Genomic DNA, 55,773 nt, shown 5'->3' with positions numbered 1-55,773 from the left:
GGCGGCGGTCTGCGCCATGGTCGCCGGCCACCGCTCGGCCGAGCCCGGTGCCACGGTGGCGCTGCGCCATCTCGGCCTCGACCCGCTGATCGACCTGGGGCTGCGCCTCGGCGAGGGCACCGGAGCGCTGCTGGCGTTGCCCGTGGTCACCGGCGCGGTGCGGGTGCTGCACGAGGTGGCCACCTTCGACTCCGCCGGGGTGGCCGAGAAGTGATCACGGGCGACGAACGAGCCGTCCGCCTCGGTGGTGCTGGGTGACCTCCAATCCGTACCCCCTCGGTCTGCGGCTCGACGGGCGGCGGGTGGTCGTGGTGGGTGGCGGCGCGGTCGCCACCCGGCGCGTACCCGCGCTGCTGGACGCCGGTGCGGACGTGCTGCTGGTCGCCCCGGAGCTGACCCCGGCGCTGCGCGCGCGGGCCGACGCGGGTCGGCTGCACTGGGTGCCGCGCCGGTTCCAGCCCGAGGACCTGGACGGCGCGTGGCTGGTCCAGGTCGCCATCGACGACCCGATGGCGGCGGCTTCGGTGAGCGCCGCCGCCGCCGAGCGGCGGATCTTCTGCGTCCGGGCCGACGACCGGACGGCCGCCACCGCCTGGACCCCGGCGGTAACGCGGCACGGCCCGGTCACCGTGGCGGTGCTCGGCGGCGGCGACCCCCGACGGGCGATGACCGTCCGCGACGCGATCCGCGACCTGCTCGCCGTCCGCCTGACACCTGCCGCTGCCGCTGCCGCCGCTGCGCTGCCTGGCCAGGCCGGTGCCGTCGCTGCGCCGCCTGGCGGGCTCGGTGCCGGGGCGACGACCGGGACGACCGGGGGGCAGATCGGGCGGGTGGCGCTGGTCGGCGCGGGGCCGGGGGACCCGGAGCTGATCACCGTGCGGGGTTGGCGGCTGCTCACCGAGGCGGACGTGGTGGTCGCCGACCGGCTGGTGCCCGGCCTGCTCCTGGACGAGCTGCGCCCGGACGTCGAGCTGGTGGACGCCTCGAAGATCCCCTACGGCCCGTCCCGGGCCCAGGAGGAGATCAACCAGATCCTGGTGGACCGCGCGCTGGCGGGCGCGTTCGTGGTGCGTCTCAAGGGCGGCGACCCGTACGTCTTCGGTCGCGGCGGCGAGGAGTTGCTGGCCTGCGCGGCCGCCGGCGTGCCGGTGACCGTCGTGCCCGGGGTGACCAGTTCGATCGCCGCGCCGGCGGCGGCCGGAATCCCGGTCACCCATCGGGGGGTGGCGCACGAGTTCACTGTCGTCTCCGGGCATCTGGCACCCGACTCGCCGGCTTCGCTGGTGCGCTGGGACGCCCTCGCCGGTCTGCGCGGCACGTTGGTGATCCTGATGGGGCTGAAGAACCTCGCCGCCATCACGGCCACCCTGATCGCCCACGGTCGGTCCCCGCAGACGCCGGCCGCCGTGGTGCAGGAGGCCACGACGGGCGCGCAGCGGGTGCTGCGGTCGACGCTCGGCGAGGTAGCCGCCGATGTGCTGACCGCCGACCTCCGCCCACCCGCAGTCGTGGTGGTGGGCGACGTGGTGGCTGCCCTCGACGCCTGAGGGTCCGGGCCTCCCGCTTCGACCTACGCCCGCAACGGGCCGGCGGGCGAGATCTTGGACAGTTTCCGTTCCGTGCTAACGGAAACTGTCCAAGATCTCCAGTTGACCGCTGCACGACTTCAGGCGACGGGGGTCACGGACCGACGACGGGGCCGGAGCAGCGCTGCTCCGGCCCCGTCGTGGTCTGTCGGTCGAACTACTGCTTGAGCATGTTGTCCAGCAGCAGGGCACAGCGGATCAGCCCGAGGTGGCTGTACGCCTGCGGGTGGTTGCCCAGGCCGCGCTCGGCCAGCGGGTCGTACTGCTCGGGGAGCAGCCCGGTCGGGCCGGCGGTCAGCACCATCTGCGCGAACAGCTCCTCGGCGTCGGTGCGGCGGCCGGTGCGCAGGTACGCCTCGATCAGCCACGCCGTGCAGATGTGGAAGCCGCCCTCACGGCCGGGCAGGCCGTCGTCCCAGTGGTAGCGGTAGACGACCGGGCCGCTGCGCAGGTCCGCCTCGATCCGCAGGACCGTGGAGAGGAAACGCGGGTCGTCGCCCGGAAGCAGGCCGGAGAGCCCGATCCAGAGTGACGAGGCGTCCATGTCCTCGTCCCCGTACGCGACGCTGTACGCCTCGACGTCGGAGTGCCAGCCGTGCTCCAGCACGTTGGCGCCGATCCGGTCCCGCAGGTCCTTCCACTCGGGCCGATCCTCGCCGCCGTGCTCGCGCATCACGTGCAGCGCCCGGTCCACGGTCATCCAGCACATGACCTTGGAGAAGACGTGGTGCCGGGGTGGCAGCCGGGCCTCCCAGATGCCGTGGTCGGGCTCGTGCCAGCGGCGGCGGACCGCCTCGACCATGTTCTCCAGGACCCGCCACTCGTCGTCGCGGACCGAGCCGCGGGCGTCCGCGACGGCCGCGATCAGGTCGGCGATCGGGCCGAAGACGTCCAACTGCAACTGGTGGTTGGCCAGGTTGCCGACCCGGACCGGCCGGGAGCCGGCGTACCCGGGCAGCGTGTCGATGACCGCCTCGGCGCCCAGCTCGTAGCCGTCGATGGTGTAGAGCGGGTGCAGCCGCTCCGGGTGCCCACCGGTGCGCTCGATGCAGCCGTCCACCCAGCGCAGGAACGCCTCGGCCTCCTCGATGGAGCCGAGGTCGACAAGCGCGCGGGCGGTCAGCGCGGCGTCGCGCAGCCAGCAGTAGCGGTAGTCCCAGTTGCGGACGCCGCCCAGCTCCTCGGGGAGCGAGGTGGTGGCCGCCGCCAGGATCGAGCCGGTGGCCTCGTGGCAGAGACCGCGCAGGGTGAGGGCGCTGCGGGCGACCAGGTCACGGGAGGTGGACGGCAGCCGCAGCGAGGCCACCCAGTCCTTCCACGGCTGCTCGGCGGCGGCCTGCCGCTCGTGGATCGGCACCCGGTGGTGCTCCAGGCTGTGCGTGCCGAAGCGCAGCTCCAGCACGACCTGCCCACCGGCGGCGGAGAGGTCGACGATCGCCTTGGCGGTCTCGTACCCACCGTCGTTGCCGACCTCCCACTGCACGCCGGGGGAGTAGAGCGCGACCGGCTCGTTGGAGCCGAGCACCAGCAGGCCGTCGCCGAGCGGCTGCAACTGGACGGCCACCTGGCCGAACTCCGGCCTCGGCACGAACTCCACCCTGGCCTTGCCACTGCCGGTCAGCACCCGGACCAGGGTCGAGTCGCCGGTGATGACCGCCGGGCTGTCGTCCGGGGTGGTCTCCCGGGCCGGCTTGTCCAGCCAGTCGGTGACGGTGAGCCCGGACCACCGGGTCTCCACCGTCATCGTGCCGGAGCGGTAGCGCTGGCCCAGCGGGATGCCGCCACGTTCCGGGGTGATGCTGAAGTGGCCGGCCGGGCTGCCACCGACCAGGTCGGCGAAGATCGCCGCCGAATCCGGCTTGGGGTGGCAGAGCCAGCTCACCTTGGCGTCGGGGGTGAGCAGAGCGACGGTACGACCGTTGGCCAGCATGGAGTGCCGCTCGATCGGCACCGCCCGCTCGCCGAACAGCCAGTGCCGCCGGGTCTCCAGCAGCAGGGCCAGTGCCCGTGCGGCCTCCAACGGGTCGGCCACCCGGTAGTTGGCCTGGGTGTCACCGGGGCCGATCTTGATGCCGAGGTCGGGGCCGTGCAGGTTGCCGAACGCGTTCTCGTCGGTGATGTCGTCGCCGATGAACAGCACCGCGCTGGCGGCGAGCTGGGTCCGGAGCTGGTCGACCGCAGTGCCCTTGTGGGTGGCCACGACGGAGAGCTCGATGACCTCCTTGCCCTGGGTCACCGTGACGCCGTCGAAGGTGGCCGGACCATTCAGCACGGCCTCGATGGCCGAGGCCGCCACCTGCGGGTCGATTCCCCGGGTGTGCATGGCGACGCTGGCCGGTTTGCGTTCCAGCCGGATGCCCGGATGCTCGGCGGCGATCTCGCGCAGCGCGTTGCGGACCTGGGTGCGGACCGCGACCAGCTCGGGTGAGAGCCGCTCGACGAAACCGATGTCGAACTCGGAGCCGTGGCTGCCGACGAGGTGCACCTCGCTGGGCAGCCGGGAGAGCGCGGCCAGGTCGCGCAGCGCCCGACCGGAAACCACCGCCACGGTGGTCTGCGGCAGCGCGGCGAGTGCGCGGACCGCGGCCACCGACTCGGGCAGCGGAACGGCCGTGCTCGGGTCCTCCACGATCGGCGCGAGCGTGCCGTCGTAGTCGCAGGCGACCAGGAGCTGGGGGACCCGGGCGATCCGGCCGATGGCGGAGCGCAACTCAGGGTCCATGACCCCGGTGGCGATTGCCGCCCCATCGTTGACGGACGTGTTCACTCGGCCTCCGCCTCGGGAACTCCGAGCTCCGAGAGGAAAGACTTGGCCCAGTGGCCCACGTCGTGGGTACGCAGGTGACGTTGCATTGTCCGCATCCGGCGGCGTGCCTCGGTTTTCTCCACGTGCACTGCCCGGAGGAGGGCGTCCTTGACCGCGTCCGGGTCGTGCGGGTTACACAAAAATGCCTGGCGGAGCTCGGTGGCGGCGCCGGCGAACTCACTGAGTACGAGCGCGCCACCTTGATCGCCACGTGATGCTACGTATTCCTTCGCCACGAGGTTCATGCCGTCTCGCAGCGGGGTCACCATCATCACGTCGGCAGCAACGTACATCGCCGCCAGCTCACTGCGACTGTACGACTGATGGAGGTAATGGACCGCCGGCACGCCGACCCGCCCGAACTCGCCGTTGATCCGACCGACCTCGCGCTCGACCTTGACCCGTAGTGCCTGGTAGTGCTCCACGCGCTCGCGGCTGGGTGTGGCGACCTGAACCATGACCGCGTCGGGAACTGTCAACTTTCCGTCAGCCAGCAGCTCCCGGAAGGCCTTGAGTCGCAACTCGATGCCCTTGGTGTAATCCAGCCGGTCCACGCCCAGGATTATCGTCTTCGGGTCGCCCAGTTCGGCGCGAATCTGCTTGGCCCGGGCCTGGATCGCCGGGTCGGCGGCCATCCGCTCCATCTCCTGGGTGTCGATCGAGATGGGGAAGGCGCCCGCCTTCACCTGCCGACCGTCGACCTGGATCATCTGGCCCTCGTAGCGCAGCCCGAGCAGGTGCCGGGCCAACCGGACGAAGTTCTGGGCGGCCAGCCGCTGCTGGAAACCGACCAGGTCGGCGCCGAGCAGACCGCGCAGGATTTCGGTGCGGAACGGCATCTGCATGAACAGCTCGATCGGCGGGAACGGGATGTGCAGGAAGAACCCGATCCGCAGGTCCGGGCGCAGCTCACGGAGCATCGCCGGCACCAACTGGAGTTGGTAGTCCTGGACCCAGACCGTCGCGCCCTCGGCCGCCACGTCGGCTGCGGCCTCCGCGAACCGGGCGTTGACCAGGCGGTACGCCTCCCGCCAGCGGCGCTTGTAAGCCGGCGTCTCCACCGCGTCGTGGTAGAGCGGCCAGATCGTCGCGTTGGACTGGCCCTCGTAGTAGCGCTCCAACTCCTCGGCGCTGAGCGGGACCGGGTGCAGCCGGATCCCCTCCAGGTCGAACGGCTCGGGCGCCGCGCCGGTGCCACCGGCCCAGCCGACCCAGGTGCCCTGGTGTTCGGCGAGCACGGGATGCAGCGCGGTGACCAGCCCGCCGGGGCTGCGTCGCCACTGCCGGCCCTCGGGTGTGCTCACCTCGTCGACCGGCAGACGGTTCGCCACTACGACAAAGGAGCTACGGACGGTCACGATCGGCCACCTCCGGGTGCTGACGGGTCCACCGCGATGAGCGTACTGAGCGTAGCTGCGGCGTCTTGTGCCCCGTGCCGGAGTCTCCTACCCGCCCGCTCCGTGGTGAATCCTGGAGGTGATCTTGTCGACAGCCTACCGATCAGAGGTCGATGATCGGCCATTCCTTCGGCAGCACCTCACCGAGCAGCTCCCGCCGATCAGTCATGATCGGAACGAGGGGGTGGGCGGCGGCGTCCATCGCCAACTGGGCCAGGTCCATCCGGCCGTTCATTCGGCGCGACCAGCCGCCGAGATAGCTGCACATTTCCGGTTCGACGGGGGTGATCTGCACCTGCGGTAGCGCGCCGAGCAGTTCGAGCATCTCCCACTGCTCGGCCGTGGCCCGCTCATGGGCGCCCGCGAGGCACAACGCGGGCACAAGAACATCCCTGTTGTAGTCGGCGGCCTCCGCGATCCTCTTTCCGACATCCTTGGCACCGGATGAGTAGGAGAGCAGTGCGGTCGTGTCCAGCGCCAACCCGAACGCGATCACCGGCGTGCCTTCGCCCGTGCCGCTAGCACCTCGGCCTGTAGCCGGGCGGCCTGCTCACGAAGCTCGGGGGTGATGCGTGCCTTGAGCTGCTCCATCTCCGCATGAGCGTCGGCCACGTCCTCGTCGGTGATGACGAAACCGGCGCGCGCGAGCACCTCCCGCGTTTTTTCGCCGGCCATCTGTCGGCGCACGGCTCCGGTTACGAAGGCGGAGACGTTGGGCTCGGTGGACAACCGGTCGGCCACGTCATCCGGCACGCTGATGGCAATCTTCTTGGTCATACGGGAACGCTAATTGGTAATACCGTCATCGGCAAGGAGGCCCGCCCGCGTACTCCTCGGGCGGGGTGATGTGGGCGAAGCGCGCCGTACCTGTCAGGATTGACGATGGCGTGCGCGCGGCCGGCTCCCGGCCGGCGGCGGCGGGCGGTCCTCGCAGCCCGCGCCGCGCCGCCGATCAGCGACAGCAACCGACGGAGGTAGCCCGCACCGTGGCCCAGTACATCTACGTCCTGGAAAAGGCGCGCAAGGCGCACGGCGACAAGGTCGTGCTCGACAACGTCACGTTGAGCTTCCTGCCGGGGGCCAAGATCGGTGTGCTCGGCCCCAACGGCGCCGGTAAGTCCAGCCTCCTCAAGATCATGGCAGGGCTGGACAAGCCGAGCAACGGCGAGGCCCGACTCATGCCCGGCTACACCGTCGGGATGCTCGCCCAGGAGCCCCCGCTCAACGAGGCCAAGACCGTGCTCGGCAACGTCGAGGAGGCGGTCGCCGAGACCAAGGCCAAGCTGGAGCGGTTCAACAAGATCGCCGAGCAGATGGCGACCGACTACTCCGACGAGCTGATGGAGGAGATGGGCAAGCTCCAGGAGGAGCTTGATCACCTCGACGCCTGGGACGTCGACTCCAAGCTCGAACTGGCCATGGACGCGCTGCGCTGCCCGCCGCCGGACGCCGACGTGACCCAGCTCTCCGGTGGTGAGCGTCGCCGGGTCGCGCTCTGCAAGCTGCTGCTGGAGGCGCCCGACCTGCTGCTGCTCGACGAGCCCACCAACCACCTGGACGCGGAGAGCGTCTCCTGGCTGGAGCAGCACCTGGCGAAGTACGCCGGCACCGTCATGGCGATCACCCACGACCGGTACTTCCTCGACAACGTGGCCAACTGGATCCTGGAGCTGGACCGTGGCCGGACCTACCCGTACGAGGGCAACTACTCCACCTACCTGGAGAAGAAGGCCGCCCGGCTGGCCGTCGAGGGTCGCCGCGACGCCAAGATGAAGAAGCGCCTCACCGAGGAGCTGGAGTGGGTCCGCTCCAACGCCAAGGCCCGGCAGACCAAGTCCAAGGCCCGCCTGGACCGGTACGACGAGATGGCCACCGAGGCGGAGAAGACCCGCAAGCTGGACTTCGAGGAGATCCAGATCCCGCCGGGTCCGCGCCTGGGCAGCACGGTGATCGAGGCGCAGACCCTCAGCAAGGGCTTCGGCGACCGGCTGCTGATCGACAACCTGTCGTTCTCGCTGCCGCGCAACGGGATCGTCGGCATCATCGGCCCCAACGGCGTCGGCAAGACCACGCTGTTCAAGACCATCGTCGGGCTGGAGCAGCCGACCGGCGGGTCGGTCCGGGTCGGCGAGACGGTCTCGCTGTCGTACGTCGACCAGAACCGTGAGGGCCTCAACGGCGACAAGACCGTCTGGGAGGTCGTCTCCGACGGCCTGGACTACCTGATGGTGGGCAAGGTCGAGATGCCCTCGCGGGCGTACATCGCCGCGTTCGGCTTCAAGGGCCCGGACCAGCAGAAGCCGACGAAGGTGCTCTCCGGCGGCGAGCGCAACCGGCTCAACCTGGCGCTGACCCTGAAGATCGGCGGCAACGTCATCCTGCTCGACGAGCCGACCAACGACCTGGACGTGGAGACGCTGTCCAGCCTGGAGAACGCGCTGCTGGAGTTCCCCGGCTGCGCCGTGGTCATCTCCCACGACCGGATGTTCCTGGACCGCGTCGCCACGCACATCCTGGCCTGGGAGGGCGACGACCAGGACCCGGCCAGGTGGTTCTGGTTCGAGGGCAACTTCGAGGCGTACGAGAAGAACAAGATCGACCGCCTCGGCGCCGAGGCCGCAAGGCCGCACCGGGTGACCTACCGCAAGCTGACCCGTGACTGACCGTTTCGTCTACCACTGCACGCTGCGCTGGTCCGACCTGGACGCGTACGGCCACGTCAACAACTCGCGCTTCCTCACCCTGTACGAGGAGGCGCGGGTCGCGTTGATGTTCGCCGGGGGCCGGGCCTGGGGAGTCGGCTCGTTCGCCGACGGGGTGGTGATCCGCCGTCACGAGGTCGACTACCTGCGCCCGGTCGACTACGCGCTCGGCCGGGCCACCGCGGAGGCGGCGCCCACCGTACGGATCGAGCTGTGGGTGGAGGAGATCCGGGCCTCCCGGTTCACCGTCGCCTACGAGCTGTACGACGGCGAGGTGCTGGCCAGCCGGGCCCGGTCGGTGCTGGTGCCGTTCGACCTGACCCGTCAGGTGCCCCGCCGGATCACCACCGAGGAACGGGACTTCCTGCTCACGTACGCGCCGCAGGGCGGTGTGGGGTGACCCGGCGGGGCGCCGCTGAGCCCGGCCGGGTGGCGGCGTCGGCGTCCACCCACGGTGTCGCCGGGGTGGCGGACGCGGGCGCCTTCCTGGCTCGGTTGGTCCGGTTGGATCCGGTCGCGCCGGTCCGGCTGCGGCCGGCCGGCGCACCGGGCCGGGTCGCCCTGTGGGCCCGGCTGCCGTGGCAGGTTCTGGTGGTCCGCACGGTTGCCGGTGGGCCGGCCGACGTCGCCGAGGACGTCACGGTGACCGCTGCGGAGTTGCTCGCCGAGCTGGAGCGCGGCGGCCCCGCCCTGCCGACCCGCCGGGACGCCCAGTGGCGGTGGCCGCTGCCGCCGACGCGGAGCCATCAGGTGGAGGCGCTGCCCGTCGCCGAGGTACGACGGATCGCGGAGGCGGCGGCGGGCACCCTGCGGACGGCGAGCGAGCAGGGTGTGTCCGGTCGCGCCGTGGGCCAGCGGGCCCTGCGGGACGCGTTGCTCGACCACGTGGCGGTGCTGATCACCCCGGACCGTTCGCCCGCCGCGCCGGTCGAGGTGCCGCAGCGGTTGGTGCAGGGGGTGGTCCGGATGGGCTTCCTCGGCGCCGCCGACGGCGCGGCGGCTGGCGAGGGCGGGAACGCCGTTCAGGTGCGGGTGGCCGGTCGTTGGGTCGGCCTGGTGGGACCGCACGGAGCGGCGTGGTTGCAGAAGGCCACGGATCTTGCCGTGACACCCCTGAATGCTCGTCCGAACGGATGATCCAGGATCATTCTTCTGGTCAGGGGCGGTCGTTGGGGGGATGCTTCAACCCGGCTGTCCGGGTACCGTCCATCCTCGGATCCAACGCACCGTAGGCGTCTGGATCCGCTGGGGAGTGAGGTGCGCGAGCGATGCCGTGGTGGTCATGGCGCCCCGGTCCCGCCGACGGCGGCGATCCGGAAACCCGAAGCGGGATCACAGTCGATAGCGCGGTCCGGATCGGGCCGCCCAGCCCTCGCCAGCCGGGGGACGACTGCCCGTCCAACGAGCGGCCCGTGCTGACCGAGATGCCCGCCACCGTCGAGGCGGTGAGTCTGCGCCGCGTCTGTGACGCACTCGATCTGCTCGACGTGCGTTACCTGGCCGACGGCGACGGCAACCTGCTGGCGATGTGGGAGCGGCACGCGGTGCTGGTCACCCTGGAAGGCCCGGAGGACGAGATCCTGGTCATGCGGGCACGCCCGCACGCCACGGTCCCGCCGGACTGGGCCGACCGGGCGTACCGGGTGGTCAACGAGTGGAACCACACCCGCCGGTTCTGCAAGGCGTACATCGGTGACCCGACCGAGCGCGGTCAACTGCCGATCTACGCCGAGCTTCAGGTGCCACTCGGTGCCGGCACCCACGACGCGCTCCTGGTCGAGATGCTCGACTGCGGCGCGGCGGTCGCCACCAGCTTCGTGGACTGGCTGCACGACGAGGGCGCGCTGCTCTGACGTCGCTGCGGGTCGGGCGGGTCAGACGCCGGTGGCCGGGTCGTCCTCGGCGTTGACCATGAAGTACGCGGCCCGCTCCAGGTAGTCCCAGAGTGTGCCGGCGATCTCCGGCTCAAGGTCGAGCCGGTCCACCGCGCGGCGCATGTTCCGCAGCCAGGCGTCCCGTTCGGCCGCGCCGATCCGGAACGGCGCGTGCCGCATCCGCAGCCGCGGGTGCCCGCGCTGGGCGGAGTACGTGTTCGGCCCGCCCCAGTACTGCATCAGGAACAGGGTCATCCGGTCCGCTGCCGGGCCCAGGTCCTCCTCCGGGTACATGGGCCGCAGCAGGGGATCGGTGGCGACACCGGCGTAGAACTCGTCGACCAGCTTGCGGAAGGTGGGCTCGCCGCCGACCGCCTCGAAGAGGGTCATCGACGCACCGGGACGGTCGGATTCGCCTGCGGAAGTCACCGTTCCATCCTGCCAGGTGCGCCCGGTGCCGACCCGACCGCACGGGGTGCGTCGGATCACGCCGGGTCGACACCCCCGAATGCCGGTCTACCGGCCCGCTCGGGTCGACGTCGGCTGGACGGGTCAGGTGACCGCGTGCCGGCGGTGGCCGTCACCGGCATGCGGGTCGTGCGCGCCTCCCACCGGGCCGTCGCCGGCCGGGCCGTCGGGCCCGGCGGGCGGCGGGGTGGCGTTGGCCGCCGAGGCGGCGGCGATCGCGTCGTCCACCGTCTGCCGGTCCGGCCAGCGCAGCGTGGCCACCGCCATGAGCACCACCCCGGCCGCGCTCCACACCCCGACCACGATCGGGATGGGGAACCGCTCGGCGAGCAGCCCGGTGACCAGCACCGCGAGACCCTGGATGACCTGTACGCCGGTGGCCATCACCCCGAAGGCGCGGGCCCGGAACCCGTTCGGCAGCGCCTGGACGAACAACCCGTTGGCCATCGGCATCATGCCGGCGACCGCGAACCCACAGAGCGCGGCGAGCAGCGCGACCACCAGCGGCGGCGGGTCGAACAGCACCGGTACGAGCATCAACGGGGCGAGCACCGCGAGCGGCCGCATCAGCTTCAGCCGGCGCGCCGGCCCGAACAGGCGACTCACCAGCATCCCACCGAGGATGAAGCCGACCGGGTTGGCCACCATGATCGCTGCTTGTGCGGTGCCCGCGCTCACCGCGCCGCGGCTCTCTTCGTTGGCCCAGGCCGCGGCCAACCCCTCGGGAACGATCGAGAAGAGCATCGCGCTGAACACCAGCACCGCGATGGCCCGCAGCACCGGTGTGCGGAACACGATGCCGAACCCCTGATGGGTCTCCCGCAGCAGGTGGCTGCGGTGCGCCGGGCTCATCACCGGCGGGCGGTCGCGCACACCGAGGCGAACCAGCAGCGCCGAGAGACCGAACGTGGCCGCGTTGAACAGCAGCGCCACCGCCGGGTCGATCGCGGCGACACCGGCGCCGAAGACGTACCCCACGACCTGGGCGGCCTGCCCGACGCTGCTGTTCAGCGACAGCCCCACCACCAGCCGGTCGCCGGTGAGCAACTGCGGGATCAGCGCGGACTTCGCCGCCTGGCTCGGTGGGTTGGCCAACGTGGCGGCGAAGATGAGCACCAGCACCGCCTGGTACGGCAGGCCGGGAATGGCGATGATCAGCATCAGCGCCATGCGAATGAGGTCGCACGCCACCATCACCCGGCGGTACGCGTACCGCTCCGCGAGTGCGGCGAGCACGGGACCGCCGAGCAGCCAGGGCAGGAAGCTGACCGCGAAGGCGGCCGCGGAGAGCGCGACGGACCGGGTCTGCTGGAAGACGAGCAGGGTGACGGCGGCCTTCGCGACATAGTCGCCGACCCAGGAGAGCGCGCCAGCCACGAAAACAGCCCGGAACTCGTGCTGGGCGAACACTTCGCGAAACGTGGCGGGGCCTTCCGCGGAAGGTCGCTCGTCAGGCACCGTCGCCTCCATCGGCCCCGGCTCGGCCGTTCGTGGCAGCCCTGCCGGAAGCTCTCGTCAGATCTACGGACCAGCGAGGTTGTGATCACGCTTTGGTGGGAACGCGTGCTCCGGATTCTGCCCGATCGTCTGACAACTGGCTAGGTCGAACGGGTCGTTCGTCGCCTCCCCGACTGAACGAACGGACGATACCCGAGGGGCCGGGCGGATTGCGACCCCTGAATTCCAGGACAGTGTCGCGGGTCAGGTGGCCCCGCCCTGACCGGTCTCACCGTCGGGCAACGGCCGGGTCGACAGACCGGGATAGATGCGGGCGGCCGCGATCTGCGCGGTGATCCCGGAATTCTCCAGAGCCTCCGCGAGACGGCGACGCAGCTCCCGGCCCACCGCGAACTGCCCGTCCGCGGTCGTCTTCACCACGGTGCGGATGACCGCCCCGTCCACCGTCACCTGCTCGACACCCAGCACCTCGGGCGCCTCCACGATCTCCGGCGACAGCTCCGGGTCCATCGCGACCGAGGCGGCCGCGGTCCGGAGCACCGCGGTGGCCTCCTCGGTGCTGTTGAAGCCGATCGGCAGGTCCACCACCACGAGCGCCCATCCCTGGCTCTTGTTGCCCACCCGGATGATCTCGCCGTTGCGGATGTACCAGAGCACGCCCCGGCCGTCACGCACCGTGGTGACCCGCAGACCCACCGACTCGACCACACCCATCGCCTCGCCCAGGTCGACGTTGTCGCCCACGCCGTACTGGTCCTCGATCAGCATGAAGAGGCCGGCGATCAGGTCCTTCACCAGGCTCTGCGCACCGAAGCCCAGTGCCACGCCGGCGATTCCCGCGCTGGCCAGCAGCGGCGCCAGGTCGAAGCTGAACTCGCGCAGGATCATCAGCAGCGCGATGCCGAAGACGAACGCGGTGGTCAGGCTGCGCAGCACCGACCCGATCGCCTCGGCCCGCTGCCGTCGCCGCTCCGGGACGAACTCGGCCGGGTCGACCGCGGCGGTGGGCACCCGCTCGCGCAGCGGCCGCAGCATCGTCGGCACCGCGCCGTCGGTGGTCGTCCGGACCAACCGGTTGATCGTGCGGTGCAGCGCCCAGCGGGCCACCATCGCCAGTGCCAGGATCAGCACGACCCGAAGCGGTTTGAGCAGGATCCAGTAGCTGCCCTCGGCGAACCACGCCGAGCCGGTGATCCGGTAGATCGTCTCGCAGGAGGTGCTGCCCTGGCAGTTCACCGAGACGGCGTCGGGCAGGGCTAGGGGCGTCACGCTGGCGGCACTCACCCTGTCTTCGTACCGTAAGGAGCCCGAGCGCCCGCCGCCGACCCACCGGCTGGTGACCCTGCTGGCGGGGCAGGTGTTCGGGGTGGAAGCCGATGGTCGCTGGGCCTGCTGGCCGATCGGTAGAGGCAGAGCGCCGAAGCGTGGAAAACCGAGCTGGCCGTGCCGGCCTGGGTGATCCGCTTACCAGAAGAGAGATTAGTACGTGCAATCCGGGGTCCGATCAGGGACTATTGGCGCAACGGACGTCGGTGATCGGCCCGGCGTCGACCGTGTGGGCCGTTGTGCCCGGCCCCGGTCGACGGCGGTCCGCAGCAGCCGCTGAACCGGGAGGGTGAGCGCGATGCCTGACATACGACCCACGGTGGGCTCCGGCGCGTTGGTCCTCAACGCCACCTACGAGCCGCTGTGTGTCGTGTCGGTGCGCCGCGCCGCGATCCTCGTCCTCTCCGCCAAGGCGGTCTGCGTCGCCGATGGTGACGGCATCCTGCACAGCGCCCGGGACGCGCTCCCGGTGCCATCCGTGGTCCGGCTGACCCGCTTCGTCCGGGTGCCGTACCGCACCCATGTCGGGCTGTCCCGGCGGGCGATCTTCGCCCGGGACGGGTGGCGGTGTGCGTACTGCCGGGGCCCGGCCGAGACCATCGACCACGTCTTTCCGCGCAGCCGGGGCGGGCGGCACGCCTGGGAGAACGTGGTCGCCGCGTGCGCCCGGTGCAACCACACCAAGGGCGACAAGACCCCGGCCGAGATGGGGTGGCGGTTACACGCGTTGCCGGCTGCCCCGAAGGGCACCGCCTGGCGGGTGCTGGGTCACCGTGCCCCCGACCCCCGCTGGGCGGACTGGCTGGACCTGCGGGAGCCCGAGGTGGCGGCCTGATCCCGGTCAGTCCCGCTGCTCGGCGGCCCGGCGCGCCGCGCGCTCGAGGCGGCGTACCGCACGGTCGTGTGCGACCGTCAGCAGCCGGTCGATCTCGGGCAGCAGGTGCGGACCGGGCATGACGATGCTGGCGAAGCCGTACAGCGCGTAGCCCGGGTGCGGCATGAGGGTGTCCAGCCGGGCGAAGTCGAACTCGTGCCGGTGCTCCTCGAATGCCTTGGGCGGGAAGCCGAACAGCCGCTCGAACTCGGCCCGGCCCAGATCCACGTTCAGGCGGAAGACACCGGGGCGGTCAAGCTGCGCGGCCTCGTCGAAGCCGGGCACGTCGTGTTCGACGATGGTGGCGAACGGCTGACGGCGGTCCGGGCCCACGTGGAAGAACCGGTCGCCCCAGGCCGCCTCGGGTGATCCGTTCTCCTCGCTCGCCACGACCTGCTCGACGCCGGGCAGCGCGACGATCCGATCGGCGAGCACAGCCGGGTCGACACCGGTCGGGACGTGCAGGACCACGTCGGCGTGTTCGACGGTGGCCTGGTCCAGCGGGAAGTAGCGGTAGTCGTGCGTGCGCCGCTCGGCCGGCCCGATGTCGGACGCCGGCAGGTACCGGGGAAGGGTGGTCTCCTGCTGGAGTCTGCCCTCGTAGGTCGAGGCGGCGGGCGGCCCGATGCCGAGCGCCGGGCTCGCGCCGAGGCTGCCGGCGATCACTGCGTACCGGTCGCCCAGCAGCGACGCGACGATGGCGCCGGCACCGGCCCACGACACCTCCGTGCCGTCCAGCGTCATCGCGCTCGGGTGGCGCTGGAGGTGCGTGTTGTGCGCGAAGACCAACGTGGGTCCGCGAGGCGCCTCGACAGCCCGGATGGCGAGCAGGTTCTCGGCCATCAGCGCGTCCCGGACGCCGGCCAGGCGGGCGAAGCGTTCCTCCTGGGCCAGTGGTGCGGCGGCCGCGGCGTGGTAGCGCAGCAACCCCACCGCGGACGAGGCGTGCACGAACGCCGCCCGCCAGCCCGCCGACGTCCACGGCGCCCGCAGGTACAACTCGGTCAGCAGATCGTCGGCGAGCACCCGCAGCCGCTGCGCGTCGGTCGAGCGCCCGACCGATCGGCCCAGTTCCCAGATCGCGGCCGGGTCATCCCATCGCGCCTCGTCCCCGATCAGGTCGTCGATCTCGGCGGACCGGTCCAGGCCGAGAAAGTGGCAGACCTGGTTGAGGTGGTGGCGCGGGCTCGGGGCGCTCTCCAGCTCCACCGGGGCGTCGAAGCCGTGGAACGTCAGGCGTTCGGCGGCCGGCCGGCCGGTGTTCCACTCGCGCATCCGCAGCAGCAGGTCACGGTTGGCCGGGGCCGCCCCGAACCCGTGGCTGAACCCTTCGGTGAGCGCGCGGTCGAGCGTCACGGCGGGGACGCCCTGCACGAAATCGTCGGCGACCAGTCCGGCCGCCCGGTCGCTTTCCACGGCGACCGAGCGGTAGCCGTGCTCCGCGAGTGACAGGAAGGCCTCGTTGCGGAGTTGGAGGAAGGCGGACTCACCGTGCGTCGGTTCGCCGAGCGCGAGCAGGTCCGGAGGTACCGCCAGCAGGTCGAGAAAAGGTGGCATTCCATGAACCGTATCGTTGAACCAGCGGTTGAAACTCACGAGCGGTGGAGCGCGGTGACAGCCACAAAACCTTCAAACCCAGGGGTACGCCGCCCGGTGGATCTCGCGCGCGCCCACGGCCTCTCCGCACAGGCCGTACGCAACTACGAGCGAGACGGCGTCCTGCCGCCGGCCCAGCGCACACCGAACGGCTACCGTCGCTTCACCGAGCTGCACGCCAGGGCACTGAGTGCCTACCTCGCACTGGTCACCGCCCACGGCTACGCGGCCAGCGGCGAGATCATGCGGGCCGTCAACCGGGGCGAGATCGACGCGGCGTTGCGCGGCATCGACCAGGGCCATGCCCTGCTCCAGCGCGATCGGGAAACCCTGGACGCGGTCGAGGCGGCGGTCGCGACGCTCACCCGGGCGCGGCCGCAACCGCAGAGCCGGAAAGCCGTGCCGGTCAGCGCGCTGGCTCACCGGCTCGGTCTACAGCCGGCCACGCTGCGCAAATGGGAGCGGGCTGGGGTGCTGCGGCCGGCACGTGATCCGGTGACCCACTATCGGCTCTACCTACCCGACGACGTCCGTGACGCCGAACTCGCCCACCTGTTGCGCCGCGGCGGGTACCGGCTCGACCACATCGCCGACGTGCTGCGTCGGGTGCGCGACGCGGGCGGTGCGGAACCGCTCGCCGCGTCGTTGCGCCACTGGCGGCAACGGCTCACCGAGCGGGGTCGGGCCATGCTCACCGCGGCCGCCCGGCTGGCCGAGTACATCGACGTCGCTCAGCCGGCGGAGCGTGCCTTGACCAGCGAGGCGAAGACCACCACGTTGTCCGCGTAGCCGGTCTCGCCGCCGACCCACTGCCCACCGCAGGTGATCAGTCGCAGGCTCGGGCGACTGAAATCGCCGAACACCTCGTCCACCGGCAGCCGGTCCTTGTCGAACTTCTCCACCGAGTTCACCTCGAACACCGCCACCCGCTGGTCGGTGCGGGTGACCTCGATCTTGTCACCGGAGCGCAGCTCGCGGAGTTTGTGGAAGACCGCCGGCCCGGTGGTGGTGTCGACGTGCCCGACGATCACGGCCGGGCCGTACTGACCCGGGGTGGGCCCCTGGTCGTACCAGCCGGCCTCCTGCGCGCGGGACACGTCCGGTACGGCGATCGTGCCGTCCGGGGCGATGCCCACGTCGTGTACGGGCGCCTGCACGCCGATCGTCTCAATGGCGAGGCTGGTCGGATGGCTGGCCGGCAGCACCGGGAACTTCTTCGGCGGCGGTCGGAAGCCAGCGCTGAACCGGTCCGGCAGCAGGCTCATTCCGGTCACCTGCTCCACCCCGAGCATCGCCACGATCAGCACCATCAGCGCGGCGATGGCCAGCACCGGCAACCCGGGGCTGGTACCGAAGCGGCGTCCGGCCACCGGTGGCCCGGCCGGACGTCGCGGCGGCAGCGGGCGGGCGGCCGGATCGGTGGTGGTGACGCTGGCCGACACGGCCTGCCCGGCGACTCGGCGCAGCCGCCCGGAGACGCGGGCCACCAGCCGGCCGGACGCGCGCAGCGCCGGCCCGGCCCGGAGACGGGCGCGGCGATCCGGCCGCGCACGCGCGGATCTGCGGGTCATGGGTGATCCGGCTCAGGAGCCGGCTCCCGATCGACGTCGGCCGCCGGCCATGCCGAGGACGATCGCGGTGGCCACCAACACCACGCCGCCGAGTACCAGCAGCGAGCCGGTGCCGCGACCGCCGGCCATTCCACCGCCACCGGTCGCCGGGCCCTTGCTGGGTGAGGCCATGTTCAGCACGGTGAGCGTGGTCGAGGCGGTCTGACCGTTGTCGCAGCGCAGGTCGACCGGGTAATCACCGGCCGGCTTGTCGCGCGGAATGCTGGCCTGCCCGGTCAGGAAACCCCTGTCCGGTTTCAACGTCACGGACCCGAACGCATCGGAGTGCACGCTTGACTGCCGGTTGTTGTTGTTGTTGTTGTCGTTGCCGCAGCCCGCCTTGATGCTGACCCGGCTACCGGCCTGGGTGCTGTTCGCTGACACCTCGACGAAGGTGTTCTCGCCGGCTCGCGCCGGTGCGACCGACAACAGGACGAACGCCCCGACCAGCCCTATCAGTGTCAGTACGGATGAGAGCGCGCGGTTGATCGTGCGGATTCCCTGCATGATTTCCCCCCAACCGGCGACGACCGCCGGAACCCTCCCCTGGGCACGGCGTTGCTTTCCCGCTGGCGTGGGGGCAAACCCCGCAGGCGGGCGGGGTCAAGGGGGTCAGCGTGGGCGGGGGACCGGCCCGGTGGCGGGGAGGGAGGTGACGGGCTGCCAGTTCAGCGGGGAGGAGAGAACCATCGTGCTTGAGGGCTGGCCGTACGGGGCCAGTCGGTCGATGACCCCCTCGAACGCGCCGATCGAGCCGGCCGCCACTTTCAGCATGCTGCACGCGTCCCCGGTGATGCGGTGGATCTCCAGGATCTCCGGCCAGCCGGCCACCGCCGGATCGTGCAGGATGCACCGCGCGCCGTAACAGGACATTCGGATCAGCGCGACCACGGTACGGCCGGCGCGGCTCAGGTCGACGTGAGCGTGGTAGCCGGTGATGACCCCGGCCTCCTCCAGCCGGCGGACCCGCTCCGCGACGGACGGCGGCGACAGGTGCACCCGCCGGGACAACTCGCTGAAGGAGAGCCGCGCGTCGGCCTGCAACTCGCGCAGCAGCGCCCAGTCCATGTCGTCCACGCTCAGACCTTACTTTCGTGAACCAACTTCGCCTAGTTGCCTTTGGTTTGCCAGGAGAAGGCGGCGAGAGCCGTTGATCCGGCATTCCGCAGGCCGATCCGACCGCGAGATCATGACGTCGGCCAGTCCGGGGAGGGGAGACGAGATGGTGGATCAGACGGAGCGGCGGGCGCCGAACCGCCATGCCACGGTGCAACCGGTCACCCCCGGGCAGCGTGCGGCGCAGGCGGCGCGCACCGGCGGCGAGCCGACGCTGGAATTCGCCGACATGGTGCCGTACGACGCGTACGTACAGGCCAGCGCCCTGCACAAGATGCAGCGTCCGCTCAGCGACGACCCGGGCGAGATGTCCTTCCTGATGGTCAGCCAGATCATGGAGCTGTACTTCGGCCTGACCTGCCACGAGCTACGGGAAGCCCAGCGGCTGATCCGCGCCGATCAGATCTGGGCGGCGCTGGCCCCGCTCGGCCGCGCCAAGCTGCACCTGGAGGGGCTCAACGCCGCCTGGCAGGGCCTGCGCTGGATGAGCCCGGCCGACTTCAACCGGTTCCGCAATCTGCTCGGCGAGGCGTCCGGCTTCCAGTCGGCGATGTACCGGCAGTTGGAGTTCCTGCTGGGGCTGCGCGACCCGACGCTGATCCGCCCGTTCCGCCGGCAGGCCGAGGTGCACGCCGCGCTGAGCGCCGCGCTGGCCACCCCGAGTCTCTGGGACGATGTGCTCGCGCTGCTCGCCCGGCGCGGCTTCGACCTCCCCGCCGACCTGCTGAACCGGGACGTGGCCGTCGAACACGACCCGCAGCCGTCGGTCGAGGCGGCCTGGGTGCGGATCTACGACGACGCCGGCCCGGACAATCACCTGCGGCTGCTCGGCGAGGCGCTGAGCGCTGTCGCCGAGGAGTTCGGCGACTGGCGCTGGAACCACGTCAAGGCGGTGCAGCGGACGATGGGTGCCAAGGTCGGCAGCGGAGGCTCCGCCGGCCTGGCGTGGTTGCAGCGCAGCATGGCCCGGGTGGTCTTCCCGGAGCTGTGGTCGGCCCGCACCGCGATGTGACCGGAGAGCGAGAAGAAGCAATGACGACCCCAGAAGCTGCGCCGCTGGGCTTCGCCGCCGGCGAAGCGCAAGCGCACCGCCGCGACGAGGCCGACCCCGGCCACCGGCACCTGTTCCACGTGCCTCCGGCCGACGGCGGCGACCATCCCGAGTCGGCGTACCTGGCCGGCAACTCGCTGGGCCTGCAACCCCGGGCCACCCGCGACGAACTCCTCGCCGACCTGGACGCGTGGGGGCGGCTCGGCGTGGAGGGGCACCTGGAGGCGGAGCGCGCCTGGCTGCCGTACCACGAGTTGTTGACCGGGCCGGCAGCGCGACTGGTCGGCGCCCGGCCCGCGGAGGCCGTGGTGATGAACTCGCTCACTGTCAACCTGCACCTGCTGATGGTGAGTTTCTACCGACCGGCCGGCGCCCGCACCCGCATCGTCATCGAGGACGCCGCGTTCCCCTCGGACAGCTACGCCGTACGCAGCCAGGCGCGGTTCCACGGCCTGGACCCGGACGACACAGTGGTCCGGTTGCGTCCGCGCGACGGTGAGGACGCCCTACGCACCGAGGACGTGACCGACTACCTGGCCGCCGAGGGCGACCGGGTGGCGCTGCTGCTGCTCGGCGGGGTCAACTACCTCACGGGCGAGCTGTTGGACATCCCGGCGATCACAGCGGCCGGCCGGGCCGCCGGCGCGGTGGTCGGCTGGGACCTGGCCCACGCGGTCGGCAACGTGCCGCTGGCCCTGCACGACTGGGACGTCGACTTCGCCGCGTGGTGCTCCTACAAGTACCTGAACTCCGGCCCGGGTGCGCTGGCGGGCGTCTTCGTGCACGAGCGGCACCTCGGCAATCCGGACCTGCCGCGGTTCGAGGGGTGGTGGAGCACCGCGGCGGCGACCCGGTTCGAGATGACAGCGGTGTCCCGGCCACCGGCCACCGTGGAGGCCTGGCAGATCTCCAACCCGCCGATCTTCGCGATGGGTCCGGTGCGTACCTCACTGGAGCTGTTCGACGCGGTGGGGATGACCGCGCTGCGGGCGCGCAGCCAGCGCCTCACCGGCTGGCTGGAGTCGCTGTTCGACGAGGTGACCGTCGGCCGGCCGCTGCGGGTGGTCACCCCCCGCGACCCGGCCCGCCGGGGCTGCCAGCTCTCCGTGCGGATCGGTTCCGGCAGCGCCGCCGAGCTGACCAAACGCCTACGGTACGAACACGGTGTCATCGCCGACGCCCGCGAACCGGACGTCGTGAGGTTCGCACCGGTGCCGCTCTACTCGACGTACCTTGACTGCTGGCGGGCCGCGGCCGCGCTGGCCGCGACGGTGGGGGCGACCGCATGACCGCGCGGCGCGATGAGATCGCGATCATCGGGGCCGGGCTGGCCGGCTGTCTGGCGGCCTGCTTCCTGGCCCGACGTGGCTACCCGGTGGCCCTCTACGAGCGCCGCTCCGACCCGCGCGCCGGGACCGCCGAACGCGGTCGCTCGATCAACCTGGCGCTCTCCGAGCGCGGCCTGGACGCGTTGCGCCGGATCGGGCTGGCCGAGCAGGTGATGACCGACGCGCTGCCGATGCGCGGCCGGATGATCCACCCGGTCGAGGGCGAGCAGCAGTTCCAGTCGTACAGCGCGGCCGGCGACCGGGCGATCAACTCGATCAGCCGGGGTGCGCTGAACAACGCCCTGCTGGACGAGGCCGCCGCGCTGCCCGGGGTGCGGGTCGTCTTCGACCACCGGCTGGTCGGGCTCGACCCGACCGACGGGGCCCTGAGCTTCGAGACCCCGCAGGGCACGGTCGCGGCGAAGGCGTCGGTGGTGCTGAGTGCCGACGGCGCCGGCTCCGCGGTGCGCGGGCAACTGCTGGCGTACGGGCTGCTGGACGAGAGCGTGGACTTCCTCGACTACGGCTACAAGGAGCTGACGATTCCGCCGCTGGGCGGGGACTTCGCCCTGGACCCGGACGCGTTGCACATCTGGCCGCGCGGCACCTCGATGATGATCGCGTTGCCGAACCCGGACCGCTCCTTCACCTGCACGCTGTTCTGGCCCAACGACGGTGCCGGCAGCTTCGCCTCGCTGACCAGCCCGGCGGAGATCGAACGGCACTTCACCGAGCACTACCCGGACGTGGTGCCGCTGGCCCCGAACCTGGTCGACGACTACCAGCACAACCCGGTGGGCGTGCTCGGCACGGTGCGCTGCACCCCCTGGCAGGTCAACGGGAAGGTCGGCCTGCTCGGCGACGCGGCCCACGCCATCGTGCCGTTCTACGGCCAGGGCGCCAACTGCGCGTTCGAGGACGTGGTGGAGCTGGACCGCTGCCTGGACGAGTGCGCCGACGACTGGTTGGCGGCGCTGCCGCTGTTCCAGCGGCGCCGACAGGAGAACGCCGAGGCCATCGCGACGATGGCGCTGACCAACTTCGTGGAGATGCGGGACAAGGTCGCCTCCCCGGTCTTCCAGACCCGGCGGCGGGTGGAGCACGCACTGGAACGGGCCCTGCCCGGCCGGTACGTTTCCCAGTACGAGCTGGTGTCGTTCTCCACCACTCCGTACGCCGAGGTTCGCCGCCGGGTGCGCCGACAGCACCGGGTGCTCGGGGCGGTCGTCGGCGGGGCCGCGCTGCTGCTGGTCGGCGCGATCGGCGCGGCACTGAGCCGAGGGAGGCGGGCATGACCGGCATTTGGGACCCGCGACTGATGGCCGGCCACGCGCCGAACGGCCCGCACCGGTTGCGCAACTTCGTCGCCGGCGAGTTCGTCGACTGTGGAACGACGTTCGCCAAGGCCAGCCCGGTCACCGGGGAGCAGGTCTTCGAGGTGGACGAGGCGTCCGCGTCCACTGTGGACGACGCGGTGGCCGCCGCCCGGGCGGCGTTGCGGGGGCCGTGGGGTCGGATGGCGGAGCGGGAGCGCGCCGAGGTGTTGCGTCGGGTCGCCGACGAGCTGGAGCGTCGCTTCGACGACCTGGTCACCGCCGAGGTCGCCGACACCGGCAAGTCCATCGCCCAGGCCCGCACGCTGGACATTCCGCGCGGCGCGGCGAACTTCCGGGCGTTCGCGGAGATCGTGGCGACCGCCCCCACCGAGTCGTTCACCACTGTCACCCCGACCGGCGGCCGGGCGCTCAACTACGCGCTGCGCAAGCCGGTCGGCGTGGTCGCGGTCATTGTGCCGTGGAACCTGCCGCTGCTGCTGCTCACCTGGAAGGTGGCTCCGGCGCTGGCCTGCGGCAACGCCGTCGTGGTCAAGCCCAGCGAGGAGACTCCCGCCTCGGCGACGCTGCTCGCCGAGGTGATGGCCGCCGCCGGCGTGCCGGCCGGGGTGTTCAACCTGGTGCACGGCTTCGGGCCGGACTCGGCGGGCGAGTTCCTCACCCGCCACCCGGGCGTCGACGCGATCACCTTCACCGGCGAGTCGGCCACCGGCGGCGCGATCATGCGGGCCGCCGCCGACGGGGTGAAGGCGGTGAGCTTCGAACTCGGCGGCAAGAACGCCGGCCTGGTGTTCGCCGACACCGACCTGGACGCCGCGGTGGCCGGGTCGGTGCGGTCCAGCTTCACCAACGGCGGGCAGGTGTGCCTCTGCACCGAGCGGATCTACGTGCAGCGCCCGGTCTTCGAGGAGTTCACCGCCCGGCTGGCCAAGCGGGCCGGCGAGCTGGCGTACGGCTGGCCGACCGACGAGGCCACCGCCACCATGCCGCTGATCTCCCACCAGCACCGGGCGAAGGTGCTCGGCGCGTACGAGCTGGCCCGCGCCGAGGGCGCCGAGGTGCTCACCGGCGGCGGTACGCCCACCTTCGGCGACGCCCGGGATGGCGGGTCGTACGTGCAGCCGACGGTGCTGACCGGGCTCGGCCCGGACGCCCGTACCAACCGGGAGGAGATCTTCGGCCCGGTGGTGCACGTCGCGCCGTTCGACACCGAGGACGAGGCGTACGCCCTCGCCAACGGCACCGAGTACGGCCTCGCCGCGACCGTATGGACCCGGGACGTGGGCGTCGCGCACCGGGCCGGCGCCCGGCTCGACGCCGGCATCGTCTGGGTCAACACGTGGTTCCTGCGTGACCTGCGTACCCCGTTCGGTGGGGTGAAGGCGTCCGGCATCGGTCGCGAGGGCGGCGTGCACTCGCTGAACTTCTACTCCGAACTCACGAACGTCTGCGTGGACCTGTCGTGAGCCGTAACGAGGGAGCGGGCATGGAAGCGGACATCGAGGCCGCCAACCGGGAGTTGGCCGACGCCCGCAGTACCGGCAAGCCGTGCGCACCGCTTCGGGGCCGGTTGCTGCCGGAGGGCGACGTGGAGGCCGCGTACCGGGTGCAGCAGCTCCAGGCGCGGGCCTGGCAGGGCCGCGGTGAACGCCGGGTCGGCGCGAAGATCGGGTTGACCTCCCGGGCGGTGCAGGAGACCTTCGGGGTGTTCCAGCCCGACTTCGGCATGTTGACCGACGCGATGGCCGTCGGCGACGGGGTCGAGGTGCCCATCGACCGGCTGCTCCAGCCCCGCGTCGAAGCGGAGATCGCCTTCGTGCTCGACAAGGATCTTTCGAACCCGCAGCTCACCACGGTCGACCTGATCCGCGCGGTCGACCACGTGCTGCCGGCGATCGAGATCGTCGACTCGCGGATCGCCGCCTGGGACATCTCCATCGTGGACACCGTCGCCGACAACGCCTCCAGTGGGCTCTTCGTGCTCGGCACCACGCCGCGCCGGCTGGCCGACGTCGACCTGCGGCTGTGCGGAATGGTGCTGGAGCACGCCGGCGAGCCGGTCTCGGTGGGTGCCGGGGCCGCCTGCCTGGGCAACCCGCTGCACGCTCTGCAGTGGCTGGCCGGCACCCTGGCCCGCGCCGGCGACCCGCTGCGCGCCGGCGACGTGGTGCTCTCCGGGGCGCTCGGCCCGATGGTGCCGGTCACCCCGGGCGCCGCGTACGAGGCCCGGATCTCCGGCCTCGGCTCGGTACGGACGGCCTTCACCCGAGGGGAGTCAGCGTGAGCGTCGGAGTGGCAGTGCTCGGGTCGGGCAACATCGGCACCGACCTGATGATCAAGGTGTTGCGGCTCAGTGGCAGCCTGCGCATGGTGGCGATGGCCGGCATCGACCCGGCCTCCGACGGCCTGGCGCGCGCTCGCCGGCTCGGCGTCGCCACCACCGCCGACGGGGTGGACGGGCTGGTCGCGCTGCCCGAGTTCGCCGACGTCGAGCTGGTGTTCGACGCCACCTCGGCCGGCGCGCACCGACGCCACGACGAGGTGCTGCGCGCCCACTGTCGCACGGTGGTCGACCTGACCCCGGCCGCGCTCGGCCCGTACGTGGTGCCGCCGGTGAACCTCGACGAGCACCTGCACGAGCCGAACGTCAACATGGTGACCTGCGGCGGGCAGGCGACAGTGCCGATCGTCGCCGCGGTACGCCGAATCACCCCGGTGGCGTACGGGGAGATCGTCGCCTCGATCGCGTCGAAGTCGGCCGGCCCGGGTACCCGGGCCAACATCGACGAGTTCACCGAGACCACGGCGCGGGCCATCGAGGTGGTGGGTGGGGCCGACCGGGGCAAGGCGATCATCGTGCTGAACCCGGCGGACCCGCCGCTGCTGATGCGGGACACCGTCTACTGCCTCTGCCCGGACGCCGACGCGGACACCGACGCCATCGCCGCCTCGATCGCCGAGATGGTGGCGGCCGTGCAGGAGTACGTCCCCGGCTACCGGCTCAAGCAGGACGTGCAGTTCGATCGGGTCGAGGCGTACCTGCCGACGCTCGGGCGGCAGCTCACCGCCCTACAGGTGTCGGTCTTCCTGGAGGTCTCCGGTGCCGGGCACTACCTGCCCGCGTACGCCGGCAACCTGGACATCATGACCTCCGCCGCGCTGCGTACGGCGGAGCGGCTGGTGGCGCTGCGGTCGACGGGAGCGGTGGCATGACCGACCTGTACATCCAGGACGTGACGCTGCGCGACGGCATGCACGCCATTGCCCACCAGTACACCGTCGACCACGTCCGCACCATCGCCGCCGCCTTGGACGCCGCCGGGGTGGCCGCCATCGAGGTGGCGCACGGTGACGGCCTCGCCGGTTCCAGCGTCAACTACGGCCACGGCGCCGCCAGCGACGCCGAGTGGATCTCCGCGGCTGCCGAGGTGCTGACCACGGCCAAACTGACCACCCTGCTGCTGCCGGGCATCGGCACGATCGCCGACCTGAGGGCCGCGAAGGCGCTCGGGGTGACCAGCGTCCGGATCGCCACCCACTGCACGGAGGCCGACATCTCCGCCCAGCACATCTCCTGGGCCCGGGAGAACGGCATGGACGTGGCCGGATTCCTGATGATGTCGCACATGAACGACGCGGCGGGGCTGGCCGGGCAGGCCAAGCTCATGGAGTCGTACGGGGCGCACTGCGTCTACGTCACCGACTCCGGCGGTCGGCTGCTGATGTCCGACGTGGCGCAGCGGGTCGACGCGTACCGGCAGGTCCTGGAGCCGGAGACGCAGATCGGCATCCACGCCCACCACAACCTGTCGCTCGGGGTGGCCAACAGCGTGCTGGCCGTCGAGCACGGCCGGGTCACCGGGTCCGCACCGGCCGGCCCGGACGCGGTGCACGGCCGGACCGTCCGCGTCGACGCCTCCCTCGCCGGCATGGGCGCGGGCGCCGGCAACGCCCCGCTGGAGGTCTTCGTCGCGGTCGCCGAGCTGCACGGCTGGAAGCACGGCTGCGACGTGTTCGCGCTGATGGACGCGGCCGACGACATCGTGCGTCCGCTCCAGGACCGGCCGGTCCAGGTGGACCGGGAGACGCTCTCCCTGGGGTACGCCGGGGTCTACTCCAGCTTCCTGCGGCACGCCGAGCGGGCCTCCGCGAAGTACGGAGTGGACGTCCGGTCGATCCTTGTCGAGTTGGGCCGCCGCCGAATGGTCGGTGGCCAGGAGGACATGATCGTGGACGTGGCACTCGACCTGGCCGACAAGGAGCCCTCATGATCGGACCGGACATCACCGGGATCGCCGAGAAGCTGGGCGCGGCGGCCGACACCGCCACCGCGATCCCGCAACTCGCCGCCGAGACCGGCCTCGACGTGCAGACCGCGTACGCCGTGCAGGCCGCGCTGCTGCAACGTCGGTTCAACGCCGGTGAGCGGTTGGTCGGGTTGAAGATGGGGCTGACCAGTAGGGCGAAGATGGCCCAGGTCGGCGTGGACGAGGTGATCTGGGGGCGGCTCACCGACGCGATGCGGGTGCCCGACGGCGGCGTGGTCGACCCGTCCGCGTACATCCATCCCCGGGTCGAGCCGGAGGTGGCGTTCCTGCTGGACCGGCTGCCCGAGCCGGGTGAGCCGGTCGGCGACTTCGCCACGGCGGTCCGCGCGGTCGCCCCGGCCATCGAGTTGATCGACTCCCGGTACGCGGACTTCCGTTTCTCGCTGCCGGACGTGATCGCGGACAACACCTCGGCCGCCGCCTTCGTGATCGGGGCGTGGTCGCCGGTGCCGGCGGGGCTGGACAACCTGGGTGTGCTGCTGGAGGTCGACGGGCGGGTGGCCCAGGTCGGCTCGACGGCGGCGATCCTCGGCGACCCGCGCCGCGCGCTCGACGAGGGCATCCGGTTGGCCGGACGACACGGCGTACGACTGGAGTCCGGGTGGGTCTTCCTGGCCGGTGCCGCGACCGCCGCGGTGCCGTTGCGGCCCGGTGCCCACGTTCGGGCCGTCGTCGAGAAGCTCGGCACGGCTTCGCTGCGGGCGTCGTCGTGACCGCCCGGGTGGTGGCCGGGAAGGCCGTGCCGCGGGGGGCCTTTCCGCACGTCAAGGTCGCGGGTGGGTTCGTCTTCGTCTCGGGTACGTCGTCGCGACGGCCGGACAACAGCTTCGCCGGCGTGTCGGTCGACGAGTTCGGTACCACCAACCTCGACATCCGGGTGCAGACCCGGGCCGTCATCGAGAACGTGCGGGATCTGCTGCGCTCGGTCGGCGCGGACCTCTCCGACCTGGTCCAGGTGACGACGTACCTCGTCAACATGAACGACTTCGGTGGTTACAACGAGGTGTGGGCCGGGTTCTTCGACGCCTCCGGGCCGACCCGTACGACGGTGGCGGTGCACCAGCTGCCGCACCCGCACCTGCTGATCGAAATCCAGGCCGTGGCCCTTCTTCCCTCCGGAGGTCAGTCGTGAGTGAGATCGCCGACCCGTTCAGCTTTCCGGGCTGGATCGCGGACAACCAGCACCTGTTGAAGCCCCCGGTGGGCAACAAGGAGATGTTCCCCGGCGGGGACGATTTCATCGTTATGGTGGTGGGCGGGCCCAACCAGCGCACCGACTTCCACGTGGACCCGTACGAGGAGTTCTTCTACCAGGTCAAGGGCAACATGCACATCAACCTGGTCACCCCGGAGGGGCCGCGTACGGTGCACGTGCGCGAGGGTCAGATGTGGATGTTGCCGCGCAACACCCCGCACTCGCCGCAACGGCCGGAGGCCGGTTCGATCGGGGTGGTCGTGGAGCGGGTCCGCGAGGAGGGCACGCTGGAGACGTTCCAGTGGTACTGCCCGGGGTGCGGCAGCAAGGTGCACGAGGTGGAGTTGCAGGTCCGCGACATCGCCGCCGATCTGCCCCCGGTGTTCCAGGCGTTCTACGCCGACGAGGCGGCGCGCACCTGCGCCAACTGCGGCACCCTGCACCCGGGCAAGGGCTGATGCCGGCAGGCGTGGTCGACGTGCACACGCACGTCGTACCGAAGGGTTGGCCGGACCTCGGCGCGGCGTGCGGCGGGTCCGGCTGGCCGTGGTTACGGGTGGACTCCGAGCGCGCCGCCATGATCATGCTGGGGGAGACGGAGTTCCGTCCGGTCGGCGCCGAGTGCTGGGACGCGTCCCGCCGACTGGCCGACATGGACGCCGACGGCGTGGCCGTGCAGGTGGTCTCGCCCACCCCGGTCTTCTTCAGCTACGACCGCCCGGCCGACCAGGCGGTGAAGGTCGCCCGGATCTTCAACGACCTGACCCTGGAGGTGACCGCGGCCGGAGGCGACCGACTGGTTTCGTTCTGCCAGGTGCCGCTCCAGGACCCGGACGCCGCCTGCGCCGAGCTGGACCGCAGCCTGGCCGCCGGTCACGTGGGCGTGGAGATCGGCAACCACGTCGGCGACCGGGACCTGGACGACGCCGGCGTGGTCACCTTTCTTCAGCACTGTGCCGAGGTGGGCGCACCCGTCTTCGTCCACCCGTGGGACATGCCGGGCGGGCCGCGACTGGACCGCTGGATGGCCCGTTGGCTCACCGGGATGCCCGCCGAGACGCACCTGTCGGTGCTGGCGATGATCCTCGGCGGCGTCTTCGACCGGGTGCCCGAGACGCTGCGGATCTGCTTCGCGCACGGCGGCGGCAGCTTCCCGTTCTGGCTCGGCCGCGCCGACAACGCCTGGTACCGCCGTGGTGACCTGGTCCGGGGCGCGTCCGCCGGCCCGCCCAGCAGCTACCTCGACCGGTTCAGCGTCGATTCGGTGGTCTTCGCGCTGCCCGCGCTGCGGCTGCTTGTCGACACGCTCGGGGAGGATCGGGTGCTGGTCGGCAGCGACTACCCGTACCCGCTGGGCGAACGGCCGGCCGGCGCGGTGGTTCAGGCGGCCGACTTCCTCACCGACGACCAGCGCGACAAGCTACTCTCCGCAAACGCCCTGCGTTTCCTCGGCGAGTCGGCTATATAACGATTGCTTCCGCGTATACACTCTGCCCATGAAGACCGTTATCGATCTTGACGATGAACTGCTCGATCGTGCCCGCCGCGAGCTGGGCACCAAGAGCAAGAAGGACACCATCCACGCCGCGCTACGCCTGGTCGCCGAGCGGAGTGAGCGCGCGCAGGCCATCCGGGAGCTGCTCTCGGTCGACCAGGACTGGACCGGCCTGCTCGAGGACGACAAGACACCGCGCGGCGAGCAGGACGCCGCATGATCCTACCGGCCGGGCTCTACCTCATCGACACGTCGGCGTGGAGTCGCCGACGTCAGTCGATCGCAGGCAAGCGAATCATGACGATCCTCGAGGAAGGGCTCGCCGCGACCTGCGTACCACTCGATCTCGAGAACGGGCGAAGTGCCCGCAACTTCCGGGACGCCATGACGATGCGCGCACGCCGCGCCGAGCTAATGATCGACCTTCCGATCACCCTGGCCGTCGCCACCCGGGCACGTGACCTGCAACTGGCGCTGACAGGTCGTGGCCATCATCGGGCGGCCAGCCCTGTCGATGTCCTGGTGGCGGCAGCCGCTGCCGAATACTCCGCGACCGTCCTGCACTACGACCGCGACTTTGACCTGATCAGCGACGTCGGCGGCCCGCGCAGTGAATGGGTCGCCCCCGCAGGCACGTTGGACTGATGGTCGACGACGTGTCGGCCCGCGGACGGCGGCCTCCAGCGGGCAGGATGACGGGATGGCCGAGCCGCACGACCTGACCGCGTTGGAGCAGGCCGCCGCGATATCCCGTGGCGAGCTGTCCAGCGTCGACCTGGTCGAGCACTCCCTGAACCGGGTGGCGGCGCTCGGCGACACCGTGGGCGCGTTCGTCACCGTGACACCGGATCTCGCCCGGCAGGCCGCACGCGCCGCCGACGCGGTGCCGACCGAGGCGCGCGGCCCGCTGCACGGCGTACCGACCGCGATCAAGGACCTGACGCTCACCGCCGGGGTCCGCACCACCTTCGGCTCGGCCGCCTTCATCGACTTCGTGCCGCCGGTCGACGCCGACGTGGTCCGGTTCATCAAGGCCGCCGGTCTGGTCAGCCTGGGCAAGACGACCACCTCCGAGCTGGGCTGCTCGCTCTACTCCGAGGGCCGGGTCGCGCCGCCGGCCCGCAACCCGTGGCAGCTGGCGTACACCGCTGGTGGTTCCAGCGGCGGCGCGGCGGCGGCGGTCGCGGCCGGGCTGGTCCCGGTCGCCCAGGGCTCCGACGGCGGTGGCTCGCTGCGTATCCCGGCGTCGCTCTGCGGCCTGGTCGGCTACAAACCCAGTCGGGGCCTCGTCTCCGGCGGGCCGGTCGGCTCCGGCGCGTTCGGCCTGCCCATCAGCGGCCCGCTCGGGCGGACGGTCACCGACGTCGCCGCGCTGCTCGACGTCCTGGCCGTCCCGGTCCCCGGCGAGCCCTACCTGCCGCCGCCCGCGCCGCCCGGCGGTTACCTGGCCGTTGCGCGCCGGGCCGAGCCCGGCCCGCTGCGGATCGGCCGGTTCACCACGCCGATGCTCGCCGACGAGCCGGTGCACCCCGACTGCGTGGCCGCCGTGGACCGGGCCGCCGCGCTGCTCACGGCGGCCGGCCACGAGGTGGTCGAGGTCCCCCCGCCGCTCGGGCCGGCGGCGTGGCCGCTGTTCGAGATCCTCTGGTACGTGCTGGCGCTCGCCCCGGTGCCGCCGCAGCGGGAGGCGGAGCTGCTGCCGTTGACCCGGCTGCTCCGGGCCCGGGGCGCCGAGGTCTCCGCCGGCACCCTGGCCGCCACCCTCGGGGAGTTGCAGGCGCAGGTCCGCCTCGGCGCCCGCCGCACCGCCGGCTGCGACCTGCTCCTCTGTCCCACCCTGGCCACCCCGCAGGCGCCGGTCGGCTGGTTCAGCGCCGACGCGGACCCGGCCGCCGACTTCGACCGGCAACGCCGGTTCTCGCCCTACTGCGCCATCTTCAACGTCACCGGCGATCCCTCCGTCTCCCTGCCGCTGGGCAGCACCACCGACGGCCTGCCCGTCGGGGTGCTGCTCACCGGCCGGTACGGCGACGACGCGCGGCTCATCGCTACCGCTGCGCAACTGGAGAACTCCAGTGACGGATGGGATCGGCACCCCGCAATCTGGCGAGCCGCCGACTCCGCTAACGTGAATGGCGACGGAGTCGGGCGGTCGTCAGCGTGATCGTCCATCCGACCCGGTTGTTCAACTGTCGTCCTTCTTCCGCCTGGGGGCGTTGGGATTGTCTGTTACCGAGACATTGCTGGTCTTCGTCGGCATCCCGTTGGCCGCGGTGCTGGTCATCGCCGGCCTGTCGTACGCCGGTAGCCGTGGGAGTGCCACCGGTGGTGGCGGGGGCGCCAAGCGCTACCGTCCGGGCCGGCCCTTCGACTTCACTCCGGTCTGGTTCCTGGGCCGCCCGGAGCAGCTGGCCGACTCGGCCGGCACCGCGCTGACGGCGGGGGCGCAGGCGCCCGCGCTGACCAGCCACAAGCTTGAGCAGGCCAGCGTCGAGGCGCCGGCCGGTGGAACCGGAGGCGCAAGTGACCGTTGGTGAGAAGCAGGCCGGGTCGGAAAATCAGCCCGAGGTGCTGGACGGGCCGTTCTCGACCCGCCAGTTGCTGCGCATCGACGAGGCGTTGCGCCTGGCCGACCAGGGCACCGGCCTGGTCTTCTCGGTCTTCGTCGGCGGTCTCGACGAGCCGATCCGCGAGCACGCCCAGCGGCTGCACCGTCAGCTCGCCGAGCCCGACAAGTCGGTGCTGATCGCGGTGTCGCCCAACCAGCGCCAGCTGGAGATCATCACCGGTCGGTACGCCCGCAAGCGGATCCCCGACACGTACGCCAAGCTGGCCGCGCTCTCCATGGTCGGCGCGTTCAGCGGCGGCGACCTGGCCGGCGGCATCATCAACGGCCTGGACCAGCTCGCCAGCCACGCTGGCAGGGGCTGAGCCCTCCCTCGTACGACGAAGCCCGGCCCGCTCGCAGCGGGCCGGGCTTCGGTGTGTCAGAGCTTGTCTCAGCGCGGCCAGGCCGACGGGTCCAGCTTCATCGGCCACGGCTCGTCCACGTTCACCGGGTCGTCCGGGCCCAGGGTGCCCAACAATTCGTAGTGCTCGCCCTCGCCAAGCCGATACCGGTAGATCACCGGGCCGAATTTGCCCCGTTCCACCCGCCAATAGTGCGCGATGCCCGCCTCGGCGTAGAGGGCGGGCTTGGTGAACCGGTCGTGACGACGGCTTCCCGTCGACTCGACCTCCAGGACGAGCGCGATGTCTACCGGTTCGGCCCACATCCGCCCGCGCGGCGCGCCGGGGCGCAGCGCCGTCAGATCGGGGATGAGATTGCCGCCGGGGACATGCACCCCGATCTCCCGGATCACCCGCCACCCTGCGGGAGCCGCCAGGGAGAGCGCCATCCGGATCTCGTCCGCCAGCTCATGGTGCTCGGGACCGGCTGGAGGGGTCACGTGCAGGCTGCCGTCGATGATCTCGTAGCGGTTCCCATCCTCAGGCAGGTCGGATAGGTCCTGCTCGCGCCACGCGCGCGCGGGGGGCCGCCACTCGTAGGTCGGCTGTGCCATCACGTTCACCTCCTCCAGTCACGATAATGCCCGAGGCCGGCGCGGGGTCACACCCACGCCGGCCCCGGGCCGTGTATTCGGTGCTCAGGCGCTCTGGGCGTCCTTCGCGCGGGCCTTCAGCGCCCGCACCACACCGTCGCGGCCCTCGGCCACCAGCCGACGCAGCGGGGCGGGGTGCCCGTCACCGGCCAGCCACGCGTCGGTGGCCGCCACCGTGTCGTCCTCGACCAGGTAGGTCGGGTACGCCAGCTGCGCGAACTCCTGTGCCGGCTCGCTGTCCCGGGTGGCCCACACCTGCCCGACCGCCGCGAAGTAGCGCTCCCGGTACGGGGCGATCAACTCCACCTGCACCGGGTGGGCGAAGCCCTGCAACAGCGCCCGGTGCCGCCAGTTGGGCAGCGCGTCCGGGCCGGTGAGCAGGGCCCACACGGCTGCCTTGTTCTCGGCCGTCGGGATCAACGCGTGCGCGTACGCGGCCTCCCGCTCGCCACTGGCCGTGCGGTCGCTGCTCAGCTCCGCCTCGATCTCGGCGGCACCGGCGGCACCGTTGGCCACCAGCGCGGCGAGCACCGACCAACGCAGCTCGGTGTCCACGGTCAGCCCGGCCGGCACGCCGGTGCCGTCCAGCCAACCGCGCAGCGTCGCCAGGTGCTCCTCGGAGCGGGCCGCCGAGGTGAACGCACGGGCCCAGGCCAGCTGGAACCCGCTGCCGGGCTCGGCGGCGGCGAGCGCGTCCCGGGCGGTCCGGGCCAGGTCGGCCCAGCCGGTCGGCGCCCAGGCCGGGTCGGCGTACAGGGTGAGCGCGGTGGTCGCCTGCCGCAGGGTGGCGGTGACCAGGTTGATGTCGGTCTCCGCGGGCAGCCCGCTCAGCGTCAGCGCCACGTAGTCGCGGGCGGACAGTTCGGCGTCGCGGGTCATGTCCCACGCGGCGGTCCAGCAGAGCGCGCGGGCCAGCGACGAGTCGAAGCCACCGATGTGCTGCACCACTGTCGCCATCGAACGGTCGTCGAGGCGCAGCTTGGTGTAGCTGAGGTCGTCGTCGTTGAGCAGCAGCACGTCGGCCGCCCGGACGCCACGCAGCGCGGCGAGATCGGTGTGTTCGCCGGTCACGTCCACCTCGTACCGCTCGCGCCGGACCAGCCGCCCGTCGGTCAGGTCGTACAGGCCCACGCCGATCCGGTGCGTGCGCAGCGTCGGGTACGCCGCCGGTGCCTCCTGGCGCACCAGCACCTGCTCGTACGTGCCGTCCGCGCCGATGGTCACCTCCGGCCGCAGCGTGTTGACCTGCGCGGTCTCCAACCACTGGGCGGCGAACTTGCGCAGCTCCCGCCCGGATGCGGCCTCCAGCTCGGTGAGCAGGTCGTCGAAGGTGGCGTTGCCCCAGGCGTGCTTGCCGAAGTAGGCCCGCAGCCCGGCCACGAACGGCTCCTCACCCACGTACGCGACGAGCTGCTTGAGCACGCTCGCGCCCTTGGCGTAGGTGATGCCGTCGAAGTTGACCTCCACGGCCTCCATGTCCGGCATCTCGGTGTAGACCGGGTGGGTGGACGAGAGCTGGTCCTGCCGGTAGCCCCAGTTCTTCCGGATGGACAGGAAGGTCGTCCACGCCTCGGTGAACCGGGTCGCGTTGGTGTTGCACCAGTGGCTGGCCCACTCGGCGAACGACTCGTTCAGCCACAGGTCGTTCCACCAGCGCATGGTGACCAGGTCACCGAACCACATGTGGGCCAGTTCGTGCAGGATCGTGTTGGCCCGCTGCTCGTACTCGAAGTCGGTCACCTGCGAGCGGAACAGGTAGTGCGACTCGGCGTGCGTCACGCAGCCGAAGTTCTCCATCGCGCCGGCGTTGAAGTCGGGCACCCAGAGCTGGTCGTACTTCGGCAGCGGGTAGCGCACCCCGAACTTCTCGTGGAAGAAGTCGAAGCCCTGCTTGGTGATCAGGAACAGGTCGTCGGAGTCCAGATACTGCGCCATCGACGCCCGGCAGAACACCCCCAGGTCGATGCCGTCGTGAGCGTCGCGCACCTCGTGGTACGGCCCGGCGCACATCGCCGTGATGTAGGTGCTCATCCGGGGCGACTCGGTGAAGTGCAGCGTCTTGAGCGCCTCACCCGCGGGCTCCTCCCGCTGCACCGGCATGTTGGACACCGCCCGCCAGTGCGCCGGCACCGTGACGTGCCAGGTGTAGACGCTCTTCAGGTCGGGCTGGTCAAAGCAGGCGTACACCCGCTGCGCGTCGGCCGTCTCGAACTGGCTGTAGAGGTACGTCTCGCCGTCCACCGGGTCCACCGTCCGGTGCAGACCCTGACCGCTGTTGGAGTAACCGAAGTCGGCGTCGACCACCAGCACGTTGTCGCTGTCCAACCCGGACAGGGTCAGGCCCTTCTCGGCGGACCAGTCGGAGAGGTCGACGGCGGTGCCGTTCAGCGTCGCGGACCGCACCGACTCGGCAGCCAACTCGATGAATGTGCTCGCGCCCGGTTCGGAGCAGCGGAACCGGACCTCGGTCGTCGACCTGAACGTGCGGCCGTCGGCCGCCAGCACGGCGGTGGACAGGTCCAGACTGATGTCGTACCCCGTCACGTCGAGCAGGCGTGCCCGCTCGGTCGCCTCGACCTGCGTCAGGTTGCGCACTCCCGGCACTGTTCGTCTCCATCCCACGTGTCGCCGTACGCCCGGCGGCGCCCGTTCGCCTACCGCTCGTGACGGCCGGCCCGATTCGAGTCTTCCATGTACGGGCAGCCCGCGGTGGCCGAGGTCACGCTCTCATTCGGGCGCCGGTCGATGCGCTGCGGGGTGAAGATTCTCCTGAGACGCCGACTGCCGGCGCCACCCGTCGTGAAGGGATCCCACCGTGACCGAACGTGTCACCGCCGACATGTGGTTCGACCCGGCCTGCCCCTGGGCATGGATCACCTCCCGCTGGCTGCTCGAGGTCGAGCAGATCCGGGACGTGGACATCCGCTTCCACGTCATGAGCCTGGCCGTGCTCAACGACGGCCGGGACGAGCTGCCCGAGGAGTACAAGGAGTTCCTGAAGACCGCCTGGGGCCCGGTGCGGATCTCCATCGCCGCCGAGCAGCGCTACGGCAATGACGTGCTGCGCCCGCTCTACACCGCGCTCGGCAACCGGATCCACCTGCAAAAGCAGGAGCGGGGTCCGGAGCTGTACGTGGCCGCGCTCACCGAGGCCGGGCTGGACCCGGCGCTGGCGGCGGCCGCCGACAGCACCGACTACGACGAGGCGCTGCGGGCCAGCCACGAGGCGGGCATGCGGCCGGTCGGGCAGGACGTGGGCACCCCGGTCGTGCACGCGCCCGGCCCGGACGGCACCCCTGTCGCGTTCTTCGGCCCGGTGATCACTCCGGCGCCGAAGGGGGAGGCCGCCGGCCGCCTCTGGGACGGCGTGCTGCTGGTCGCCGGCACCCCGGGCTTCTACGAGCTCAAGCGCACCCGCGAGCAGAGCCCGATCTTCGACTGAGCGACGACCACCGCGCCCCCGTCCGTGCTTCGTCAGCTGCCCGGGCGGGGGCGTTTCGGGTTCGCGGCCGAGGTCGGCGCACGGTCGTGGCGTCACCGGGAGGCGGGCGGCGTCGTTTCCCTCGGTGTCCGCCGCAGCGACCCGCAGGGCCGCACGCCGCAGTTCGTGGAGGCAAATCCCGATGGCCAAGCACCGTGCGTCCGGTGACGATCAGTTGACCCGGCCGGGGGTGATCGAGGCTCCCGGCGCGGACTACTGGTCCGTCGACGACTCCCGCTGGCCGACCGTCCGCCCGGACCTACCCGCCCACCTGGTGGATCTGCTCGCGCCGCCCATCGTCGTGGGCGTGGCACGGGTTCCGGTGACGTCCCGGCTCACCCCGCCCACCTCGGTCGACCCGCTGGCGTCACCCGTCGACCCCGCGCCGACCGAGGTGCCGGCGCTGGTGCCGTCTGGGGCGGCGCCGGCCCAACCGGCGCCTCCGCCGCCGGCGCCTCCGCGCCCGGTGCCGACGCCGCCGCTGAGCCCGCGGCCCGTTCCGACGCCGCCCCCCGACCGTCCCGTGCCGGGGCCGCCCGCGTCGCCCCGTCGCGCCCTGAACACCGGGCCGATCGGGACCGCTCGACGCGGCAACGGTGGTCCGGTGAGCGCGGGTAGGCACCGCCGGGGCGCTTCCGACCGCGCCGGCTGACCATCCGGGCCCGATCCGGTGCTTTCATCTGGTGGACGCCCTCCGGGTCCCCCGTCGGCGGCGACATCGCCGCCGGTAGCGTCAGTGGGCATGACGGTCGTGCATCCGATCACCCGGGCCTGGGTCACCACTGGCGGCACCGGCGCGCAAAACTACGACGAGTTCGCCGACGACGCGGAGATCACCGCGATCATCGAGTCGAACCCGCACAGCGCGCTCGGCATCGAGATGCCGCACCGCGCCCCGCAGAGCCTGGGCAAGTCGTTCCTCGACGCGCTGCCGGACGCGGTGGCCCGCCTCGCCGAGGCCAAGGCCGACGGCAGTTACACCCCCGCCGAGCAGGTGGTGGTCCTCTACCGGATCAGCGCGCCCGGCGAGGAGCCGGCGTACGGGCTGTTCGCGATGGTGGACACCGACCAGATCTCCACCCGGGCGGACGAGCCGGGCCTGGTCATCCGCAACGAGGACGTCTTCATCGGCAAGGTGCGCGAGCGGGTGGCGCTGGCCGACGCGCTGGGCCACCTGCTCTCACCCGTACTCCTGCTTCAGACCGGGCGGGGCGACGAGCTGCATGCCGCGCTCGCGGCGGCGACCGACGCGGCCGGCGCTCCCGCCGCGACGGACACCGACCAGGCGGGGCGCACGCACGCCATCTGGCTGATCGGCCCCGGCCCGGAGCAGGCCACGCTGACCGCTCTCGCCGGTGGCGGGGACCTGGTCGTCGCGGACGGCAACCACCGCAGCCTGGCCGCCCAGACCGGGGGGCTGCCGCGCTTCCTGGCCGTGATCACCACTCCCGCGTCGGTGGCCATCCAGCCGTACAACCGGCTGGTCAGCGAGCTGACCACCACCCCGGCCGAGCTGCTCGACCGGCTGCGGGCCGCGGGCGCCGAGGTCGAGCCGATCGACGGCCCGGTCGAGGTCCCGACGGCCGGCGGCACCGTGCACCTTCGCCTCGACGGCCAGGGGTACGCGGTGCGCCTGCCCGCGACCGCGGCCGCCCGTCTGGAGAACCTGGACCACGCCCTGGTGGAGCGGTTGGTGCTGCGCGATGCTCTCGGTCTGGACCCGGGCGACAAACGGATCACCTACGTCGGCGGTGACTACCCGGCGAGCTGGCTCACCGGTGAGGTCGACGCCGGGCGGGCCGAGTTGGCCATCCTGATCGCGCCGGTGACCGTTGCGGATTTCATCGCGGTCAACCTGGCCAGGGAGAAGATGCCCCGCAAGAGCACCTGGTTCACCCCCAAGGCGCGCGGCGGGCTGGTCGTCGCCGAGCTGCCGCGTTGAGCACCGCCCCCACGACCGTGTGACGAACCCGGCTCGGGGACGCCGCCCCTGTGACGTCCCCGAGCGCGGCCTGACAGACTGCCCGGTATGCGCGTCTACCTGGGATCCGATCACGCCGGTTTCGAGTTGAAGGTGCACCTGGCCAACCACCTGGCCATGCAGGGCTACGACGTGGTCGACGTCGGCCCGCACGCCTACGACCCGGACGACGACTACCCCACGTTCTGCCTGCACACGGGCGACCAGGTGGTGGCCGACGAGACGGGCCTCGGAGTGGTCATCGGTGGCTCCGGCAACGGTGAGCAGATCGCCGCGAACAAGGTCGCCGGCGTCCGCGCCGCGCTGGCCTGGAGCGTCGAGACCGCTCAGCTGGCCCGCCAGCACAACGACGCGAACGTGGTCGCCATCGGTGCCCGCCAGCACACCCTGGACGAGGCGACCGGCATCGTCGAGGCGTTCCTGAACACGCCGTTCTCCGGTAACGAGCGGCACGCTCGCCGGATCGCCCAGGTGGCCGAGTACGAGCGGACCCGGAAGCTGCCCGACCTGCCCTGACCGTGCGGCGCTCAGCGCGGCGAGCGGGGCAGCTCCTCGCGCGGCACCCAGTTCCGCCGGACGACCACCACCCGGGCCTCCGCCGCGGCCAGGTCGTCCTCGGTGGGACGGGCCGCGTCCCGGGCCCGTAGCGCGGCCCTCAGCCCCACCTGGGACGAGCCGGAACCGACCAACCCGCGTAGCCCCCGCTCGCCGTCGCGCTCGTCGCCGCCCGCACTCCTGCGTCGCGGCGGCGGGTCGTCACCGTCGTGCACGCCCGGGGTGCTGGCCGTCGGGCCGTCGGCACCCGGTCTGGCCGTCTCGGTGTCGGCATGGTGGCGCAGCCGTCGCCGTCGCCGATCGGGGTCACCCATCAGCCGACCGTACCCTGCCCGGGTGTGATCCGCCGCCGTCGCGGGGCCTCGCGCCCCGGCCGGGGTCGGCGACCGATTTGCCGGCTGGCTACCCTCGAATCCAGGCGGTGCTGTTGCCGTCGGTCAGGGGGAGGACGAGATGGCAGACCAGACGCAGCCGTGGGCGGAGCGGACCGTGGAGGTGCCACCGCAGGCCGGCGTCGGGGTGCCGCCGCAGCGCGACGGGTTCCGCCGGGGGGTCGCTCCGGTGGGTCAGCCGCGTACCCCGCGGACGGAGCCGTTCCCGGTGGTGGAGCAGGAGCCGACCGGCACCGGCTGGCCGGGCGGGCCGGCGCCACGCCGCTCGTTGAGCTCGCGCATGGCGCAACTGCGGCGCGGCGGTGAGTGGAGCGCGGCTGGCGGCCTCTTCGCGTTCGTGTGCTGGGGGATCTGGGCGTTGTCCGGCCAGGGTGACCTGAGCGGGCCGCTGCTGGTGCTGGTGCTCAGCCTGCTGGTGGCGGTCGGCCTGTTCGCGCTCTTCCGGCTGGTCGGTCGGGTGGTGTGGGAGCGGCAGCTGGGCCGGGTCCGGCGTAGCGCCCGAGGTGCCCACCTGGCGACGGCGGTGTTCCTCGCCGGCCTCGGTGTGGCGTGGCTCCAGCAGACCGAGTGGGTCGTCTCGGCCTGGAACTGGATCTCCTCGAACTGATTTCGGGGAACGCCGGGCGGGCCGGCCGTCGCCGCCCGCCCGTGCGCCCGGTCGCGGCGCGCCGCGACACCGGTCGTCTCCCCACCAGGCAAGGTTGCCGTTTACCCGGCCGGCCGCGGTTCATCCGTGGCCGACCGGCCCGACCGGAACCCCGTCCGGGGGACCCGCCCGGCCAGCGGCGCCGCTCGGGTCAGTGCTCGGGCTTGTGCGCCCGGACCAGGATGCGCTGGGCATGGGCCACGAACGGACCGTGGCGACGGATGTGGTCGTGCAGGTCGGCGAGGCGGGCCCGGTAGCGGTCCACGGTGAAGTCCGGCACCGTCCAGATGACCTTGCGAAGGAAGTGCACCACCGCTGCGACGTCGTTGAAGGTGGTCGGCAGCGCCTCGTTGGTTTACGACAACGCCGACGACCCGCACGAGTTGGCCCCGCTCATGCCCTCCTCGAACCTTGTCGGCGAGCGCGGCCACGTCCTCGTCACGTCGCGGAACATGGCCTGGTCGGCGAGTGCCATGACCCTGGACGTCGACGTGTTCACCCGGGCCGAGAGCGTGGAACTGCTGCTCAAGCGGCGTCCCGCGACCACCCCTGACGATGCCCGGCGGCTCGCCGCGGAGCTCGGCGACCTGCCGCTCGCCCTGGAACAGGCCGCCAGTTGGCTGCTCACCATGCTGTCGTCGGTCGACGAATACCTCGTCGACCTCAAGGAACATGCCCGGGAGCTGCTGGGTGAAGGGCAGCCCCGGCAGTACCGGGGCACCGTGTTGACGGTGGTGTCGATGGCGCTCGCCGCGGTGCGTGAGCAGAATCCCGCCGCCGCGCAGCTGATCGAGGTGCTCTCGTTCCTCAGCCCCGACCCGATCCCGATGCGTCTGCTCTGGGAGGGGCGCCGCGCCGGGTTGGACGAACCGCTGCGCACCAGCCTGCCCGCCGTGACGGAAGGGTCGGCCAACTACCGGCTGGTGACCCGCCGCTTCGGGACCGACCACGTGCTGACCGCGGAGGCGGCGATGACCTGCGCCAACGCGATGCGCGCGGCGGGCGACGCGACGCAGGCGTACGCCCTGGCCTCCCAGGGGCACGCCACCTTCCGCGCTGTCTTCGGGGAGCGGCATCCGGTCACGCTCTGCGCCGCGGTCAACCTCGGGGTGATCCTGCGGGCGCGCAACTTCGACCGTGAGGCGCGGGAGTTGGGTGCGGCCACCCTGGAGGCGATGGGCGAGGCGCTGCCGCCCACCCACCCGTATCTGCTGAGCGCGCGCTCGGCGCAGGCGATCAACCTGGTCCGCTCGCACCGGCTGGAGCAGGCGCAGGTGCTCTCCGAGGCGATCCTTGCGGACTCGCGTCGGCTGCGCGGGCCGGGGCACCCCTACACGCTCTACTGCGCGGTCAACGCGGCTGTCGATCTGATCGAGGTCGGCGAGGAGGTTCGGGGCCGCGAGCTGCTCGACGAGGCCGCCGCGGCACTGGAGTCGATGTTCGGGGCGGACCATCCGGAGGTGGACGCCGCGCGGGGTCAGCGGCGCATCGAGTGCGACATCGAAACCGTTGGGCTGACCTGACTCGCCCACCCACGGCGGCCGGCTCCGTTCACTCATCCGGTGGTGATCGTCGGGCGCCGTGCACGTTCGGCTGCCGCCACCTCCCGGCGCCCGGCGGCGTCGGCGGACGCCGGGACCGGCACGGCGGCCAGCCGACCGATCCGTTCGGCCAGGCGATCCGCCCAGAGCCGCCCGGCCGAGGTGAGACTTCCGGCCCGAGCGAGTTCGACCAGGGCGCGCTCCAGTTGCGCCCGTACCACCGCGAACCGGGCGGTGGCCCGGGTCGCCAGTTCCGGATGTGCGCGCAGCGCGGCCCACAGTTCGGCGACGGCGGTGAACGCGTACGTGCCGTGCAGCAGCCCGCCGATCGGTCGCGGGTCGGGGCGCCAGGGCGCGAAGTACCGCGCCGGGTCGGTCGGTTCGTAGAGCTGAACCAGGCCGAGGACGGCGTTGAGTTTGCTGTGTTGTAGCTCGTGCACCATCGTCACGGCCAGGTCCACCGGGTCGAGGTCGGCGTCGGCGGCGAACGCCCCGAAGGCGTCGGCGTGCGTGACGCTGTGCCCCCGCTCGGTGCCGCCGGCCAGCGGCACGAACGTGCTGATCCCGGCGGCCACCTCGGCGGCGTGCGTCGGGGCGTACCCGACGAGCAGGTGCCAGGCGTGCCCGACGGACCGTGCCAGCTCCGCGGCCCGCGGTGCGGAAAGGTGGGCGGCGAGCGGTAGCCCGAAGCAGTCGCGGTAGGGGTCCAGGTCGTCGACGCGGAGGTCGAGGGTGACCGACTGGTCGGTGAAGCGCCACCGGCGGCTGGGCGTCCACCGGGGCCCGGTCAGGTCGGTCGGCGTCACCGTCGCGCTGCCACCGCGCCGGCGCAGTACCCCGAGGCCCGGCACGGGCACCAACCCCGCGTACGGCGTGACCGGTACCGCCGCGTCCGACCAACTGCTGAGGGTGGCCGCCGCGAGTGCCGCGAACGGGAGGTAGTCCGGTCGGTCGGTGTTGCCGTGCCGGACCCGATCGATCGCCCAGACGGCCAGCCACGGGTGATCGAGCAGCACGTCCGCGGCGGCGGGGTCGAGGTGGTGGGCGTGGCCGAGCAGGTGCGCCGACGCCGCCACCGCGTCGTCGGTGTCGGCGAGGCTCTTGAGGACGAGCATCGTGCGGTTGCGTTGCGCGCGCCGCAGTACGCGGATGGACGCCGGGCCGGCGATGCCGTCGGCCAGGTGGGTGAACTCCGAGCGGGTCAGGTGGAGTCGGCGCCGGGGTCGAGGAAGCTGTTCCAGCCGGTCAGCGTCGTCTGCCGGGGGCTCTTGAGGGTCGCGACCAGGTCCTCGATCCATCGGGCCAGTTCCGGATCCTCGTCGCGTAGCAGGTGGCTCAGGCCCTGTGTCAACACGTCGACCACAACGAGGTGATCGGGTGCGGGTTGCTCAGTCATCGATGTCCCGGGTTGGCGCAGGCGTGCTGACATGAAAACACGTCAACGTCTGTGATCACCATCGGCTTACCGACCGGCACCGCTGCGGTCCGGTACCGCCGCCGGTGGGAACTGGCGGCGGTACCGGACCCGCGGGTCAGCCGGCGGACGCCTCGGCGGCGGCGTAGTCGCGCGCCACCCGGACCAGTTCCACCAGGCCGCCGGCGTACTCCTGGGACTCGCCGTGCGCCTCATCGAACGGCGGCTGGAAGCCGACGCCCTCCCATTGGCTGGTCGCCGGGTTCCACCGGTCGTTGCCGACCTCGAAGTCCCAGGCGAGGATGCCCAGCTCGTAGTAGAGCTGGTCGGCCGAGTTGCCGGCGGCGGAGTAGAGCACGTCGGCGACCGGACCGGTCTGCGACGGCCAGGTGACGGTGCCGCGCTCCTGCGCGATGGCGCCGACGATCCGCCGGGCGCTGTTGAGGAACAGCGTCGACTCGTCGATCGACGGTCGCGGCAGGGTGACCCGACCATCGGCCCGGTACGCCCCGGGCGGCCACATGAAGTACCCGCCGTAGGAGTGCACGTTCATCGCGAACTTGATGTTGGTGTGGGCCTGGGCGAGCGCGATGACGTTGCGGCTCTCCGCCTCGGACAGCTCGGCGGTGCCCGCGTAGGTGCCGGACAGGCAGTTGGCGCTGGCGCCCACGTATCCGTCGAAGAACGACCCGACGGTGTAGTTACGGTTGACGTCGACGCCCCACGAGGTGCGGTTCTTCGGGTCGCGGGCCGCCCCGGTGCAGTGGTTGACGAGATTCTTGCGCTGGAAGTTGAAGTCGTTGAACGAGTAGTTCGCGCCGTCCGGGTTGACCGTCGGGATGACGAAGATGTCGACCTGCTCCAGCAGCTCACGGGTGGCCGGGTCGGTTCGGGCGTTGGCCAGCATCCGCTCGGCGAACTCCAGTGTCACCAGCGGCGTGGCCCACTCCCGGGCGTGTTCCTGGGAGTACGCGAGCACCCCGACCCGGGAGCCGTCCCGGTGTACGCCGAGGCGCAGCGCCTGCACCGTCCACGGCCGGGCCGGCACCTCGGTGCCCTGGAGGCCGTCGTCGAGCCTTGTGGGGCCGGCGACGCGCATCGGCAGCCCGGCCGAGCCGTCCTCGACGGTGGCCCGGAACCGGTCCGGCTGGCCAACGTTGATCGCCGCGGCGACCTCGTCGGTGGTGCTCACCGTCTTGCCGGCGGTGTCGGTGGCCAGCGACACGGTGAGCACCCGATCCCGGTAGCCGACGGTCAGCGGTCGGTTCGCCCGGCCCGGGTCGACCGTCCGCACCTGTACGCCGTTCATGTTCTGGTCGCCGAAGCGGACCGACTCGACCACCACGGCCGCCACCGCCGGGTCACCCAGGTACGCGGCGGCGGTGCGCCGGTATCCCTGGGTCTTGTTCGGCAGGTCGATCACGTCCACCAGGTCCCGGTACTGGCGGGCCAGCCGCTTGATCCGCGCCTGGATGTCCACCGGCGTCAGGTACGCGCCGATGAAGTCCTTCTGGTAGCCGGCCGGCAGCGGCGGCGGGGAGGCGTTCGGCCAGAGCGTCGGCGTGACCACCCGGCTGACCCCACCGAGGCTGGAGGCGGCGGTCACCTGAACCGGCCGGTTCGGCACCGGCTGGGGAAGGTTGTAGTGGTACTGATACTCGCCCGAGTCCTCGAACCGGTACAGCGGGAACGAGCCGGTGGCGCCGTCCGCCGTCCGCCAGCTGACGGTGATCTCCACGTCCGGGTCGTCGGTGGCGGTGGTGGCCACCTGGGCCTGGAGGAACGTCTGTCCGGTCGTGGTCCACCAGTACGCCTGCTGCACCTGGAGGGTGTCCACGGCGGTCGCGGCGGTGGTGGACCGCTGGCCGGCGGTCGGCGTGCGCAGCCCGGCGGCGGTGCGGGCCTGAGCCGCGCGGACGCTGTCGGCGTAGTGCCGGTTCCCGTCCCCGGCGCGCTGCACGATCTGCACGGCCGTCGCGCCCTGCGCGGTCAGTTCGGCGAGCTGCGCGCCGCTGAGCACCAGGTCGGCGAGGATCCGGCCGTCCCGGGCCCGGGGCCGGTTGGCCAGGTCCGCGCCGGTGGCGACGAGCCGGTCCAGCTGGGCCTGGTCGCGGAGCTGGACCCGGACCACTGCGGTTTCGGTGGCGTTCAGGGTGATCGGTGCGGCCGGGGCGGCGGGGGCCGCCGTTCCGGCAGCGGGATGGGACAACACTGCGCTGAACAGGATCACTGTGGTGGCGGCAGCTGTCCACCGTCGTCGGACGATCATGTGCCCTCCTGTGACGGACGTCGATGTATCTGGTCCTTACACCAGTGCATAGATCGACACCTGTCAAGGTGGGGAGGAATGCGCTCCGCGGCGTTGAGCCCGGTGAGATCTGCGCGAGTTCCGGAGCAACCCCCGGGGCCAGACCCCGCGTGACTATCTCGAAACGGGGATCGGAGGCCTGAATGAGCGATCGCGACAAGGCGTTCGCCGAGTACTTCGCGGCACGCTCCAGTGCCATGCGCGGCACCGCGTACCTGCTGTGCGGCGACTGGCACCGTGCCGAAGACCTGGTCCAGACCGCGTTCGTCAAGCTCTACCGGGTCTGGAACCGGATCTCCCGGCACGAGGTGCTCGACAGCTACGTGCGCCAGATTTTGATCCGGACCTTCCTCGACGAGCGCCGCCGCGGCTGGTGGCGGCGTGAACGGGTGGGTGGCGAGGACGCCGAGCAGGTGGCCCCGCCCGACTCGCCGGAGAGCCGACTGGTGCTGCTCCAGGCGCTGGCCAGCCTGGCACCGCGTCAGCGTGCCGTGCTGGTTCTGCGGTACTGGGAAGACCTGTCGATCGAGGACGTCGCGGCGCTGCTGGAGTGTTCTCCAGGGACGGTGAAGAGTCAGGCGGCACGCGGGCTCGACACGTTGCGCGGCCTCCTGTCACCCACCTACAGCGGGATCGAGATGGGGGAGCGATGAACGAGCAGGAGTTGCGCGAGGGGCTGCGCAGCGAGATGGCGGGCATAACCCCGCCACCACCATTGAGTACGGAAGCCACGCTCGGCAAGGCACGGCGGACGCACTTTCGCCGACGCGCGGTGTTGGCGTCCCTCGGATCGGCGGCTGTCGTGCTGGCGGTCGCCGGCTTCGCGGCCGTCGCCACCCCGGACGGCCACGTATACCAACCGGCGGGCCAGGGGCCGCTGGCTTCTCCGGACGGGTCGGAGGAGACCAAGGAGCCGTGGCCGACCGGGCCGGACGGTCAACCGCAGGAGGACCGGACCGCGCGGGCCGGATCCAAGTACGACCAGGGAGTGCACCTGCTCACTGAGGCAGTCTCGGCCGTGCCCGCCGGTTTCACCGCGCCGGAGGATCCGCCGGGCCAGCCCGCAGAACAGCGGACGCTGCGGACCAACCAGGCGCAGTTCGAGGACAGGGTGGGCGACGTCGACGTGTGGAGCTACTTCTCCTCCGTTGCCGTGGCGCAGGGCAAGGGCACCGGGCGGGTGATCGTCGAGGTGCATGACGCCGGCAACCCGTTGCCGACCGAGCCGTGCGCCCTGGCCCAGCAGTTCTGGGGCATGCGGGGCGAGTGCCAGGTGGAGACCGTTGGGACCGCGCAGGTCGGCGTGGTGGTCCGACCGACAGGCGACGAGCAGCTCGACCAGTGGTCGGCCTACCGGCATCCGGACGGCGTGGTGGTCTTCGTGGCCCAGGCCGCTCGGCTCGACGAGAGCCGGCCTGCGTTGACGAAGCTGCCGTTCTCCGTGGCGCAGTTGGCGGCTCTCGCGGTCGACGAACGGTTCCACTTGAAGTGACACGGCAACTCGGCCTCGCCGAGTGGGTCCAGGTGCCGCCGCCGCGCGGTTCACCTGGGCCTTGCTGTGTGTCAAGAGCCAGTCTCGTGACCCGTACGCGGCGGCGCTTTCTCAACGGCGCGCCGTGAGGGGCACCAGGACGAGGACGGCGATGCCCAGCGTGGTGGCGCCCACAGCCCACCGCCAGAAGAATCCCGACAAGGCCGAGGCGACCAGGAGCCCCACGCCGAGACCGGCCAGCAGGCCGAGTGCCCAACAGGGCTCACGGCGGACAGCCGTGACCCTCGCTGATGGGCAACCCTGCCCTCGTCACCGGCCTGGACGAGTGGAAGGACCATGTCAATGTCCCTGCAAACGTTGTTCAACGACTTCGTCAGGGGCGTGGCGGAGCAACTGGCCGGGTACGGCTTCGAACAGGGGAAGGGCCGCGTCTTCCGTCGGTATTCGGCGGCGGGTGACGCGCTCGTCGTCGAACTTCAGATGTCGGACCACTCCAGCGCGACCGAGAAGATCTTCTACATCAATGTGGGTCTGGTGTTGGCGCCGGCGTGGGAGGCCGCCCGGCGGCGCTACCGCCTGCCCGAGTCCGAGCAACCTCGGCCGCTGTACGCCGTCTGGAATCACCGCGTCGGATTCACCACCTTCTCCGGTGGTGACCAGTGGCGGATCGCCGACGAGGTCACCGCCGCTGAGGTGTCGGCGCAGGTGCGCCGGCGGCTGGACGAGACGCTGAGGGAACTGCTGCCTCTGCTGGACCGCGAGGCGTTCCTCGCGGTCGCCGACCGCCGGGAGTTTCTCGGGGCCGGCGGCTGGCGGGTACGGGCCTGGTTGCTGGCTGAGCAGGGTCCGTCACCGGAGCTTGAACACCTGCTGTTCACCGAGCGGCCGGCCCACACGCACAAGTCGGCGATGATCCAGAACATCTGGACCTACGCGAACGGCAAATCCAGGCCGACGGGCCGCGGTGAAGGCCCGCTTTGAATGGCTGGGTCTTTCGGCTTGGCTCTACGGATGGTTCTACTGGCGCCGCGCCATCGCTTCACGTTCCGTCGTTAAACGACGTGACCGATGGACCCGGCGAACGGCTATCCTGCGCACCATGCGTGTCGGTTTCGGCGCGAGCGTCTTCTCGCAGGGGGAGACGATCGACCCTACGGACCTCCTGTTTGCGGTGGCGCCCTTGGTGCGGAGCAGCGGTATCGAGGTGCATCGGTCGGGCAACGTCCTGTGGTTCACCGGGCCGCAACTGTCGTCACTCATCGAGCTCGCCGATCCACTGGCAACGTGGTGGCAGGAAGCAGTCCGGGTCGCAGATCATCAGGTGGACTTCCGATTCGTGGGTCCCGCCGGCCTCGACACCATCTCCTACTGCCAGCCTGACCTCGCTTCCGAGCTTGTTCGCCACATGATCGAGCACTACAGTGGCACGCCGTCTGACACCAGCTCCGCCAGCCTGCATCGCGTCTTCTAGCAGTCCCATCGGTCGGCAAGGCATTGCACTGGTCGTCAGTCGCGCGGGTGGGAGGCTAGGAGATCCGCCTCCGGAGGCGGGGAGGGTCCTGCGGTCGGACTACGGGACCGCTGGATCAGGGAGCGGCGTCTCGCCTCGCGTACCCACCAGCTCTACGAACCGCGATCGCTCAGGTCTACGCCCTGGCCGACGCCATGCCGGCCCGCTTCGCCGCGCTGATCATCGTCGCCGCGCTCTCGGGTCTGCGGTGGGGAGAGCTGCCTGCCCTGCGCCGCTGTGATGTCGACTGGACGCGGCGACCGTGCGGGTGCCTCGCAGGCTGGCGGCGCTGAGGGACCGCCTGAGATTCGGCCGCCCAAGTCCGCCGACCGTGAGTGGCACGCGGATGGCACGCAAGATCCGGGATGGGGGAGAAGCGAAAGGCCCAGGTGCCGCGATCATGCGGTCTACCTGGGCCTTCGCGCGCGGAGCGGGCGACGAGAATCGAACTCGCGTAGTCAGTTTGGAAGACTGAAGCTCTACCATTGAGCTACGCCCGCGTGCGTCCCGCCCAAGCAGGACGCACCCCTAGCGTACCCAATGCCGGAGCCCGACGCGTAACCGCGCCTCCGCCCCGCGGTGCCGTGTCGTCCCCGACGCCGCGGCACGACGCCTTCAAGATCCGCACAACATCCGGGATGTAGTGGCCTGCGCGCGCCGTGAGGCCACTACATCCGTGAAGTTGCGCGGATCTTCCCGCGAGGTGGGTGAAGCGCGCGGGGTGGAATGGTAATTTTCGGGGGATATGTCCGGGTGGGGGATGCCCCGGCACCGACTGAGGCGTGGCGACGGCATAGACTGCACGTCGCCACGGGGTGTGGCGCAGCTTGGTAGCGCACTCGCTTTGGGAGCGAGGGGCCGTGGGTTCAAATCCCGCCACCCCGACTGTCGTCCGCGGCCGGGCCGCCCCGGGTGCCGCCCAGTGCGGTCCCCGGGCGATGCCGGAGCGTCAGGCCGGCTCGCCTACACTCGATGGGCTGAATCACGCCCAGACTCAACTGAGATCCGTCAAGGAGTACGCCTGTGAAGAGCACCGTCGAGACTCTGAGCCCGACGCGCGTGCGGCTCGCCATCGAGGTGCCGTTCGTCGAGCTCGAGCCGAGCCTCAAGAAGGCGTACCGGGAGATCGGTTCGCAGGTCCAGGTCCCGGGCTTCCGCCGGGGCAAGGTCCCGACCGCGGTGATCGACCAGCGGGTGGGCCGGGGCACCGTCCTCAACGAGGCGGTCCAGGAGGCCATCCCGGAGAACATCCTCGCCGCCGTGCGCGAGCACGACCTCAAGACGCTGGGGCGCCCGGAGGTCGAGATCACCGAGTTCAACGACGGTGACTCGCTGAACTTCACGGCCGAGGTGGACGTCCGCCCGGAGATCACCATCCCGGACGCGAGCACCATCGAGGTGACCGTCGACGAGCTGCAGATCGACGAGAGCGAGATCGACGAGCAGGTGAAGAACCTGCGGGAGCGTTTCGCGACCCTCAAGACCGTCGAGCGGGCCGCCGCCGAGGGCGACTACGTCCAGATCGACCTGAACGCCACCGTCGACGGCGAGGACGTGCCCGGCGGCCAGGCGAGCAACATCTCCCACGAGGTGGGCAGCAAGCAGCTCCTGCCGGGCCTGGACGAGGCCGTGGTCGGTCTCGCCGCCGGCGACGACACCACCTTCACCACCCAGCTGGTCGGCGGCGACTTCGCCGGTCGGGACGCCGAGGTGGCGGTGACCGTGCGCACGGTCAAGGAGAAGGAGCTGCCGGAGCTGAACGACGAGTTCGCCCAGATGGCGAGCGAGTTCGACACGATCGAGGAGCTCCGCGCCGACCTCCGGGCCCGGGTCACCCAGGGCAAGCAGGTCGAGCAGATCTACGCCGCTCGGGACAAGGCCCTGGCCCAGCTGGTCGAGGCCGCCGACATCCCGGCACCGGAGGGTGTCGTCCGCGAGGAGGTCGACAGCCGCAAGCAGGCGATGGTCGACCAGCTGGAGCGGATCGGCGCCTCGATGGAGGAGTACCTCGCGGCCGAGGACAAGACCGAGGAGCAGATCGACGCCGAGCTGACCGAGGCGGCGACCGAGGGCGTCAAGGTCCAGCTCCTGCTGGACACGCTGGCCGACGCGGAGGACGTGCAGGTCTCCGACGACGAGTTCGGGCACGAGATCGTGCACCGGGCGCAGCGTGCCGGGATGGCCCCGCAGCAGTACTACGACCAGCTGGTGCGCTCCGGCGCGGCCGCCGCGGTGTTCGGCGACGTGCGGCGGGGCAAGGCGCTCGCGGCCGTCATGGAGCGGATCACGATCAAGGACTCGGCCGGCAACGCGATCACCCTCGACGCGCTGCGCGCCGCCAACGAGGCCGAGCACAACCACGACCACTGATCGTCGGGTGCGGCCGCCGTCCGCCGCTGAGCGGTGGACGGCGGCCGTTTCCCTTTCCGGGTACGCCCGACACAGCTGCGCTGAGAGCGAACAGTGCCCCGACCGGGGCTCTGCCGCCCCGCACAGCGGTTAGTGTCGGGAAAGACGGTACGGAGAGCGAAGGGCTGCCATGACCGACATGCACATCCCCAAGAAGTCGCTCCGGGCGATTGACGCGCGCGGTGGCGACTCCATTGGCAACCTCGACGACTCGGTCTACAACCGGTTGCTCAAGGAGCGCATCATCTTCCTGGGCAGTGAGGTGACCGACCAGGTCGCCAACCGCATCTGCGCGCAGCTGCTGCTGCTCGCCGCGGAGGACCCGGACCGCGACATCAACCTGTGGATCAACTCGCCGGGTGGCTCGGTCTACTCCGGCATGGCGATCTACGACACCATGCAGTTCATCGACAACGACGTCTCGACCGTGGCGATGGGCATGGCTGCCTCGATGGGCCAGCTGCTGCTCTGCGCGGGCACCAAGGGCAAGCGGTACGCCCTGCCGCACGCACGGATCATGATGCACCAGCCGTCCGGTGGTCTGGGCGGCACGGCGTCCGACATCGCCATCCAGGCGGAGCAGATGCTCTACACGAAGCGGATGTTCCAGGAGCGGGTCGCGCACCACACCGGCCAGAGCCAGTCGCAGATCGAGGCCGACTCGGACCGGGACCGTTGGTTCACCGCCCAGGAGGCCATGGACTACGGCTTCATCGACAAGGTGATCATCGGAGCCGCACAGGTTCCGGATGGCGCCGGGACCCTGAGCTGAGGAGCTGACGATGACCGATCTGAGCCTGCCGCCCCAGTTCGCGGCCGTGCACAACCGCTACGTGCTGCCGTCGTTCGTCGAGCGCACGTCGTACGGGGTCAAGGAGTCGAACCCGTACAACAAGCTCTTCGAGGACCGGATCATCTTCCTCGGCGTCCAGGTGGACGACGCGTCGGCCAACGACGTGATGGCCCAGCTGCTGACGCTCGAGGGCACCGACCCGGACCGCGACATCATCATGTACATCAACTCGCCGGGTGGGTCGTTCACCGCCATGACGGCGATCTACGACACCATGCAGTACGTCCGTCCGGACATCTCGACGGTCTGCCTCGGGCAGGCGGCGAGCGCGGCGGCGGTGCTGCTCTCGGCGGGCACTCCGGGTAAGCGGATGGCCCTGCCGAACTCGCGGATCATCATCCACCAGCCGGCCACCGAGGGCGGCTACGGGCAGGGCTCGGACATCGAGATCCAGGCCCGGGAGATCCTGCGGATGCGTACGCAGCTGGAGGACATGCTGTCCCGCCACTGCAACCGCCCGATCGAGCAGGTTCGCAAGGACATCGACCGTGACAAGATCATGACGGCCGAGGAGTCCAAGGAGTACGGGCTGGTCGACACGATCCTGACCAGTCGCAAGAAGGGTCTGCTGGCGGCCAACGCCGCCCGCTGAGCTGTATCGGGTCAGAGGTTGGCCGGGGCTTTCGTTCCCGGCCGACCTCTGACACACCCGTTTTGGGGGTCGGAGAATGCCCCGCCAGCGGGTAACGTCGGGTCCGTACCGCTTCGCCGGTTGGGCCGGCGGCGCGAACTAAGCCGGGCGGCGCGCAACGTCCGCAGGTCAGGGCCGGGTCTCCGGCCGATGAGTGCAGGGAGAACGTAGGTGGCACGGATCGGTGACGGCGGCGACCTACTGAAATGCTCCTTCTGCGGTAAGTCGCAGAAGCAGGTCAAGAAGCTCATCGCGGGCCCAGGGGTCTACATCTGCGACGAGTGCATCGATCTCTGCAACGAGATCATCGAAGAGGAGCTGGCCGAGTCCGGCGAGGTGAAGTGGGAAGAGCTTCCCAAGCCGATGGAGATCTGCCAGTTCCTGGACACGTACGTGGTGGGTCAGGATCAGGCCAAGAAGGCGCTCGCCGTCGCGGTCTACAACCACTACAAGCGGATCCAGGCCGAGGCGGCAGGCGCGCCGGGCTCCGGCAGTGACGCCGTCGAGCTGGCCAAGTCCAACATCCTGCTGCTCGGCCCGACCGGGTGCGGCAAGACCCACCTGGCGCAGACCCTCGCCCGGATGTTGAACGTCCCGTTCGCCATCGCCGACGCCACCGCGCTGACCGAGGCGGGCTACGTGGGCGAGGACGTGGAGAACATCCTCCTCAAGCTGATCCAGGCCGCCGACTACGACATCAAGCGCGCCGAGACCGGCATCATCTACATCGACGAGGTCGACAAGATCGCCCGCAAGTCGGAGAATCCGTCGATCACTCGGGACGTCTCCGGTGAGGGCGTGCAGCAGGCCCTGCTCAAGATGCTCGAGGGCACGGTGGCCAACGTGCCGCCGCAGGGTGGTCGCAAGCACCCCCACCAGGAGTTCATCCAGATCGACACCACCAACGTGCTGTTCATCTGTGGTGGCGCGTTCGCCGGCCTCGATCAGATCATCGAGTCCCGCACCGGGCAGGGTGGCACCGGCTTCGGCGCCCGGCTCAGGTCGGTGTCCGAGCGGTCGACCGACGACATCTTCAGCCAGGTCATGCCGGAAGACATGCTCAAGTTCGGGCTGATCCCCGAGTTCGTCGGCCGACTACCGGTGATCACCAACGTGCGCAGCCTGGACCGCAGCGCCCTCGTCCGGATCCTCACCGAGCCGCGCAACGCCCTGGTCCGGCAGTACCAGCGCCTCTTCGAGCTGGACGGTGTCGAGCTGGAGTTCGACGAGCCGGCGCTGGAGGCCATCGCCGATCAGGCGATGCTGCGGGGCACCGGCGCCCGTGGTCTGCGGGCCATCATCGAGGAGGTTCTGCTCTCCGCGATGTACGAGGTGCCGAGCAACCCCGACGCCGCCCGCGTGCTGATCACCCGCGAAGTTGTCCTGGAGAACGTGAACCCGACGATCGTGCCCCGTGAGTTCACCGGCCGCCGGGCCCGTCGCGACCGCGAAGAGAAGTCCGCCTGATCCTCCCCGCGTCACGCCGGCCATTCAGTTCTGAGGCGGCCGGCGTGACCGTGTTCGGCGGCGCTCGCCCGTGACGCCTTCGGCGGTGCCTGCCCGTGATCAGGGGAGCATCATTCCGGTACCGGAGCGGACTCCGACGCTGTCCGCGTGTGGCCTTCCGCCGTACCCTTTGCTCATGCGTGTCGCCGTCTGCCAGCTGAACGCCCGGGACGACCGTAAGGCCAATCTGGCGGCCGCGGAGGCCCTGCTGGAGCGCGCCGCCGCCGGCGGCGCGGATCTGGCCGTCCTTCCGGAGTACGTCGACTACCTGGGGCCCACCTCTGGGCTGCCCGAGCCGGAGCCGGTCGACGGGGAGGTGGGCAGCTTCTTCGCCGGGGTGGCCCGGCGGCTCGGGATCTGGCTGGTGGCCGGCTCGTTCCACGAGGCCGGCCCGGACCCGGACCACACCTGGAACACCTCGCTGGTCTTCGACCGGTCCGGCACGCTGGCCGCGAGCTACCGCAAGATCCATCTGTACGACGTGGAGATCCCCGGTCGGGTCTCCTACCGGGAGTCGGCGAGTGTCGCGCCCGGGGTCCAACCGGTGGTGGTCGACGTCGAGGGGCTCCGGGTCGGCCTGTCGATCTGCTACGACCTGCGCTTCCCGGAGCTGTACCGACTGCTCGCGTCCGATGGCGGGGCGCAGTTGCTGGTGGTTCCGGCCGCGTTCATGATGCACACCGGCCGGGACCACTGGGAGGTCCTGCTGCGGGCCAGGGCGATCGAGAACCAGTGCTTCGTGGCGGCGGCCGGCCAGACCGGCGACCACGAGCCGGGTCGCACCTGCTTCGGCCGCAGCATGGTGGTCGACCCGTGGGGGACGGTCATCGGCCAGGTGCCGGACGGCCCCGGAGTCTCCGTCGTCGACCTGGACCTCGACCGGCTCGACACGATCCGCGCCGAGCTGCCCAGCCTGGCCAACCGCCGGCTCTGAGGCTCAGCCCTGCGGGGCTCGGAGCCTCAGCCCTCCAGCAGGACGCCGATCACCGCGAACCCGGCGATGGCTGCTGCGGTGATCAGCAGCGCCGTGGTCATTCGGGACCTGCCCCGCCGGGCCAGTCGTCCCACCGAGAGCACGAGTACGACCAGCACCACCGCACCGATCACCACCTGCCAGAACGGCCCGATGAGGCCGAGCAGCGCCTCCTCGGCGAACACCCTGGCACCGTGCCCGGACTCATCCATGCCTGACACTCTGGCACGTCGAGGTGGCCCGCGTCCTCGGCTGCACCGAGGACCGTGGCGGGGCGGCTCGTCCGAACCAGTGATGAACCCTGATTTGCCTTCTCCGGGCCGTCCGCGTAACTTTCTCTCTGCACGGGGGAGGCCGGACAAACCGGCCGAGAACGGGCGCCAGGATCGTGGCGGGAACGCCGAGCGATACTGAGGATCGGGCGGTGCGGAACACTCCGGGAACGGGGTTGCGAACGCGAAGCCGACCGGGTAGAGTTCTGAAGCCGGCAGGAGCCGGGCGGAGAGCCGCGAAGCGGCGATCGGCCGGTCTGCGGCTTCCCACGACAGAAACGAACGTCGGCAACGACGTGCGTCATCGTGGACTCGAGCGAGAAACAGTATCCGCAGGTCGGATGAAGCACGACGAACCGCGAAATATCGGTTTGACACGGCGGATACGGGCGGGTAACGTAGTAAAAGTGCCTGGCGCTGAAAGCGCCGGGGACGCGGAACGGAAAAGCCCCGGTTGGGGTTCCACTGAGGTGGGGCTTCTGGTCGGTGTGTGGTTGTTCTTTGAGAACTCAACAGGGTGCTTGTAAAGCCAGTGCCAATTATGATTTATACCCCGGACTGGTCAAATCTTTGGTTTGGCTGGTTGGGATTCCTTTGGCAACATTTGTTTGTTGCCGGGATAGCTGTTCAACTCATTTTTTGTTGGAGAGTTTGATCCTGGCT

Annotated in this window: 58 protein-coding genes and 2 tRNA genes (1 of these 60 only partly in view); 40 read left to right on the top strand and 20 right to left on the bottom strand. The window is 71.0% G+C overall.

What is annotated here, in order from left to right; genetic code table 11:
* Nucleotides 1-214: the final stretch of a nicotinate-nucleotide--dimethylbenzimidazole phosphoribosyltransferase gene (gene cobT, locus ABZU52_RS09495; RefSeq protein WP_354970626.1), read on the top strand. Its footprint begins 875 nt before the window's first position; the window shows 214 of its 1,089 coding nt (coding positions 876-1,089); the start codon falls outside the window, past its left edge; its stop codon occupies nt 212-214.
* Nucleotides 215-254: 40 nt separating this feature from the next.
* A complete protein-coding gene (gene cobA, locus ABZU52_RS09490; RefSeq protein ID WP_354970591.1) occupies nt 255-1,547 on the top strand; it encodes a uroporphyrinogen-III C-methyltransferase in 1,293 nt (430 codons plus the stop codon).
* Nucleotides 1,548-1,743: 196 nt separating this feature from the next.
* On the opposite strand, the gene otsB is transcribed toward cobA, so the two are convergent.
* The 4 genes from otsB to ABZU52_RS09470 form a co-directional block, all read right to left on the bottom strand.
* Nucleotides 1,744-4,308: a trehalose-phosphatase gene (gene otsB, locus ABZU52_RS09485; RefSeq protein ID WP_354970625.1), complete on the bottom strand. Its 2,565-nt coding sequence runs from the start codon at nt 4,306-4,308 to the stop codon at nt 1,744-1,746.
* 41 nt (nt 4,309-4,349) lie between these two features.
* Nucleotides 4,350-5,750, bottom strand: a complete 1,401-nt coding sequence (locus ABZU52_RS09480; RefSeq protein ID WP_354970590.1) for a trehalose-6-phosphate synthase — start codon at nt 5,748-5,750, stop codon at nt 4,350-4,352.
* A 142-nt stretch (nt 5,751-5,892) separates the two neighbouring features.
* Entirely contained in the window at nt 5,893-6,285 is a 393-nt protein-coding gene (locus ABZU52_RS09475; RefSeq protein ID WP_354970589.1) for a hypothetical protein, read from the bottom strand.
* Nucleotides 6,282-6,566: a hypothetical protein gene (locus ABZU52_RS09470; RefSeq protein ID WP_354970588.1), complete on the bottom strand. Its 285-nt coding sequence runs from the start codon at nt 6,564-6,566 to the stop codon at nt 6,282-6,284. The genes ABZU52_RS09475 and ABZU52_RS09470 overlap by 4 nt, the downstream gene beginning before the upstream one ends.
* Nucleotides 6,567-6,775: 209 nt before the next feature.
* Between ABZU52_RS09470 and ettA the strand changes: the two genes are divergently transcribed.
* From ettA to ABZU52_RS09450, 4 genes are all read left to right on the top strand, one after another.
* Nucleotides 6,776-8,452 (top strand): energy-dependent translational throttle protein EttA, encoded by a 1,677-nt coding sequence (gene ettA, locus ABZU52_RS09465; RefSeq protein WP_354970587.1) that lies wholly within the window; start codon nt 6,776-6,778, stop codon nt 8,450-8,452.
* Entirely contained in the window at nt 8,445-8,891 is a 447-nt protein-coding gene (locus ABZU52_RS09460) for a thioesterase family protein (protein ID WP_354970586.1), read from the top strand. The genes ettA and ABZU52_RS09460 overlap by 8 nt, the downstream gene beginning before the upstream one ends.
* Nucleotides 8,888-9,628 (top strand): hypothetical protein, encoded by a 741-nt coding sequence (locus ABZU52_RS09455; RefSeq protein ID WP_354970585.1) that lies wholly within the window; start codon nt 8,888-8,890, stop codon nt 9,626-9,628. Before ABZU52_RS09460 ends, ABZU52_RS09455 begins: the two co-directional genes overlap by 4 nt.
* 131 nt (nt 9,629-9,759) lie before the next feature.
* Complete coding sequence (locus tag ABZU52_RS09450) at nt 9,760-10,344, top strand: YbjN domain-containing protein (RefSeq protein WP_354970584.1); 585 nt, start codon at nt 9,760-9,762, stop codon at nt 10,342-10,344.
* 21 nt (nt 10,345-10,365) lie between these two features.
* On the opposite strand, the gene ABZU52_RS09445 is transcribed toward ABZU52_RS09450, so the two are convergent.
* From ABZU52_RS09445 to ABZU52_RS09435, 3 genes are all read right to left on the bottom strand, one after another.
* Complete coding sequence (locus tag ABZU52_RS09445; protein ID WP_354970624.1) at nt 10,366-10,755, bottom strand: globin; 390 nt, start codon at nt 10,753-10,755, stop codon at nt 10,366-10,368.
* Nucleotides 10,756-10,917: 162 nt separating this feature from the next.
* Nucleotides 10,918-12,303 (bottom strand): MFS transporter, encoded by a 1,386-nt coding sequence (locus ABZU52_RS09440; RefSeq protein WP_354970583.1) that lies wholly within the window; start codon nt 12,301-12,303, stop codon nt 10,918-10,920.
* 231 nt (nt 12,304-12,534) lie between these two features.
* Nucleotides 12,535-13,545, bottom strand: a complete 1,011-nt coding sequence (locus ABZU52_RS09435) for a mechanosensitive ion channel family protein (RefSeq protein ID WP_354970623.1) — start codon at nt 13,543-13,545, stop codon at nt 12,535-12,537.
* Between the two features lie 370 nt (nt 13,546-13,915).
* Here ABZU52_RS09435 and ABZU52_RS09430 point away from each other — a divergent pair, with 370 nt between their 5' ends.
* A complete protein-coding gene (locus tag ABZU52_RS09430; RefSeq protein WP_354970582.1) occupies nt 13,916-14,452 on the top strand; it encodes an HNH endonuclease in 537 nt (178 codons plus the stop codon).
* A gap of 6 nt (nt 14,453-14,458) precedes the next feature.
* Here ABZU52_RS09430 and ABZU52_RS09425 read toward each other — a convergent pair whose 3' ends face one another.
* A complete protein-coding gene (locus tag ABZU52_RS09425; protein ID WP_354970581.1) occupies nt 14,459-16,048 on the bottom strand; it encodes a DUF6194 family protein in 1,590 nt (529 codons plus the stop codon).
* 96 nt (nt 16,049-16,144) lie between these two features.
* Here ABZU52_RS09425 and ABZU52_RS09420 point away from each other — a divergent pair, with 96 nt between their 5' ends.
* Nucleotides 16,145-16,876 (top strand): TioE family transcriptional regulator, encoded by a 732-nt coding sequence (locus ABZU52_RS09420; protein WP_354970580.1) that lies wholly within the window; start codon nt 16,145-16,147, stop codon nt 16,874-16,876.
* Here the strand turns inward: ABZU52_RS09420 and ABZU52_RS09415 are convergent.
* The 3 genes from ABZU52_RS09415 to ABZU52_RS09405 all read right to left on the bottom strand — a co-directional run bounded on the left by ABZU52_RS09415 (nt 16,819) and on the right by ABZU52_RS09405 (nt 18,774).
* Complete coding sequence (locus ABZU52_RS09415) at nt 16,819-17,595, bottom strand: class F sortase (protein ID WP_354970622.1); 777 nt, start codon at nt 17,593-17,595, stop codon at nt 16,819-16,821. The two genes, ABZU52_RS09420 and ABZU52_RS09415, sit on opposite strands and share 58 nt — an antisense overlap.
* Nucleotides 17,596-17,670: 75 nt before the next feature.
* Nucleotides 17,671-18,204: a hypothetical protein gene (locus ABZU52_RS09410; RefSeq protein WP_354970579.1), complete on the bottom strand. Its 534-nt coding sequence runs from the start codon at nt 18,202-18,204 to the stop codon at nt 17,671-17,673.
* 105 nt (nt 18,205-18,309) lie between these two features.
* A complete protein-coding gene (locus tag ABZU52_RS09405) occupies nt 18,310-18,774 on the bottom strand; it encodes an Lrp/AsnC family transcriptional regulator (RefSeq protein ID WP_354970578.1) in 465 nt (154 codons plus the stop codon).
* Between the two features lie 148 nt (nt 18,775-18,922).
* Between ABZU52_RS09405 and ABZU52_RS09400 the strand changes: the two genes are divergently transcribed.
* The 16 genes from ABZU52_RS09400 to ABZU52_RS09325 all read left to right on the top strand — a co-directional run bounded on the left by ABZU52_RS09400 (nt 18,923) and on the right by ABZU52_RS09325 (nt 32,475).
* Nucleotides 18,923-19,825, top strand: coding sequence for a tryptophan 2,3-dioxygenase family protein (locus ABZU52_RS09400; protein WP_354970621.1), 903 nt, complete (start codon nt 18,923-18,925; stop codon nt 19,823-19,825).
* Between the two features lie 20 nt (nt 19,826-19,845).
* On the top strand, nt 19,846-21,153 hold the full coding sequence (gene kynU / locus ABZU52_RS09395; RefSeq protein ID WP_354970577.1) for a kynureninase: 1,308 nt from the start codon (nt 19,846-19,848) through the stop codon (nt 21,151-21,153).
* Nucleotides 21,150-22,487: an NAD(P)/FAD-dependent oxidoreductase gene (locus tag ABZU52_RS09390; protein WP_354970576.1), complete on the top strand. Its 1,338-nt coding sequence runs from the start codon at nt 21,150-21,152 to the stop codon at nt 22,485-22,487. Before kynU ends, ABZU52_RS09390 begins: the two co-directional genes overlap by 4 nt.
* A 23-nt stretch (nt 22,488-22,510) precedes the next feature.
* Nucleotides 22,511-23,992, top strand: coding sequence for a 2-hydroxymuconic semialdehyde dehydrogenase (locus tag ABZU52_RS09385; protein WP_354970620.1), 1,482 nt, complete (start codon nt 22,511-22,513; stop codon nt 23,990-23,992).
* Nucleotides 23,993-24,012: 20 nt separating this feature from the next.
* A complete protein-coding gene (locus ABZU52_RS09380) occupies nt 24,013-24,810 on the top strand; it encodes a fumarylacetoacetate hydrolase family protein (protein ID WP_354970575.1) in 798 nt (265 codons plus the stop codon).
* A complete protein-coding gene (locus ABZU52_RS09375) occupies nt 24,807-25,739 on the top strand; it encodes an acetaldehyde dehydrogenase (acetylating) (protein ID WP_354970574.1) in 933 nt (310 codons plus the stop codon). Before ABZU52_RS09380 ends, ABZU52_RS09375 begins: the two co-directional genes overlap by 4 nt.
* Entirely contained in the window at nt 25,736-26,797 is a 1,062-nt protein-coding gene (gene dmpG / locus ABZU52_RS09370) for a 4-hydroxy-2-oxovalerate aldolase (RefSeq protein WP_354970573.1), read from the top strand. The genes ABZU52_RS09375 and dmpG overlap by 4 nt, the downstream gene beginning before the upstream one ends.
* Nucleotides 26,794-27,567 carry a fumarylacetoacetate hydrolase family protein gene (locus ABZU52_RS09365; protein WP_354970572.1) on the top strand — a complete coding sequence of 258 codons (774 nt, stop codon included), beginning with the start codon at nt 26,794-26,796 and terminating at the stop codon, nt 27,565-27,567. Before dmpG ends, ABZU52_RS09365 begins: the two co-directional genes overlap by 4 nt.
* Nucleotides 27,564-27,986 carry a RidA family protein gene (locus ABZU52_RS09360; RefSeq protein ID WP_354970571.1) on the top strand — a complete coding sequence of 141 codons (423 nt, stop codon included), beginning with the start codon at nt 27,564-27,566 and terminating at the stop codon, nt 27,984-27,986. Before ABZU52_RS09365 ends, ABZU52_RS09360 begins: the two co-directional genes overlap by 4 nt.
* Nucleotides 27,983-28,507, top strand: a complete 525-nt coding sequence (locus ABZU52_RS09355) for a 3-hydroxyanthranilate 3,4-dioxygenase (protein WP_354970570.1) — start codon at nt 27,983-27,985, stop codon at nt 28,505-28,507. Before ABZU52_RS09360 ends, ABZU52_RS09355 begins: the two co-directional genes overlap by 4 nt.
* The gene (locus tag ABZU52_RS09350; protein WP_354970569.1) at nt 28,507-29,517 is read left to right on the top strand and encodes an amidohydrolase family protein; all 1,011 of its coding nucleotides are present in this window, start codon (nt 28,507-28,509) and stop codon (nt 29,515-29,517) included. The genes ABZU52_RS09355 and ABZU52_RS09350 overlap by 1 nt, the downstream gene beginning before the upstream one ends.
* Nucleotides 29,518-29,545: 28 nt before the next feature.
* Nucleotides 29,546-29,764, top strand: coding sequence for a type II toxin-antitoxin system VapB family antitoxin (locus tag ABZU52_RS09345; protein ID WP_347661496.1), 219 nt, complete (start codon nt 29,546-29,548; stop codon nt 29,762-29,764).
* Complete coding sequence (locus tag ABZU52_RS09340) at nt 29,761-30,189, top strand: PIN domain-containing protein (RefSeq protein WP_354970568.1); 429 nt, start codon at nt 29,761-29,763, stop codon at nt 30,187-30,189. Before ABZU52_RS09345 ends, ABZU52_RS09340 begins: the two co-directional genes overlap by 4 nt.
* A 55-nt stretch (nt 30,190-30,244) precedes the next feature.
* Nucleotides 30,245-31,708: an amidase gene (locus ABZU52_RS09335; protein ID WP_354970567.1), complete on the top strand. Its 1,464-nt coding sequence runs from the start codon at nt 30,245-30,247 to the stop codon at nt 31,706-31,708.
* Between the two features lie 76 nt (nt 31,709-31,784).
* The gene (locus ABZU52_RS09330; protein WP_354970619.1) at nt 31,785-32,081 is read left to right on the top strand and encodes a hypothetical protein; all 297 of its coding nucleotides are present in this window, start codon (nt 31,785-31,787) and stop codon (nt 32,079-32,081) included.
* Nucleotides 32,068-32,475, top strand: a complete 408-nt coding sequence (locus ABZU52_RS09325; RefSeq protein ID WP_354970566.1) for a DUF5130 family protein — start codon at nt 32,068-32,070, stop codon at nt 32,473-32,475. Before ABZU52_RS09330 ends, ABZU52_RS09325 begins: the two co-directional genes overlap by 14 nt.
* Before the next feature lie 68 nt (nt 32,476-32,543).
* Here ABZU52_RS09325 and ABZU52_RS09320 read toward each other — a convergent pair whose 3' ends face one another.
* Together ABZU52_RS09320 and pepN are read right to left on the bottom strand one after the other, a co-directional pair.
* The gene (locus ABZU52_RS09320) at nt 32,544-33,107 is read right to left on the bottom strand and encodes a Uma2 family endonuclease (protein WP_354970565.1); all 564 of its coding nucleotides are present in this window, start codon (nt 33,105-33,107) and stop codon (nt 32,544-32,546) included.
* 84 nt (nt 33,108-33,191) lie between these two features.
* Complete coding sequence (gene pepN, locus ABZU52_RS09315; RefSeq protein WP_354970564.1) at nt 33,192-35,741, bottom strand: aminopeptidase N; 2,550 nt, start codon at nt 35,739-35,741, stop codon at nt 33,192-33,194.
* A 220-nt stretch (nt 35,742-35,961) separates the two neighbouring features.
* Between pepN and ABZU52_RS09310 the strand changes: the two genes are divergently transcribed.
* The 4 genes from ABZU52_RS09310 (at nt 35,962) to ABZU52_RS09295 (ending at nt 39,124) form a co-directional block, all read left to right on the top strand.
* Nucleotides 35,962-36,588: a disulfide bond formation protein DsbA gene (locus ABZU52_RS09310; RefSeq protein WP_354970563.1), complete on the top strand. Its 627-nt coding sequence runs from the start codon at nt 35,962-35,964 to the stop codon at nt 36,586-36,588.
* Nucleotides 36,589-36,769: 181 nt separating this feature from the next.
* On the top strand, nt 36,770-37,279 hold the full coding sequence (locus ABZU52_RS09305) for a hypothetical protein (protein ID WP_354970562.1): 510 nt from the start codon (nt 36,770-36,772) through the stop codon (nt 37,277-37,279).
* Between the two features lie 90 nt (nt 37,280-37,369).
* On the top strand, nt 37,370-38,569 hold the full coding sequence (locus tag ABZU52_RS09300; RefSeq protein ID WP_354970561.1) for a DUF1015 family protein: 1,200 nt from the start codon (nt 37,370-37,372) through the stop codon (nt 38,567-38,569).
* 87 nt (nt 38,570-38,656) lie between these two features.
* Complete coding sequence (locus tag ABZU52_RS09295) at nt 38,657-39,124, top strand: ribose-5-phosphate isomerase (protein ID WP_354970560.1); 468 nt, start codon at nt 38,657-38,659, stop codon at nt 39,122-39,124.
* A gap of 11 nt (nt 39,125-39,135) precedes the next feature.
* Here ABZU52_RS09295 and ABZU52_RS09290 read toward each other — a convergent pair whose 3' ends face one another.
* Entirely contained in the window at nt 39,136-39,477 is a 342-nt protein-coding gene (locus ABZU52_RS09290; protein WP_354970559.1) for a hypothetical protein, read from the bottom strand.
* Between the two features lie 139 nt (nt 39,478-39,616).
* Between ABZU52_RS09290 and ABZU52_RS09285 the strand changes: the two genes are divergently transcribed.
* Complete coding sequence (locus ABZU52_RS09285; protein WP_354970558.1) at nt 39,617-40,162, top strand: hypothetical protein; 546 nt, start codon at nt 39,617-39,619, stop codon at nt 40,160-40,162.
* Nucleotides 40,163-40,352: 190 nt separating this feature from the next.
* Here the strand turns inward: ABZU52_RS09285 and ABZU52_RS09280 are convergent, their stop codons facing one another.
* Nucleotides 40,353-40,481, bottom strand: coding sequence for a hypothetical protein (locus tag ABZU52_RS09280; protein WP_354970557.1), 129 nt, complete (start codon nt 40,479-40,481; stop codon nt 40,353-40,355).
* A 7-nt stretch (nt 40,482-40,488) separates the two neighbouring features.
* On the opposite strand from ABZU52_RS09280, the gene ABZU52_RS09275 reads away from it, so the two are divergent.
* The gene (locus tag ABZU52_RS09275) at nt 40,489-41,724 is read left to right on the top strand and encodes a tetratricopeptide repeat protein (RefSeq protein ID WP_354970556.1); all 1,236 of its coding nucleotides are present in this window, start codon (nt 40,489-40,491) and stop codon (nt 41,722-41,724) included.
* A gap of 32 nt (nt 41,725-41,756) precedes the next feature.
* On the opposite strand, the gene ABZU52_RS09270 is transcribed toward ABZU52_RS09275, so the two are convergent.
* The 3 genes from ABZU52_RS09270 to ABZU52_RS09260 form a co-directional block, all read right to left on the bottom strand.
* A complete protein-coding gene (locus ABZU52_RS09270; protein ID WP_354970555.1) occupies nt 41,757-42,857 on the bottom strand; it encodes an HEXXH motif-containing putative peptide modification protein in 1,101 nt (366 codons plus the stop codon).
* 86 nt (nt 42,858-42,943) lie between these two features.
* The gene (locus tag ABZU52_RS09265) at nt 42,944-43,138 is read right to left on the bottom strand and encodes a hypothetical protein (RefSeq protein ID WP_354970554.1); all 195 of its coding nucleotides are present in this window, start codon (nt 43,136-43,138) and stop codon (nt 42,944-42,946) included.
* Nucleotides 43,139-43,274: 136 nt separating this feature from the next.
* A complete protein-coding gene (locus ABZU52_RS09260; RefSeq protein WP_354970553.1) occupies nt 43,275-45,425 on the bottom strand; it encodes a M14 family zinc carboxypeptidase in 2,151 nt (716 codons plus the stop codon).
* Nucleotides 45,426-45,607: 182 nt separating this feature from the next.
* On the opposite strand from ABZU52_RS09260, the gene ABZU52_RS09255 reads away from it, so the two are divergent.
* The 4 genes from ABZU52_RS09255 (at nt 45,608) to ABZU52_RS09240 (ending at nt 48,427) form a co-directional block, all read left to right on the top strand.
* Entirely contained in the window at nt 45,608-46,117 is a 510-nt protein-coding gene (locus tag ABZU52_RS09255) for a SigE family RNA polymerase sigma factor (RefSeq protein WP_354970552.1), read from the top strand.
* Nucleotides 46,114-46,956, top strand: a complete 843-nt coding sequence (locus ABZU52_RS09250) for a hypothetical protein (RefSeq protein WP_354970551.1) — start codon at nt 46,114-46,116, stop codon at nt 46,954-46,956. The genes ABZU52_RS09255 and ABZU52_RS09250 overlap by 4 nt, the downstream gene beginning before the upstream one ends.
* Nucleotides 46,957-47,298: 342 nt before the next feature.
* Entirely contained in the window at nt 47,299-47,937 is a 639-nt protein-coding gene (locus tag ABZU52_RS09245; RefSeq protein WP_354970550.1) for a DUF4304 domain-containing protein, read from the top strand.
* 118 nt (nt 47,938-48,055) lie between these two features.
* Nucleotides 48,056-48,427, top strand: a complete 372-nt coding sequence (locus ABZU52_RS09240; RefSeq protein WP_354970549.1) for a hypothetical protein — start codon at nt 48,056-48,058, stop codon at nt 48,425-48,427.
* A gap of 468 nt (nt 48,428-48,895) precedes the next feature.
* On the opposite strand, the gene ABZU52_RS09235 is transcribed toward ABZU52_RS09240, so the two are convergent.
* A tRNA-Gly gene (locus ABZU52_RS09235) sits at nt 48,896-48,966 on the bottom strand.
* A gap of 311 nt (nt 48,967-49,277) precedes the next feature.
* Here ABZU52_RS09235 and ABZU52_RS09230 point away from each other — a divergent pair.
* The 6 genes from ABZU52_RS09230 (at nt 49,278) to ABZU52_RS09205 (ending at nt 54,799) form a co-directional block, all read left to right on the top strand.
* Nucleotides 49,278-49,351, top strand: a tRNA-Pro gene (locus ABZU52_RS09230).
* 138 nt (nt 49,352-49,489) lie between these two features.
* Nucleotides 49,490-50,836: a trigger factor gene (gene tig, locus ABZU52_RS09225; protein WP_354970548.1), complete on the top strand. Its 1,347-nt coding sequence runs from the start codon at nt 49,490-49,492 to the stop codon at nt 50,834-50,836.
* A gap of 169 nt (nt 50,837-51,005) precedes the next feature.
* Nucleotides 51,006-51,647, top strand: a complete 642-nt coding sequence (locus ABZU52_RS09220; RefSeq protein WP_007464111.1) for an ATP-dependent Clp protease proteolytic subunit — start codon at nt 51,006-51,008, stop codon at nt 51,645-51,647.
* Between the two features lie 10 nt (nt 51,648-51,657).
* Nucleotides 51,658-52,320: an ATP-dependent Clp protease proteolytic subunit gene (locus ABZU52_RS09215; RefSeq protein ID WP_030333536.1), complete on the top strand. Its 663-nt coding sequence runs from the start codon at nt 51,658-51,660 to the stop codon at nt 52,318-52,320.
* A gap of 210 nt (nt 52,321-52,530) precedes the next feature.
* Nucleotides 52,531-53,826, top strand: a complete 1,296-nt coding sequence (clpX, locus tag ABZU52_RS09210; RefSeq protein ID WP_030333537.1) for an ATP-dependent Clp protease ATP-binding subunit ClpX — start codon at nt 52,531-52,533, stop codon at nt 53,824-53,826.
* 175 nt (nt 53,827-54,001) lie between these two features.
* Nucleotides 54,002-54,799, top strand: a complete 798-nt coding sequence (locus tag ABZU52_RS09205) for a carbon-nitrogen hydrolase family protein (protein WP_354970547.1) — start codon at nt 54,002-54,004, stop codon at nt 54,797-54,799.
* 26 nt (nt 54,800-54,825) lie between these two features.
* Here the strand turns inward: ABZU52_RS09205 and ABZU52_RS09200 are convergent, their stop codons facing one another.
* Nucleotides 54,826-55,050, bottom strand: coding sequence for a hypothetical protein (locus ABZU52_RS09200; protein ID WP_354970546.1), 225 nt, complete (start codon nt 55,048-55,050; stop codon nt 54,826-54,828).
* Nucleotides 55,051-55,773: the final 723 nt, after the last annotated feature.

This window comes from Micromonospora sp. NPDC005220 (assembly GCF_040607895.1).
In the GTDB taxonomy this organism is placed as follows: Bacteria; Actinomycetota; Actinomycetes; order Mycobacteriales; family Micromonosporaceae; genus Micromonospora.
The sequence above is the reverse complement of the archived record's forward strand: the minus strand, read 5'-3'. Positions and strand labels throughout refer to the sequence as shown.

Coding starts and splice junctions, on each gene's coding strand:
- ABZU52_RS09200 (WP_354970546.1), bottom strand. CDS start 55,050: ATGGATGAGTCCGGGCACGGTGCCAGGGTGTTCGCCGAGGAGGCGCTG.
- ABZU52_RS09340 (WP_354970568.1), top strand. CDS start 29,761: ATGATCCTACCGGCCGGGCTCTACCTCATCGACACGTCGGCGTGGAGT.
- ABZU52_RS09220 (WP_007464111.1), top strand. CDS start 51,006: ATGACCGACATGCACATCCCCAAGAAGTCGCTCCGGGCGATTGACGCG.
- ABZU52_RS09205 (WP_354970547.1), top strand. CDS start 54,002: ATGCGTGTCGCCGTCTGCCAGCTGAACGCCCGGGACGACCGTAAGGCC.
- ABZU52_RS09240 (WP_354970549.1), top strand. CDS start 48,056: ATGCGTGTCGGTTTCGGCGCGAGCGTCTTCTCGCAGGGGGAGACGATC.
- ABZU52_RS09440 (WP_354970583.1), bottom strand. CDS start 12,303: ATGGAGGCGACGGTGCCTGACGAGCGACCTTCCGCGGAAGGCCCCGCC.
- ABZU52_RS09245 (WP_354970550.1), top strand. CDS start 47,299: ATGTCCCTGCAAACGTTGTTCAACGACTTCGTCAGGGGCGTGGCGGAG.
- ABZU52_RS09320 (WP_354970565.1), bottom strand. CDS start 33,107: ATGGCACAGCCGACCTACGAGTGGCGGCCCCCCGCGCGCGCGTGGCGC.
- ABZU52_RS09430 (WP_354970582.1), top strand. CDS start 13,916: ATGCCTGACATACGACCCACGGTGGGCTCCGGCGCGTTGGTCCTCAAC.
- ABZU52_RS09260 (WP_354970553.1), bottom strand. CDS start 45,425: ATGATCGTCCGACGACGGTGGACAGCTGCCGCCACCACAGTGATCCTG.
- ABZU52_RS09450 (WP_354970584.1), top strand. CDS start 9,760: ATGCCGTGGTGGTCATGGCGCCCCGGTCCCGCCGACGGCGGCGATCCG.
- ABZU52_RS09270 (WP_354970555.1), bottom strand. CDS start 42,857: ATGCTCGTCCTCAAGAGCCTCGCCGACACCGACGACGCGGTGGCGGCG.
- ABZU52_RS09345 (WP_347661496.1), top strand. CDS start 29,546: ATGAAGACCGTTATCGATCTTGACGATGAACTGCTCGATCGTGCCCGC.
- ABZU52_RS09425 (WP_354970581.1), bottom strand. CDS start 16,048: ATGCCACCTTTTCTCGACCTGCTGGCGGTACCTCCGGACCTGCTCGCG.
- ABZU52_RS09300 (WP_354970561.1), top strand. CDS start 37,370: ATGACGGTCGTGCATCCGATCACCCGGGCCTGGGTCACCACTGGCGGC.
- ABZU52_RS09290 (WP_354970559.1), bottom strand. CDS start 39,477: ATGGGTGACCCCGATCGGCGACGGCGACGGCTGCGCCACCATGCCGAC.
- ABZU52_RS09250 (WP_354970551.1), top strand. CDS start 46,114: ATGAACGAGCAGGAGTTGCGCGAGGGGCTGCGCAGCGAGATGGCGGGC.
- ABZU52_RS09350 (WP_354970569.1), top strand. CDS start 28,507: ATGCCGGCAGGCGTGGTCGACGTGCACACGCACGTCGTACCGAAGGGT.
- dmpG (WP_354970573.1), top strand. CDS start 25,736: ATGACCGACCTGTACATCCAGGACGTGACGCTGCGCGACGGCATGCAC.
- ABZU52_RS09275 (WP_354970556.1), top strand. CDS start 40,489: ATGACCTTGCGAAGGAAGTGCACCACCGCTGCGACGTCGTTGAAGGTG.
- ABZU52_RS09265 (WP_354970554.1), bottom strand. CDS start 43,138: ATGACTGAGCAACCCGCACCCGATCACCTCGTTGTGGTCGACGTGTTG.
- ABZU52_RS09335 (WP_354970567.1), top strand. CDS start 30,245: ATGGCCGAGCCGCACGACCTGACCGCGTTGGAGCAGGCCGCCGCGATA.
- ABZU52_RS09305 (WP_354970562.1), top strand. CDS start 36,770: ATGGCCAAGCACCGTGCGTCCGGTGACGATCAGTTGACCCGGCCGGGG.
- ABZU52_RS09380 (WP_354970575.1), top strand. CDS start 24,013: ATGGAAGCGGACATCGAGGCCGCCAACCGGGAGTTGGCCGACGCCCGC.
- ABZU52_RS09285 (WP_354970558.1), top strand. CDS start 39,617: ATGGCAGACCAGACGCAGCCGTGGGCGGAGCGGACCGTGGAGGTGCCA.
- kynU (WP_354970577.1), top strand. CDS start 19,846: ATGACGACCCCAGAAGCTGCGCCGCTGGGCTTCGCCGCCGGCGAAGCG.
- ABZU52_RS09445 (WP_354970624.1), bottom strand. CDS start 10,755: ATGACCCTCTTCGAGGCGGTCGGCGGCGAGCCCACCTTCCGCAAGCTG.
- otsB (WP_354970625.1), bottom strand. CDS start 4,308: ATGGACCCTGAGTTGCGCTCCGCCATCGGCCGGATCGCCCGGGTCCCC.
- ABZU52_RS09365 (WP_354970572.1), top strand. CDS start 26,794: ATGATCGGACCGGACATCACCGGGATCGCCGAGAAGCTGGGCGCGGCG.
- ABZU52_RS09410 (WP_354970579.1), bottom strand. CDS start 18,204: ATGCAGGGAATCCGCACGATCAACCGCGCGCTCTCATCCGTACTGACA.
- ABZU52_RS09390 (WP_354970576.1), top strand. CDS start 21,150: ATGACCGCGCGGCGCGATGAGATCGCGATCATCGGGGCCGGGCTGGCC.
- ABZU52_RS09295 (WP_354970560.1), top strand. CDS start 38,657: ATGCGCGTCTACCTGGGATCCGATCACGCCGGTTTCGAGTTGAAGGTG.
- ABZU52_RS09215 (WP_030333536.1), top strand. CDS start 51,658: ATGACCGATCTGAGCCTGCCGCCCCAGTTCGCGGCCGTGCACAACCGC.
- ABZU52_RS09470 (WP_354970588.1), bottom strand. CDS start 6,566: ATGACCAAGAAGATTGCCATCAGCGTGCCGGATGACGTGGCCGACCGG.
- ABZU52_RS09385 (WP_354970620.1), top strand. CDS start 22,511: ATGGCCGGCCACGCGCCGAACGGCCCGCACCGGTTGCGCAACTTCGTC.
- ABZU52_RS09255 (WP_354970552.1), top strand. CDS start 45,608: ATGAGCGATCGCGACAAGGCGTTCGCCGAGTACTTCGCGGCACGCTCC.